59 protein-coding genes and 1 tRNA gene (1 of these 60 cut by a window edge) are annotated in these 53,114 nt (G+C 63.2%); 31 read left to right on the top strand and 29 right to left on the bottom strand.

Features of this window, described 5'->3' with window-relative positions:
• Positions 1 to 74, bottom strand: the 5' end (the start) of a protein-coding gene (locus GWK63_RS13640) for a hypothetical protein (protein WP_007397536.1). It extends 88 nt beyond the left edge of the window; the window shows 74 of its 162 coding nt (coding positions 1-74); it begins with the start codon at positions 72 to 74; the stop codon falls past the left edge of the window.
• Positions 75 to 291: 217 nt separating this feature from the next.
• Here GWK63_RS13640 and GWK63_RS13635 point away from each other — a divergent pair, with 217 nt between their 5' ends.
• Entirely contained in the window at positions 292 to 468 is a 177-nt protein-coding gene (locus GWK63_RS13635) for a hypothetical protein (protein WP_007397537.1), read from the top strand.
• A gap of 12 nt (positions 469 to 480) precedes the next feature.
• Here GWK63_RS13635 and GWK63_RS13630 read toward each other — a convergent pair whose 3' ends face one another.
• Positions 481 to 642: a hypothetical protein gene (locus tag GWK63_RS13630; RefSeq protein ID WP_166498075.1), complete on the bottom strand. Its 162-nt coding sequence runs from the start codon at positions 640 to 642 to the stop codon at positions 481 to 483.
• Between the two features lie 183 nt (positions 643 to 825).
• Here GWK63_RS13630 and GWK63_RS13625 point away from each other — a divergent pair, with 183 nt between their 5' ends.
• Entirely contained in the window at positions 826 to 1,017 is a 192-nt protein-coding gene (locus GWK63_RS13625) for a hypothetical protein (protein ID WP_034931712.1), read from the top strand.
• Positions 1,018 to 1,051: 34 nt separating this feature from the next.
• Here GWK63_RS13625 and GWK63_RS13620 read toward each other — a convergent pair whose 3' ends face one another.
• Positions 1,052 to 1,225 (bottom strand): hypothetical protein, encoded by a 174-nt coding sequence (locus tag GWK63_RS13620; RefSeq protein ID WP_007397540.1) that lies wholly within the window; start codon positions 1,223 to 1,225, stop codon positions 1,052 to 1,054.
• 159 nt (positions 1,226 to 1,384) lie between these two features.
• Between GWK63_RS13620 and GWK63_RS13615 the strand changes: the two genes are divergently transcribed.
• Together GWK63_RS13615 and GWK63_RS13610 are read left to right on the top strand one after the other, a co-directional pair.
• Entirely contained in the window at positions 1,385 to 1,600 is a 216-nt protein-coding gene (locus GWK63_RS13615) for a hypothetical protein (protein ID WP_039998624.1), read from the top strand.
• Between the two features lie 72 nt (positions 1,601 to 1,672).
• Positions 1,673 to 2,149 (top strand): surface-adhesin E family protein, encoded by a 477-nt coding sequence (locus GWK63_RS13610; RefSeq protein WP_007397541.1) that lies wholly within the window; start codon positions 1,673 to 1,675, stop codon positions 2,147 to 2,149.
• Positions 2,150 to 2,326: 177 nt separating this feature from the next.
• Here the strand turns inward: GWK63_RS13610 and GWK63_RS13605 are convergent, their stop codons facing one another.
• The gene (locus GWK63_RS13605) at positions 2,327 to 3,244 is read right to left on the bottom strand and encodes a hypothetical protein (protein ID WP_099963284.1); all 918 of its coding nucleotides are present in this window, start codon (positions 3,242 to 3,244) and stop codon (positions 2,327 to 2,329) included.
• A gap of 355 nt (positions 3,245 to 3,599) precedes the next feature.
• Here GWK63_RS13605 and GWK63_RS13600 point away from each other — a divergent pair, with 355 nt between their 5' ends.
• Together GWK63_RS13600 and GWK63_RS13595 are read left to right on the top strand one after the other, a co-directional pair.
• Entirely contained in the window at positions 3,600 to 4,211 is a 612-nt protein-coding gene (locus GWK63_RS13600; protein ID WP_007397545.1) for a hypothetical protein, read from the top strand.
• Positions 4,212 to 4,342: 131 nt separating this feature from the next.
• A complete protein-coding gene (locus tag GWK63_RS13595; RefSeq protein ID WP_007397547.1) occupies positions 4,343 to 4,867 on the top strand; it encodes a hypothetical protein in 525 nt (174 codons plus the stop codon).
• 45 nt (positions 4,868 to 4,912) lie between these two features.
• Here GWK63_RS13595 and GWK63_RS13590 read toward each other — a convergent pair whose 3' ends face one another.
• Positions 4,913 to 5,092 carry a hypothetical protein gene (locus GWK63_RS13590; RefSeq protein ID WP_034931719.1) on the bottom strand — a complete coding sequence of 60 codons (180 nt, stop codon included), beginning with the start codon at positions 5,090 to 5,092 and terminating at the stop codon, positions 4,913 to 4,915.
• A 273-nt stretch (positions 5,093 to 5,365) separates the two neighbouring features.
• On the opposite strand from GWK63_RS13590, the gene GWK63_RS13585 reads away from it, so the two are divergent.
• Positions 5,366 to 6,766 (top strand): GntP family transporter, encoded by a 1,401-nt coding sequence (locus GWK63_RS13585; protein WP_007397549.1) that lies wholly within the window; start codon positions 5,366 to 5,368, stop codon positions 6,764 to 6,766.
• 107 nt (positions 6,767 to 6,873) lie between these two features.
• Here GWK63_RS13585 and GWK63_RS13580 read toward each other — a convergent pair whose 3' ends face one another.
• The gene (locus GWK63_RS13580) at positions 6,874 to 9,417 is read right to left on the bottom strand and encodes an excinuclease ABC subunit UvrA (RefSeq protein WP_007397550.1); all 2,544 of its coding nucleotides are present in this window, start codon (positions 9,415 to 9,417) and stop codon (positions 6,874 to 6,876) included.
• A gap of 214 nt (positions 9,418 to 9,631) precedes the next feature.
• On the opposite strand from GWK63_RS13580, the gene GWK63_RS13575 reads away from it, so the two are divergent.
• The 3 genes from GWK63_RS13575 to GWK63_RS13565 all read left to right on the top strand — a co-directional run bounded on the left by GWK63_RS13575 (position 9,632) and on the right by GWK63_RS13565 (position 11,352).
• The gene (locus GWK63_RS13575) at positions 9,632 to 10,090 is read left to right on the top strand and encodes a hypothetical protein (protein WP_223846547.1); all 459 of its coding nucleotides are present in this window, start codon (positions 9,632 to 9,634) and stop codon (positions 10,088 to 10,090) included.
• A gap of 179 nt (positions 10,091 to 10,269) precedes the next feature.
• Positions 10,270 to 10,500, top strand: coding sequence for a DUF2171 domain-containing protein (locus tag GWK63_RS13570; protein ID WP_007397553.1), 231 nt, complete (start codon positions 10,270 to 10,272; stop codon positions 10,498 to 10,500).
• 135 nt (positions 10,501 to 10,635) lie between these two features.
• Complete coding sequence (locus GWK63_RS13565; RefSeq protein ID WP_007397554.1) at positions 10,636 to 11,352, top strand: M15 family metallopeptidase; 717 nt, start codon at positions 10,636 to 10,638, stop codon at positions 11,350 to 11,352.
• A gap of 74 nt (positions 11,353 to 11,426) precedes the next feature.
• On the opposite strand, the gene GWK63_RS17290 is transcribed toward GWK63_RS13565, so the two are convergent.
• Complete coding sequence (locus tag GWK63_RS17290) at positions 11,427 to 11,762, bottom strand: hypothetical protein (RefSeq protein WP_007397555.1); 336 nt, start codon at positions 11,760 to 11,762, stop codon at positions 11,427 to 11,429.
• An 85-nt stretch (positions 11,763 to 11,847) separates the two neighbouring features.
• On the bottom strand, positions 11,848 to 12,165 hold the full coding sequence (locus tag GWK63_RS13555; protein WP_007397556.1) for a helix-turn-helix domain-containing protein: 318 nt from the start codon (positions 12,163 to 12,165) through the stop codon (positions 11,848 to 11,850).
• Positions 12,166 to 12,615: 450 nt separating this feature from the next.
• Between GWK63_RS13555 and GWK63_RS13545 the strand changes: the two genes are divergently transcribed.
• Positions 12,616 to 13,125, top strand: a complete 510-nt coding sequence (locus tag GWK63_RS13545; RefSeq protein ID WP_085948975.1) for a nucleoside deaminase — start codon at positions 12,616 to 12,618, stop codon at positions 13,123 to 13,125.
• 141 nt (positions 13,126 to 13,266) lie between these two features.
• Here GWK63_RS13545 and GWK63_RS13540 read toward each other — a convergent pair whose 3' ends face one another.
• Positions 13,267 to 13,764: a hypothetical protein gene (locus GWK63_RS13540; RefSeq protein WP_007397559.1), complete on the bottom strand. Its 498-nt coding sequence runs from the start codon at positions 13,762 to 13,764 to the stop codon at positions 13,267 to 13,269.
• Positions 13,765 to 13,975: 211 nt separating this feature from the next.
• On the opposite strand from GWK63_RS13540, the gene GWK63_RS13535 reads away from it, so the two are divergent.
• Positions 13,976 to 14,203 (top strand): hypothetical protein, encoded by a 228-nt coding sequence (locus GWK63_RS13535; RefSeq protein ID WP_034931731.1) that lies wholly within the window; start codon positions 13,976 to 13,978, stop codon positions 14,201 to 14,203.
• Positions 14,204 to 14,520: 317 nt separating this feature from the next.
• Here GWK63_RS13535 and GWK63_RS13530 read toward each other — a convergent pair whose 3' ends face one another.
• The 5 genes from GWK63_RS13530 to GWK63_RS13510 all read right to left on the bottom strand — a co-directional run bounded on the left by GWK63_RS13530 (position 14,521) and on the right by GWK63_RS13510 (position 19,481).
• Positions 14,521 to 15,471, bottom strand: a complete 951-nt coding sequence (locus tag GWK63_RS13530; protein ID WP_007397563.1) for an efflux RND transporter periplasmic adaptor subunit — start codon at positions 15,469 to 15,471, stop codon at positions 14,521 to 14,523.
• A gap of 12 nt (positions 15,472 to 15,483) precedes the next feature.
• Positions 15,484 to 15,678, bottom strand: coding sequence for a DUF1656 domain-containing protein (locus GWK63_RS13525; protein ID WP_007397564.1), 195 nt, complete (start codon positions 15,676 to 15,678; stop codon positions 15,484 to 15,486).
• Positions 15,678 to 17,741 (bottom strand): FUSC family protein, encoded by a 2,064-nt coding sequence (locus GWK63_RS13520; RefSeq protein ID WP_007397565.1) that lies wholly within the window; start codon positions 17,739 to 17,741, stop codon positions 15,678 to 15,680. The genes GWK63_RS13525 and GWK63_RS13520 overlap by 1 nt, the downstream gene beginning before the upstream one ends.
• Before the next feature lie 105 nt (positions 17,742 to 17,846).
• Positions 17,847 to 19,244, bottom strand: coding sequence for a siroheme synthase CysG (cysG, locus tag GWK63_RS13515; protein ID WP_007397566.1), 1,398 nt, complete (start codon positions 19,242 to 19,244; stop codon positions 17,847 to 17,849).
• A gap of 87 nt (positions 19,245 to 19,331) precedes the next feature.
• The gene (locus tag GWK63_RS13510) at positions 19,332 to 19,481 is read right to left on the bottom strand and encodes a hypothetical protein (protein ID WP_007397567.1); all 150 of its coding nucleotides are present in this window, start codon (positions 19,479 to 19,481) and stop codon (positions 19,332 to 19,334) included.
• Between the two features lie 187 nt (positions 19,482 to 19,668).
• Here GWK63_RS13510 and panC point away from each other — a divergent pair, with 187 nt between their 5' ends.
• The gene (panC, locus tag GWK63_RS13505; RefSeq protein WP_007397568.1) at positions 19,669 to 20,526 is read left to right on the top strand and encodes a pantoate--beta-alanine ligase; all 858 of its coding nucleotides are present in this window, start codon (positions 19,669 to 19,671) and stop codon (positions 20,524 to 20,526) included.
• Positions 20,527 to 20,643: 117 nt separating this feature from the next.
• Here the strand turns inward: panC and GWK63_RS13500 are convergent, their stop codons facing one another.
• Genes GWK63_RS13500 through GWK63_RS13490 form a run of 3 tightly spaced genes read right to left on the bottom strand, consistent with a single transcriptional unit; the run spans position 20,644 to position 22,626 of the window.
• Positions 20,644 to 20,838 carry a Trm112 family protein gene (locus GWK63_RS13500; protein WP_034931738.1) on the bottom strand — a complete coding sequence of 65 codons (195 nt, stop codon included), beginning with the start codon at positions 20,836 to 20,838 and terminating at the stop codon, positions 20,644 to 20,646.
• 46 nt (positions 20,839 to 20,884) lie between these two features.
• Positions 20,885 to 21,652 (bottom strand): LON peptidase substrate-binding domain-containing protein, encoded by a 768-nt coding sequence (locus GWK63_RS13495; protein ID WP_007397571.1) that lies wholly within the window; start codon positions 21,650 to 21,652, stop codon positions 20,885 to 20,887.
• Complete coding sequence (locus tag GWK63_RS13490) at positions 21,649 to 22,626, bottom strand: tetratricopeptide repeat protein (RefSeq protein ID WP_039998628.1); 978 nt, start codon at positions 22,624 to 22,626, stop codon at positions 21,649 to 21,651. Before GWK63_RS13490 ends, GWK63_RS13495 begins: the two co-directional genes overlap by 4 nt.
• 230 nt (positions 22,627 to 22,856) lie before the next feature.
• Between GWK63_RS13490 and GWK63_RS13485 the strand changes: the two genes are divergently transcribed.
• The 4 genes from GWK63_RS13485 (at position 22,857) to GWK63_RS13470 (ending at position 25,021) form a co-directional block, all read left to right on the top strand.
• Positions 22,857 to 22,931 (top strand) — tRNA-Gly (locus GWK63_RS13485).
• Between the two features lie 352 nt (positions 22,932 to 23,283).
• On the top strand, positions 23,284 to 23,421 hold the full coding sequence (locus GWK63_RS13480) for a hypothetical protein (protein ID WP_157771994.1): 138 nt from the start codon (positions 23,284 to 23,286) through the stop codon (positions 23,419 to 23,421).
• A gap of 6 nt (positions 23,422 to 23,427) precedes the next feature.
• Complete coding sequence (locus GWK63_RS13475) at positions 23,428 to 23,637, top strand: DUF3311 domain-containing protein (protein ID WP_050800590.1); 210 nt, start codon at positions 23,428 to 23,430, stop codon at positions 23,635 to 23,637.
• On the top strand, positions 23,630 to 25,021 hold the full coding sequence (locus GWK63_RS13470; RefSeq protein WP_007397577.1) for a sodium:solute symporter family protein: 1,392 nt from the start codon (positions 23,630 to 23,632) through the stop codon (positions 25,019 to 25,021). Before GWK63_RS13475 ends, GWK63_RS13470 begins: the two co-directional genes overlap by 8 nt.
• Before the next feature lie 107 nt (positions 25,022 to 25,128).
• Here GWK63_RS13470 and GWK63_RS13465 read toward each other — a convergent pair whose 3' ends face one another.
• Together GWK63_RS13465 and argE are read right to left on the bottom strand one after the other, a co-directional pair.
• A complete protein-coding gene (locus tag GWK63_RS13465; RefSeq protein WP_007397578.1) occupies positions 25,129 to 25,806 on the bottom strand; it encodes a DUF1028 domain-containing protein in 678 nt (225 codons plus the stop codon).
• Positions 25,807 to 25,880: 74 nt separating this feature from the next.
• Entirely contained in the window at positions 25,881 to 27,020 is a 1,140-nt protein-coding gene (argE, locus tag GWK63_RS13460; protein WP_007397579.1) for an acetylornithine deacetylase, read from the bottom strand.
• 370 nt (positions 27,021 to 27,390) lie between these two features.
• Between argE and GWK63_RS13455 the strand changes: the two genes are divergently transcribed.
• Positions 27,391 to 28,425: an Ldh family oxidoreductase gene (locus tag GWK63_RS13455; RefSeq protein WP_007397581.1), complete on the top strand. Its 1,035-nt coding sequence runs from the start codon at positions 27,391 to 27,393 to the stop codon at positions 28,423 to 28,425.
• Positions 28,426 to 28,475: 50 nt separating this feature from the next.
• Here GWK63_RS13455 and GWK63_RS13450 read toward each other — a convergent pair whose 3' ends face one another.
• The gene (locus GWK63_RS13450) at positions 28,476 to 29,000 is read right to left on the bottom strand and encodes a flavin reductase family protein (protein WP_007397582.1); all 525 of its coding nucleotides are present in this window, start codon (positions 28,998 to 29,000) and stop codon (positions 28,476 to 28,478) included.
• Positions 29,001 to 29,246: 246 nt separating this feature from the next.
• Between GWK63_RS13450 and GWK63_RS13445 the strand changes: the two genes are divergently transcribed.
• From GWK63_RS13445 to GWK63_RS13435, 3 genes are all read left to right on the top strand, one after another.
• Positions 29,247 to 29,843 (top strand): class II aldolase/adducin family protein, encoded by a 597-nt coding sequence (locus GWK63_RS13445; protein ID WP_112210128.1) that lies wholly within the window; start codon positions 29,247 to 29,249, stop codon positions 29,841 to 29,843.
• A gap of 128 nt (positions 29,844 to 29,971) precedes the next feature.
• A complete protein-coding gene (istA, locus tag GWK63_RS13440; RefSeq protein ID WP_408885786.1) occupies positions 29,972 to 31,156 on the top strand; it encodes an IS21 family transposase in 1,185 nt (394 codons plus the stop codon).
• An 83-nt stretch (positions 31,157 to 31,239) separates the two neighbouring features.
• The gene (locus tag GWK63_RS13435; protein ID WP_166498074.1) at positions 31,240 to 31,398 is read left to right on the top strand and encodes a class II aldolase/adducin head domain-containing protein; all 159 of its coding nucleotides are present in this window, start codon (positions 31,240 to 31,242) and stop codon (positions 31,396 to 31,398) included.
• Between the two features lie 70 nt (positions 31,399 to 31,468).
• On the opposite strand, the gene GWK63_RS13430 is transcribed toward GWK63_RS13435, so the two are convergent.
• Positions 31,469 to 32,416, bottom strand: coding sequence for a nucleoside hydrolase (locus tag GWK63_RS13430; protein ID WP_039998629.1), 948 nt, complete (start codon positions 32,414 to 32,416; stop codon positions 31,469 to 31,471).
• 275 nt (positions 32,417 to 32,691) lie between these two features.
• Here GWK63_RS13430 and GWK63_RS13425 point away from each other — a divergent pair, with 275 nt between their 5' ends.
• A complete protein-coding gene (locus GWK63_RS13425; RefSeq protein ID WP_034929509.1) occupies positions 32,692 to 33,120 on the top strand; it encodes a RidA family protein in 429 nt (142 codons plus the stop codon).
• Positions 33,121 to 33,270: 150 nt separating this feature from the next.
• Here the strand turns inward: GWK63_RS13425 and GWK63_RS13420 are convergent, their stop codons facing one another.
• Together GWK63_RS13420 and GWK63_RS13415 are read right to left on the bottom strand one after the other, a co-directional pair.
• Complete coding sequence (locus GWK63_RS13420; RefSeq protein WP_039998651.1) at positions 33,271 to 34,197, bottom strand: 2-hydroxyacid dehydrogenase; 927 nt, start codon at positions 34,195 to 34,197, stop codon at positions 33,271 to 33,273.
• Positions 34,198 to 34,293: 96 nt separating this feature from the next.
• Positions 34,294 to 35,631: an LLM class flavin-dependent oxidoreductase gene (locus GWK63_RS13415; RefSeq protein WP_007397588.1), complete on the bottom strand. Its 1,338-nt coding sequence runs from the start codon at positions 35,629 to 35,631 to the stop codon at positions 34,294 to 34,296.
• Between the two features lie 369 nt (positions 35,632 to 36,000).
• On the opposite strand from GWK63_RS13415, the gene GWK63_RS13410 reads away from it, so the two are divergent.
• The 3 genes from GWK63_RS13410 to GWK63_RS13400 are packed head-to-tail and all read left to right on the top strand — an operon-like array spanning position 36,001 to position 39,967.
• A complete protein-coding gene (locus GWK63_RS13410) occupies positions 36,001 to 37,113 on the top strand; it encodes an ABC transporter ATP-binding protein (protein ID WP_099963286.1) in 1,113 nt (370 codons plus the stop codon).
• A gap of 34 nt (positions 37,114 to 37,147) precedes the next feature.
• The gene (locus tag GWK63_RS13405; protein WP_007397591.1) at positions 37,148 to 38,194 is read left to right on the top strand and encodes an ABC transporter substrate-binding protein; all 1,047 of its coding nucleotides are present in this window, start codon (positions 37,148 to 37,150) and stop codon (positions 38,192 to 38,194) included.
• Positions 38,195 to 38,209: 15 nt separating this feature from the next.
• On the top strand, positions 38,210 to 39,967 hold the full coding sequence (locus GWK63_RS13400; RefSeq protein WP_007397592.1) for an ABC transporter permease subunit: 1,758 nt from the start codon (positions 38,210 to 38,212) through the stop codon (positions 39,965 to 39,967).
• Between the two features lie 219 nt (positions 39,968 to 40,186).
• On the opposite strand, the gene GWK63_RS13395 is transcribed toward GWK63_RS13400, so the two are convergent.
• Positions 40,187 to 41,122, bottom strand: a complete 936-nt coding sequence (locus tag GWK63_RS13395; RefSeq protein ID WP_034929521.1) for a LysR family transcriptional regulator — start codon at positions 41,120 to 41,122, stop codon at positions 40,187 to 40,189.
• A 227-nt stretch (positions 41,123 to 41,349) separates the two neighbouring features.
• Positions 41,350 to 42,588, bottom strand: a complete 1,239-nt coding sequence (locus GWK63_RS13390; RefSeq protein WP_039998633.1) for a flavin-containing monooxygenase — start codon at positions 42,586 to 42,588, stop codon at positions 41,350 to 41,352.
• A gap of 50 nt (positions 42,589 to 42,638) precedes the next feature.
• Between GWK63_RS13390 and GWK63_RS13385 the strand changes: the two genes are divergently transcribed.
• The 3 genes from GWK63_RS13385 (at position 42,639) to GWK63_RS13375 (ending at position 45,728) form a co-directional block, all read left to right on the top strand.
• Positions 42,639 to 42,980: a hypothetical protein gene (locus tag GWK63_RS13385; RefSeq protein ID WP_166498159.1), complete on the top strand. Its 342-nt coding sequence runs from the start codon at positions 42,639 to 42,641 to the stop codon at positions 42,978 to 42,980.
• A gap of 238 nt (positions 42,981 to 43,218) precedes the next feature.
• Positions 43,219 to 43,359: a hypothetical protein gene (locus tag GWK63_RS13380; RefSeq protein ID WP_156953854.1), complete on the top strand. Its 141-nt coding sequence runs from the start codon at positions 43,219 to 43,221 to the stop codon at positions 43,357 to 43,359.
• Positions 43,360 to 43,376: 17 nt separating this feature from the next.
• Complete coding sequence (locus GWK63_RS13375; protein WP_223846546.1) at positions 43,377 to 45,728, top strand: TonB-dependent receptor; 2,352 nt, start codon at positions 43,377 to 43,379, stop codon at positions 45,726 to 45,728.
• A gap of 135 nt (positions 45,729 to 45,863) precedes the next feature.
• Here GWK63_RS13375 and GWK63_RS13370 read toward each other — a convergent pair whose 3' ends face one another.
• The 4 genes from GWK63_RS13370 to GWK63_RS13355 form a co-directional block, all read right to left on the bottom strand.
• Positions 45,864 to 46,922, bottom strand: coding sequence for a transporter (locus GWK63_RS13370; protein WP_034929529.1), 1,059 nt, complete (start codon positions 46,920 to 46,922; stop codon positions 45,864 to 45,866).
• 129 nt (positions 46,923 to 47,051) lie between these two features.
• Positions 47,052 to 47,450 carry a DUF3597 domain-containing protein gene (locus tag GWK63_RS13365; RefSeq protein WP_007397601.1) on the bottom strand — a complete coding sequence of 133 codons (399 nt, stop codon included), beginning with the start codon at positions 47,448 to 47,450 and terminating at the stop codon, positions 47,052 to 47,054.
• Positions 47,451 to 47,528: 78 nt separating this feature from the next.
• Positions 47,529 to 48,827, bottom strand: coding sequence for an adenosylhomocysteinase (ahcY, locus tag GWK63_RS13360; protein WP_007397602.1), 1,299 nt, complete (start codon positions 48,825 to 48,827; stop codon positions 47,529 to 47,531).
• Positions 48,828 to 48,908: 81 nt separating this feature from the next.
• Positions 48,909 to 49,940 carry a dipeptidase gene (locus GWK63_RS13355; RefSeq protein ID WP_034929534.1) on the bottom strand — a complete coding sequence of 344 codons (1,032 nt, stop codon included), beginning with the start codon at positions 49,938 to 49,940 and terminating at the stop codon, positions 48,909 to 48,911.
• Positions 49,941 to 50,143: 203 nt separating this feature from the next.
• Between GWK63_RS13355 and GWK63_RS13350 the strand changes: the two genes are divergently transcribed.
• From GWK63_RS13350 to GWK63_RS13340, 3 genes are all read left to right on the top strand, one after another.
• Positions 50,144 to 50,977 carry an aldo/keto reductase gene (locus tag GWK63_RS13350; RefSeq protein WP_039998636.1) on the top strand — a complete coding sequence of 278 codons (834 nt, stop codon included), beginning with the start codon at positions 50,144 to 50,146 and terminating at the stop codon, positions 50,975 to 50,977.
• A 160-nt stretch (positions 50,978 to 51,137) separates the two neighbouring features.
• The gene (locus GWK63_RS13345) at positions 51,138 to 52,268 is read left to right on the top strand and encodes a lytic transglycosylase domain-containing protein (protein ID WP_166498158.1); all 1,131 of its coding nucleotides are present in this window, start codon (positions 51,138 to 51,140) and stop codon (positions 52,266 to 52,268) included.
• Between the two features lie 50 nt (positions 52,269 to 52,318).
• Complete coding sequence (locus GWK63_RS13340; protein WP_007397608.1) at positions 52,319 to 52,936, top strand: peroxiredoxin; 618 nt, start codon at positions 52,319 to 52,321, stop codon at positions 52,934 to 52,936.
• Positions 52,937 to 53,114: the final 178 nt, after the last annotated feature.

The raw sequence follows: 53,114 nt of genomic DNA, 5'->3' as shown, positions 1-53,114 counted from the left end.
TCATGCTCACGGCGCAGCTGCGCCAGTTCACGCTCAAGTTCGGTGGCGGAAGGAAGATGGTGTTCCGAAGACATGTGGCAGATCCCTGTTCGCGGTTGGTACAGGGTTCATGTCGGCAGCGGCGGGGTGGCATGCAACCCGCCAATCATGCGTATGTGGTATGACGTGCCCCGATCACGGGCTTGCGATAGCGGATATGGCTGGCATGATCGGCGCGTGCCCGCCAGCGCGGGTGGGTGCCCTGTCCGGGACGGATGGAGACCTGAATGGCCGCGAGGAGGAGAATACGGCATGGATTTCAAGCTGGGCGATATTGTGGTGGTCAGGGACGGTGCCTCCGTCAGGCCGGAACTGCGTGGCATGAAGGGTACGGTCGTGGAAATCATCGAGAATGGCCAGGTCCGCGTACGCAGTGACGGTACGGGCAATGATGAATGGTTCGATGCCGCCGCCCTGCGGCATGAATAGCGGCCGGGGGTGTCAGTCCCCGTCCCACAGGCGCAGGAAGGCATAGGGATAGGCCGTGCAGGCCTGCACGATATGGCGCATGCGCGCTGACCATTCAGCCGGCGGGCCGGTGGCGTGATGGTGTTGCCTGCATTGCCTGTTTTCCCTGACTGTCCTGTTGGATTGTGAAGTCACCGACGCCATGCAAGCATGAAAGATGCGTTCCGCGACATCACTTTTGCATGAATGATGTACGTGTCGTGCAATAGATGCATTGCGGCTGCGCATGCAGTGTTTGGACGCTGCCCCGTTCAAGGTGATAGAAGGTGCGGGACCGGTCCGGCCGGTGTCCCGATGGACAGACAGCGAAGAGATTTGATGAACCGCGGCAAGATTGTAAAATGGGCAACCATCCTCTCCCTGCTGCTCATGATCGGCAGCGTCTGCGTGCTGGTGCGTGGCATGACGGCGGACGGGATCGGGCCGGTATCATGGATGGTTGCCGAAGGGCTGGCCGGTCTGGGCCTGCTGGGGCTGGGGGTCATCAACATAAGTGGCGGGCGCGACTGAACACGCCCGCCCGCGGGCAGGCGGCCCGTCGGGGCTAGTTGCCCATGCCCGGACCGCCGGAGCCGCCGGGACCATCGGTGGGGGCATCCTGCCCGGGGGAGCCGGTCATGCCGCCCACGCCGCCGCTCTGGGCCGGGTCGCTGGGCGGGCTGCTGGCCGCACATGCCGTCAGTCCCGCAAGAAGGAGCAGTACGGTAAGTTTCTTCATCTGGGTCTCATGTCCTCTGATCACGCTGGGGTGAGATATTTAAGGATGTCCAGCCCGGAATCAAAGACCGCCCCGCAGCTTTAAGGCGTGTCGGCCTGCCCTGGTTGCACACCCCTGCGGGAGCGGCGTCTGGTCGCATGCCCGCCCGGGCGGTGGGGGATGACGCGAAAGCCGGGAGGCTTCGGGCTGCCGGGAGCTGGCGCGCCAGCGTCACGCGACAACGCCCGTCCCCGCCCCATGACGCGCATCGGGCACCACGGCCGGGCAGGGGATGTGGTCCTGGCACGCGGCAGTGGCGCGCAGGATGCGACCCCCGGCGGGCTGGGCATATATGGCCCCGGTTTCCTGCGGTTATGCTTGCCGCTACAGGTCTGATCCTGCACAACAGGACATGAGAAGCCGGGTCCGGCGTGTACGCCTGTGCGTGGTACACATGAAAGGGAGAAAATGGGATACAGCAGGGTTGTGGTGGCGGTACTGGCCACGGGTATTGCCTGTGGTGGCGTCGTGGCTGGTGCGCGTCTGGCACGGGCACAGGATCTGCCCGCATCCCCCGCGCCGCACGGCGGCGTGGAACTGCAGAAACTGCCGCCATATCAGAACAAGGTGAATGAATATATCGATCTGGCGTCCATCCAGTTGCACGGCGCGCATGCGTCCGCCACGTTCATCCAGGATTTTGACGAGGACATGATCCGCCACGGCCTGCCTTTCGCCTCGGTCCGGTTTTCCGTCATGTACAACTGCGCGGCCGATACGTACCGCACCCTGTCCTATGCCACATGGTCCGGCCATATGGGCGCGGGCCACCGGATAGCCGATGGTCCGGTGCCGCGTGGCGAGATGACGGTCGACCCCTCCCTGCGTGATGGCAGGCGGATTGCCTGTGCCCGCTGGAATGGTGGCCACAAGGCGGCCGAATAGCATGTCAGCCTGTGGATAATCCGGTAAATCATGTGGATAACGAGGTGGATGACCTGAAAGTCCCCCAACCGCATGGCTTAAGAAACAGGTAAAAATGCGCGCTGGCCCCGCTGTGGACAGCCCCGCGTGGCGTCCGGGCAGGTGGCCCGTGGCGGCAGCCCCGGGACACGATGGCGGCTAGGGGGATGCGGGCGCGGGGGCCGGGGCAGGCGTCTGGGCCGTGGGCTTGGCGGGCAGGATGTCATCGCTGCCGCTGGAGCCTGATACAAGCTGCCACTGGCGCCGGTCATCCTGATAGCGTGACAGGCACATCAGCAGGGCCTGGTATTTCTCCAGCCGGCCCGGATCGCTGACCAGGGACAGGCAGGCCCCCTTCAGGTCACTGTCATACCGTGCCCACTGGCTGGTCAGGGCCGCCTGGCTTTTCTGCTCGGCGGTAATGCATTCCCCGTCGGTATCCTGCATCTCGATATGGGCGCGCCCGCAATTGGCGGCAATATCATATTGCGGCAGGACCAGCCTGCGCCCGTGCTGGGTATCATAGGGGTGATGGGCCAGTTTTTCTATGTCCACCCCCGGCGCGGGATGTGCCGCGGGCGCGGGCTCCAGCGGCGGGGGCAGGCTTTCGCCATGGGCCTTTGCGTATTGCGCCAGGTCATCCAGCGCCGCCATCGCCCCCCGGACGGAGAAGGAAACCGGATCATGCTCAAAGGGCACCAGCGCCCCGGTGGCGGCGGCCTTCAGCGCCTCCACCATGTCGGGCACCGTGTCGGGCTTCAGGTCGCCGCCCGCGGTGTCCCATTTCTGGCCATCAAGAAAGGTCTGGAGGGCGACGGTGAACTTGCCGATCATGAGCATGGCCGTCTCCACCCCCCGCGGGTTGCGGTAACGCCCGTGGCGCTGATGGATGGCAATGCCGATCGTGCCGCTGGCGGAGCGGTAGAACATGACATCCAGCGACCCCTGATGAGACATGACCATGGGCTGGCCGCCCGGTCCGCTATTGGCGAAGATCCAGTCAGGATCGGCCGCGCGGGCCGGTGACATGGCGCATAGGGTCCCGATTGCCAGGATGGCAGCAGGTAGCAGGCGCATCCCGGCTTTTTCCTTCCGTCTGTGCATGAATGTCATTGCGGGCCGCATGATAACGATACCGTCCCCCCTTGGCCAATGCCGCCGGTCGGGAGTGCGCCGGCCCGGGTGGGAAAATGAAAATCTTCTTTACTATTATTCCATCGGGCAACGTGGCACGCATCGCGCTGGAAGCATGACATGCTTTGTCGCATATTGGCCATGACCAGACATCATGAGGAAATCCATGCCCGCAGGGGGCGGCAGGGATATTTTCTTGCCACGATTGTGACATTATATGTCAATATCACACGACTGTGATTATTATGTTCCATAACTCCGATTCGTCGGTCTCTGTCGCAATGGGGATTGTCGCAAAGTGAACAGGAAACTGAACCTGCTTGTGGGCTGTCTGGCGTTTGCCGCCGTTCCGGGGGCGGCCATGGCCCAGTCCTATGATGAGAAGCCGCGCGCCGTGCCGGTGGCCATGCTGCCCGAGGACGAGAGCGCCAGCCCCAGCCCGTCGCAGATGCTGGTGGATGAACGCGCGGGGGGCTGGGTGGCCATCCATCACACGCCCGATTCCGGTGTGCATACCGACCTGTGCATCGCAGGCTCCGAAAGCGAGATCCTGATGTTCCGCGCCGATGCCGATTCGCTGCAGGTGCGCAGCGCGGATGACCACTGGACCCTGGCCAGCGGCCAGAAGGGCGACATGACCGTAAGCGTGGGGTCCTATAGCCGCGTCTTTCACATGCAGGCCAATGATGCCACCACCCTGTCGGCCGATATCGCGCCCACGGAACTGACCCCGCTGCTCGATGCCATGGCGGGCGCGCGCATGGCGGTAGTGAAATTCGGGGACCGCACCACCCTCAGCGTCAATCTGGTGGGCAGCGTTCCCGTGCTTGACCGCTTCCGTGGATGTGCGGAAACCCAGCACTTTGCCGATCTGGGGCATGGCGCGGGGCAGAAGGCGTCTCCTTTCTAGCCCTGTCGCGCCGGTTGCGCGTGCATGGCTGCCCGCACGTTGCGCCGTGGTGACAAGGCGGGCCTGTATGGCGGAAACTTCCGGCCGTGACTGTCAGCGATGGCTGATACCCAATGGAAGGAATACAGGACGTGAGGCGACGGTTTCATCTTGGCGTGCTGGCGGGACTCGCCATTATGGTTACGGGACCACTTTCCGGTGCTGCGCTGGCGCGCGCGCCGAAGCCCCCGGCCGAACCCCCTGCGTCCACGCCTGTCCTTGATGTCGCGGCGTTTCAGACGCAGGCGGCCCGGTATGTGGGCAGGCCCGTGCGGATAGAGGGGTGCTATATCACCTCGGCCAATTCCGGGGGGGCGGACTGCGCCGCGTTCCGTATTGCGGACCTGCCGGGCCAGGTGGACTGGAACGGCACCGTCCCGCTGGATGGCCCGACCATGGAGGACGCCTCGCTGCGCAGGGCCCAGCAGATCTGTGGCGACACCGGCCAGCAGCCGCAGTGCCGGGCCGAGGTCAGCGGCGTGGTCTATGATCCGTTCGGGGACATGGGGGTACAGGGCCAGCGTAATTTCGAACTGCGCAATGCCCGCATCCACTGGCTGGCCGAACCCGCGCCAAAGGGGCATCCGTCATCCGCTGCCCGTCATGTGGCGCGCTGAACCATTCCGGGTCCCGTCCCGTCTCCTGCCGGGGCGGGGACAAGCCTAGCCTGCGTGGCCAAGCAGGCGGGACAGCAGCGTGAAACCGCTCCCGCACAGCAGGCTGCCCATGACCACCATGGGCACGATCCACATCTCGCGCATGAGCGTTTTCACACGCGCCAGCGTATGGTGCGTGAACGGGCTGCGCGTGGCAGGCAGGGCCGGGGTAAGCATGCGTGTCATGGCGTGACGTCCCGGGGCGTGGCATGGCCCCAAAAAAGCGGCTGCGGTTCGTGAGCGGTGGCGCGTAATGCGGACAGGGCACGGGCCTGTCAAGCATGAAAATTGCAGGCAGCGCGAAAGCAGGTGGATAGGAAGCGGAAAACGGCTTTTCCCCGCCATTTTCCATGCATGATATGCTTTTAATGCGCGGCGGCGTTGCGGGGTATGACCGTATGCCCGATAAGGTGCGTTTGGCCATGCCTGCATGGTCTCCCTTCCGCACGGGATTCGTCCATGACTCCGCTCGCGCTGATCCTGACCGGCCTTGGCTCCATTGCCCTTCTTCTTGTCCTGATCCTGTGGGCGCGGCTGCATCCCTTCGTGGCACTGCTGGGTGTCGCGGTGGCGGTGGCGCTGCTGACCGGCATGCCGGTGGCGAAGCTGGCCGATTCGATTCAGGGCAGCATGGGCCGCACCATGGGCCATATCGCCATTATCGTGGCGCTGGGGGCCATGATCGGGCGCATGATCGACCTTTCCGGCGGGGCGGCCGTGGTGGCGGCCCGGCTGGTCAGCCGCGTCGGTGCCGCCCATGTGCCGCTGGCGCTGGTCATCGCGGCCTTCGGGGTGGGCATTCCGGTCTTCTTTGAAGTGGGCGTCATCATGCTCATGCCGCTGGTCTATGGCATGGCGCGGCAGACGGGCCGCGCGCCCGCGGTGTTCGGCATCCCCATGGCGGTGACCATGCTGACCGTGCATGCCCTGCTGCCGCCCCATCCCGGTGCCGTGGCGGTGGCGGGCGCGCTGGGCGTGGGGGCGGGGCACATGCTGCTGCTGGGCCTGCCGCTGGCCGCCGTGGCCACGGGGCTGACCTATGTGCTGACGCGCCCGATCATGGCCCGGCCCTTTGGCTGCACGCCCGATATCCGCGCTGTGGTGGAGGAGGCGCGCAACGCCACCCGTAATCATGACGCGGCGGACGGCCCGGCCCGGCTGTTCATGCAGGCCAGCCAGCAGCGGCCGGTCAGCATTGGCGAGATCGCGCTGGTGATTGCCGTGCCGGTCCTGCTGATGGTGGGGGGCACGCTGGCGGGTGAACTCATGGCGCCGGGGCGCCTGCGTTCCGTGCTGGTGTTTGTGGGTATCCCCTTCATTGCCCTGGGGCTGGATGTGGTGCTGTGCGCGTGGCTGCTGGGGCTGCGGCGCGGCATGGCGCTTGGCACCGTGTCCGATGTGGTGGCGGCCGCCCTGCCGGGCACGGCCATCATCATCCTTATTACCGGGGCGGGGGGCGCGTTTGCGCAGGTGCTGGTGGGCAGCGGGGTGGGGGATGCGCTGGGTGGCCTGCTGGCCGCGACCGGCCTGCCACTGCTGGTGCTGGCCTTCGTGCTGACCATGATCCTGCGCGTGGCGCAGGGGCCGACCACCGTGGCCCTCATGACCACGGCAGGCATCCTTGGCCCCATGATCGGGCGGCTGCATCTGGACCAGACGCATCTTGCACTGATGGCGCTGGCCATGGGGGCAGGGGGCATGGGGCTGTCCCATGTCAATGATGCCGGGTTCTGGATCGTAACCCGCATGTGCGGCGTCAGCGTGCGTGAGGGGCTGCGGAGCTGGAGCGTGATGACGCTCATTGCCTCCGTGCTGGTCTTTGCCGGTGTGGCCACGCTGTGGGCCGTGCTGCCTGCCTGAGCGGGGGATGGATAAAAGCTAAAGTTTCCGGGTGCCGCCTTTTTTCCAAAAGGCGGCGTCCTTTAAAGCTTTTTGGAAAAGGCTTCACCAAAAACGTCTTTATGCTTTCAACCTGTCAGGGGAAGAAGGTAAGGGGCGGTCCTGCTTGCCGCGTTGCGGGCAACATCATGCGGCGTGCCTGCGGCAACGATCCGGCCGCCACCTTCGCCCGCCTGCGGCCCCATGTCGATGATCCAGTCCCCCCTTGCCGCCACGCGCATGTCATGTTCGGCCACGACCACCGTATGCCCCGCATCGACCAGCGATTGCAGGTGTATCTGCAAGCGGTCCACATCCGCCGGGTGCAGGCCGGTTGTCGGTTCATCCAGAATGTAGAGCGTATGCCCCCGGCGCTGTTTCTGCAGTTCGGTCGCAAGCTTGATGCGCTGCGCCTCGCCGCCCGACAGTTCGGTGGCGGGCTGCCCGAGCTTGAGATAGCCAAGCCCGCCCTGCTGCAATGTGGCAAAGGCGGCCGCAAGTGCAGAGGTGTTGGCAAAGAAGGTGGCGGCCTCGTCCACCGTCATGGCCAGTATATCGGCAATGGATTTGCCGCGCAGGGTCACCTCCAGCACCTCGGGCCGGTAGCGCGTGCCGTGGCAGGTGGGGCAGGGGGAATACACGCTGGGCAGGAACAGCAGTTCCACCATGACCGAGCCCGCGCCCTCACAGGTGGGGCAGCGCCCCTTGGGCAGGTTGAATGAAAAGCGGCCGGCGTCATAGCCGCGTGCCTTTGCCATGTCGGTTGCGGCATAGAGCTGGCGAATGGTGTCGAACAGGCCGGTATAGGTGGCAAGATTGGAGCGCGGCGTGCGCCCGATCGGTTTCTGGTCGATCATGACCAGCCGTTTCAACGTGTCCGCACCCGCCGTGACCTGCCCGCGCGGGGTGCCTTCGGGCAGGTCATCAATGCTGTCCTCATCCGGGTCCGCCGCCAGTTTCTGCCCCAGTGCGTGCGCTACCAGCACGGGTAGCGCCTGGCTGACCAGACTGGATTTGCCCGAGCCGGACAGCCCGGTCACGGTCACGAACGTGCCCAGCGGGATTTCCACACTCAGGTCGTGCAGGTTGTTCCACGTCACCCCCGCAAGGTTCAGCCACCCCGTGGGTGCGCGGGGCGCGCCCGCGATGGGCGCATCCCCCGCGAACAGGTAGGGCGCGGTGCGGGAAAGGGGGACCGAGCGCAGCCCGTCGGGCGGGCCGCTATACAGGATTTCCCCACCCCGTGTGCCCGCATCGGGGCCGACATCGACAATCCAGTCGGCCCGGCGGATCAGGTACAGGTTGTGTTCGACAATGAAGAGCGAGTTGCCTGCCGCCTTCAGCCCCTCCAGCGCATCCAGCAGGTTGTGGGCATCGGCCGGATGCAGCCCGCTGGAGGGCTCATCCAGTACGTAAACCACGCCAAACAGGCTGGAGCGGATCTGCGTGCCCAGCCGCAGGCGCTGGTATTCCCCCGGCGACAGGGTGGTGACGGAGCGGTCGGCCTGCAGGTAGCCCAGCCCCAGCCGTTCCAGCACCGCAATGCGCGCGATCAGGTCGGCCGCCATCCGTTGCGCTGCAATGGCCGTGGCATCGCCTGCCTGCGGTGTGGCGCCCAGCGCCAGCGTGCCATCGGCCAGCGGGGCGAGCGTGCGCGCGATGGTGGCAAGCGGCTGGCGCGTCATCTGTGCGATGTTCAGTCCCGCCAGCGTAACCCGCAGGGCATCCGGGTTCAGGCGCTGGCCATGACAGGTGGGACACGGGGTCGCGGTCAGGAACCGTTCGGCCCGCCTGCGCATGGCCGCACTCTGGGACGTGGCGAACGTGTGCAGTACATAGCGCCGCGCCCCGGTAAAGGTGCCGTTATAGCCCGGCGGGATGTGCTGGCTGATCGCGCGCTGCACGGCGGCGTGGTCCAGGCCGGGATAGACGGGATAGGTCGGGGTCTCGTCCGTATACAGGATCCAGTCGCGGGTTTCCTGTGGCAGGTCGCGCCACGGGCAGTCCACGTCCACCCCTTTGGTAATCAGGATATCGCGCAGGTTCTGTCCCTGCCATGCGGTAGGCCAGGCGGCCACGGCGCGCTGGCGGATGGACAGGCTGTCATCGGGTACCAGCAGGGCCGTGGTGGTGTCCATGATGCGGCCCTGACCGTGGCATTGCGGGCAGGCCCCCATGGGTGTGTTGGCGGAAAAGGATTCCGCCTCCAGCCGCGGCATGCAGGCGGGGTAGTGCCCTGCGCGCGAATAGAGCATGCGCAGCAGGTTGGACAACGTGGTGATGCTGCCCACCGATGACCGTCCCGTACCCGTGCCGCGCTGCTGCTGGAGTGCTATGGCAGGCGGCAGCCCCTCTATGCCGCCCACATCGGGCACCGGCATCTGCCGGAAAAGTCGCCGGGCGTAGGGAGAGACGGATTCCAGGTACCGTCGCTGGGCTTCCGCGTACAGTGTGCCGAACGCAAGCGAGGATTTGCCCGAGCCGGATACCCCGGTGAACACCACCAGCCTGTCGCGCGGCACATCCACATCCACATTCTTCAGGTTGTGTTCGCGTGCGCCGCGCACCTGCACGAAATCCGCCCGGCTGTGCGGGTCGGCTGAAGGGGATGGGGCGGGGGAGTCATGCGACATGAAAATGGCCTTTGCGCGCTGTCCCGGCCGGGACCGGGTTCCGGACTGTCATTATAGCGCCGCCAGATCATTTTGCATGGCCGGGGTTTGGTATTATCGAACGTTATATAATTGACGATATGGGTATGACCGGGGCCCTGCTTGACCGTCGGCACCGCGCGGCGCATCAGGAAGGCTGGGTCATGACGACATGAAGGATCGGGCGGGTACAAGCATGAAACGAGTCATCATACTGGGCGTCTCCCTCTGTCTGTGTTCGGCGGGCATGGCGCATGCGGCCCATCAGGGAAACACGGCACCCATCGTGGCCGAGGCCGAGCGCCATGTTGCCGCCACCCAGCCGGACCCCGGGGGGGTGGTGTTCCGTAATGTGGCGGTGCACGGCATGGATGGCGCATCCGTGGTGTGTGGCGAGATGGCCGCGCATGACACGCCCGCAGGCAGCGTGCACATGAAATTCGGCTATGTGCAGGGGCAGGACGACCCGGTGGTGTTCAGCGGGCGTGACGTACCGCAGAAGATCAGTTTCAACGAGGTCAATTCCTGGCTCAATGACAGCATCAAGCTGGAAGATCTGGAAGAAATGGGCTGCGTGCCCAAGGGCACCTATCACAGCTACAATGAGCGCCTGAATCAGGTCATGTCCCAGCGCAAGCAGTTTGGCGTGAACTGAGCCGGGCAACCCGCGCCGGTATCATGTGTTCACGACATGCATGCTGTCCGCTGGGCCGGGTCCTGAACGGGTTGGCAGGGGGCGGCAGATGTGTACGCTGCATGCCATACGGATGATGGAACCCGGCAGGGGGGCATGCGCGCAGGCGTGGTGTCATGCCGGGTGATGGAAGGGAATTCATGACAGATGTAACGCAGGCCATGCTGGGTCAGGACGTGATTGCGGCCGGTTCGGGCCGTATGGGCACGCTTACGGCGGTCAACGCCGATGGCACGATCCAGATTACGGTGGATGGCCCGGCGGAAAGCACCTTCAATGTTCCCCTCTCATGGGTGCAGTCTGTCGATAACGGCAAGATCCTGCTCAGCCACACGGTGGAGGACGTGCAGTCCTACACCCCGCCGGCCTGAACGGTCTTCCGGTAACACGACAGGAATGTCCGGGTATCTGCCAGGGCGTATTGAAAAACGCCTGCCCCCGGGTTCCGTCATGTCCCGCGCTCCGGCACCCGCGGGCGCAGGTGGCAGGAAAGGTGGGGGCGTGGCATGGTGGACAGGACAGGCCCGGTACCCGCTCCGCTGATGGCGGCGGGTGATGATACGTTCCGCGTGCCCCTGCGCGCCACGCCTGCCATGCTGCGGGCCAGCATCGCGGGCCTGCGCATGCCGGTATTCGCCCCCGCGCGCCGTGCGGCCGATCTGGTGGACCTGGCCCGGTTCGACCCGGCCCTTGTGCTGGATATCCGTTATGCCACGGCCCGCAACTTTCTGGGCTTTCCCGTTTATCCCGCCGCGCGGGCCTTCCTTCAGCGCCCGGCGGCGCGTGCCCTGTCCCATGCGCGGGGGCTGGCGGCGCGGCACGGGTATGGCCTGCTGGTCTATGATGCCTACCGGCCATGGCATGTCAGTGCGCTGTTCCGCCATGCGGTGCCGGAAAGCCTGTATGATTTCGTGGGTGATCCCGCCCATGGCTCGCGCCATAACCGGGGGTGTGCGGTGGATCTGACTTTGTGGGACCTGACAACCCGGCAGGTTGTTCCCATGCCATCCGGCTTTGATGAAATGACCCCGCGCGCGCATGTGGGGTATGTGGGCGGCAGCGCGCGGGCGCGTGGGTGCCGTGACCTGCTGGCCACCATCATGCAGGCCAGCGGCTTTGAACCGCTGGCCGAGGAATGGTGGCACTTCGATTTCCGGGACTGGCGGGATTATGCCGTCATGGACCTGTCTTTCGACGAGATTGGGCGCACGCTCACGCCCTGAACGGTGCGTACCGTCGCGGTGGACTGTCCGGAAACTTTTGTCCCTTTTTATCCATGGCCTGTTTCAGGCGGCCCTTAATTGTCGTGCAATGTGCGGTCAATCGTGCGGCCTGCCTTCTCGCCCGGACCCTTTGGTGGGTCGAGGGTGTCCTGCACCTTGTCACCAAAATGATCCAGTTTTTCGCCTGCCGTCTCATGGTGGCGTTTGCAGGCGCTCAGGCCCGTGCCCGCCAGTGCCAGCGCCAGGCCCAGAAGGGCGATCGAGCGCAGGCTGCGCCATGCGGGCGTGGGGGTAAGCGGCCGGGATGCCGTTACCACGCGGTCATGATGCAGGGCGATGCGGAACTGGATATGGGCGGGATCATGGGCTTTGTCTGGCGGGGTTGTGCTGCAATGGCTCGGGGTGCCCATGGTCCGTAAATCCTGTGCTGGGAGACTGTGTGTGAAACAGCAGGGCAGGTGGGATGGTTCCCGGCACACGGGAATGTGAGCGCGCTTAACCGAACATGGCCCGGCATTCCGGGCACAGGCGCAGGAAGCGGCCATCGGCCACGAAGGCGCTGTCGCAGTTCAGGCAGGTGCGGCGGACCTGATCGGGCCGGTCCATGGGTATGGCATGGCGGATGCGGTGACGGCGAAGATGGGCCTCCAGCGTTTTGATGTTCAGGCCCAGCCTGCGGGCCGTTTCACGGGTGGAGCATCCCTGCTGGCGCAGTTGTGCGACCGAGGGGGCAAGCCGGCCCCAGTCCAGCCGTGGCGGGCGGGTGCGGTGTGGGGCGGGGGCGGCATGTGTGTGGGTGTGTGCATTTTTCATACCCAAATTGTGTTAAAAAAACGCACATACGGCAAGGAAATAATGCGCGCCTGTGCGAAAGAATCGTTGCCTTCAGAATATTTGTGTATTTTTAACGCACGAATGGAAAGGTCCCCCATGCAAGATCCCTACCTGCCCGATGGCTGCACGCAGGCCGCCATCGATGCCCGATTCGCACCCGATGAGCCACCATGGGTCGCCTGGCATGTCCGCCAGCTCCGGCAGTACCTGCTGCGTCTGGGCATGATCCGGGCCGAACTGGCGGCCGCGCGTTTTGTGGGGCCGTATGATACGGACGATATCGTGGACGCCCTTGATGGGGAGATGGAAGCGGCCCGTCAGGCGATCACGCATCCCGAGCCCATGCGGACCAGCCATTTCCATTTGAAAATGGACGGCGCACCCGGCACATATCAAGGCTACCTGCCCTGTTCGCATGGAGATGCCCCGATGACCGACCCGACCATCCTGCCCGATCTGGACCATGAACATTTCCTGCGGCGCGCCTTTGCCGTGGCCGAACGCGCGCGGCAGGGGGGCGACCACCCCTTTGGCTGCATACTGGTCGATGCCACGGGCAAGGTGGTGCTGGAACAGGGTAATGGCTATACGGCGGAAGGGGGCGACATGACCGCCCATGCCGAACGCCTGCTGGCCACGCGGGCTTCAAAACGGTTTCCACCCGCCGAACTGGCGGGCTGCACGATGTACACCTCGGCCGAACCCTGTGCGATGTGTGCGGGTGCGGTGTACTGGGCCGGGATTGGCCGCGTCGTGTATGGCCAGAGCGAACACGACCTCAAGGCAATGACCGGCAACCACCCGGAAAACCCGACCCTGGACCTGCCATGCCGCACGGTGTTTGACGCAGGCCAGCGCAGGGTGGCCGTCATCGGTCCCCTGCTGGAAGCGGAAGCCGCTGAACTGCAACGTAGCTTCTGGGCCGAAGGGAAAGCGTAACAGACTGTTTAAAAACACTATATTTACAAAATAAAAGTTTTTGGGTGTCGCCTTTTTTCAAAAAGGCGACGGTCTGGGGCTTTTGGAAGAAGCTTCACCAGAAACTTCTTTATGATCTGCAGGCTTCAGGCATACGGGCTTTCAGAACCCGTTCGTGGTCGTCTGTCCGGTTGCCATGGAATAGGAGCAGGCCCGGTCCCCGTCGGTGACCACCAGCCAGATGATGTTGCGCAGCCCGACATAGAACTGCCCCGCGTCGCGCAGCGAGGTATAGCCATGATGGCGGAACCATGCGGCAATGATGGTGGTTGGCTGGCTGCCGAATGACTTCTTGACCGTATCAAGCAGCCTGTCGCACTGCGCGTGGGTGAAGCTGTCATGGTTCTGGTACCAGATACCGACCAGGATGCTGTTGCGCCTGGGGTCGAAATCGGCCACCGGCATCATGTCGCTGTCATAGGTGTCGGGCAGGCTGTCAATTTCATGCTGCATGGCGCGTTCGGCACGGATCAGGCCCAGGTCCATCATGGTCAGCTTGTCGGCAAACAGGGTGCTTATGACCTGTGATGGTGGTGTCTGTGCGGCAGCGGGACGAGGGCAGGCGCATGCAAGGGCGCAGAGCAGGAACAGGTAACGCAAGATATTCCCCCATGGCGGAGTGGTTCGGGCCATTGTGATCATGGATGCGCCCGGTCTGCGGCCTGTATGAGCGTGCAGGCCCGGTGTGTCATGACAGGAATTAAATAAAAATAACTTTTCAGGCCATGTGCCTTGCCTTGAATGTTATGCGCATAAAGCCTATCTGCCATGAACATAACAACTGTCTTGGTGGTGAACGGGAGCGCGCGATATGACGCGGAGGAAACTTGCCCTGCGTGGGTGGATGCAGGTGCTGCGGGGTCAGATCGTGCGTGAGATCGGGTACGCCATAAGCCATGCCCGGCTGCAACGCCGGGGCATGCTGATTGAAAAGCTGGGGCATGGCCTGCTCTATCGTGCCCACCGGCTGGGAGCGCCCGCGCCGGGTACGGGCCAGACCGCCCCCGAAGGCACGGCGGCCCCAGGCTGGCATGGATAGGCAGACCCGCAGCCCTGTAGGCAAACTGCTTTAAAATAACGCATTGGTAAAAAATAATAAAAGTTTTCGGGTGCTGCCTTTTTTTAAAAAGGCGGCATTTTCCAAGACTTTTCGGCAAATGCCTTACCAGAAACCCTTTTACGACCTGCAGCCGTTTCCGGGGCCGGGTGTCCGGTACAGCCTTTAAGAAAAATCCACGCGACTCTCAACGAGTCGGGAAAAACATGCACCTTATCCCCGGTTCCTGCTGTTTCTATCCACAGGGTTGCCCGGATATTCGTCCCCTGAATCTGTGGATAAGGCCTGCGGGCGGCGTGTCAGCGATGGCCCGCGATATGCTGCATGTCATCGCCCACATGGCGCAGCGCATCGCGCACGGACATGTGGCGGCGGTTGCCCGCTTCCGACACCACGGTCACGGTTGCGGTCATGCCCGCGGCCAGCACCAGCCCCTGCGGCACGCTGTCAATGTGCACGCGCACCGGAATGCGCTGTGCCAGCCGCACCCAGGTATAGACCGGGTCCACCGCCGGCAGGCCCTGAATGGAAGATGCGGCGTTGTTGCTGGCAATGCCGCGGGTAATGCTTTCCACATGGCCGAACAGCGGCTCATGAAAACCCATGAGGTCCAGCCGCACGGGTTCGCCAACAGCGATGGAATGGATTTTCGTTTCCTCAAAATAGCCGTCCACCCAGTAGGAATCCGCATCGATGACCTGGATGTTCACCTGCCCCGCATTGGCATAGTCCCCCGCGCGCATGGTCAGGTTGGTGACGTAGCCGTTGATCGAACTGCGGACTTCGGTGCGTTCCAGGTTGATGCGTGCCTGCTTCAGGTCGGCCAGCGCCCCGGCATACTGGGCTTCCGCCTGCTGGGCTACGGCCTCGAACTGCTGCTTTTCCTCGCCCGATACCGCAACGCCCGAAATCTTCTGCCGCCGTTCGTACTGTGATGTCCTGAACTCCAGATCCGCGCGGCGTTCGTTTACCGCCGCCGTGGCGATATCCACCTTCACGCGGAAATCGAACGGATCGATCACGTACAGCACATCCCCCTTGTGGACGAACTGGTTGTCCTGCACGCGCACGTCGTTGATCTGGCCGGAAATGCGCGGGGCGATATTGGCAACCTGCGCCCGGACCTGTCCGTTACGGGTCCAGGGGGAGGCCGTGTAGTAATCCCACAGCACGATGGCCACGATGGCGGCCACCAGCAGGATGGTCAGGGTAATGGCCAGGCGCACAAGGCGGTTTGCATATGCGAACACGTCAGCATTCTCTCACAGGATCAGGGTATACAGGCCGACAAGGCAGATCAGCAGGCCAAACTGCGCCAGTGGCGGGTTCCACACGAACCGCCACAGGTTGAACCATGACAGTACCGCCCGCAGTGCCAGCAGCGTGCACAGTGCCAGCCCGAGATTCATGACGAAGGCGGAAACCAGCACGCCCTCCACATCCACGACCTGCCGCATCAGCCCGCCTTCCGTGTCCGGATAATGCCGTAATGCCGCAACCGTGGCGCCGCCGCCTGCCACCCCCGCAGTACCGCATTCAGCCCCGCCAGCAGGTTTATTGCCGCGACCTGCGTCTGCGGTGGCAACTGCGCCGCAGGGGCGGGCACGGCATCCAGCGCCTGTTGCAGGGGGGCGGTTACCGTCCACGGCGCGCGCAGCACCAGGGCGCGCAGGGCCAGTTCGGCCGCGGGGCGCAGCAGGGGATTCTTCTGCGCCTGAAGGGCATAGAGGCGTGCGCGTGCCAGCGCACCTTCCAGTTCCGCAAACGTGGCAAAGCTTTCCATCTGTCGGGCATGGCTGGCGGTGGCGGGCAGGCGGTCGGTCCAGAACTGCATCTGGGCCAGCCGGTCATAGGCGCGGGTCAGGCGGGTCGGGCCATCGGCCGCGCCCCGGCCGGCCATCTGGCGTTCCAGCGCGCGGACGATGCTTGCCCCCATCCAGAACCGCTGCCGGCGCGCCGAGGGCGGGAACAGCAGTACCAGGATGATGAAGGCCAGCAGGGCCGCCAGCAGGTAGAAGATGTTGCGGTTGAGGAATTCCGTCGGGTTGTAGCTCTGGTGGTTGTCCAGCCCCAGTATGGCAAAGAAAAAGACCCCGTAATTGAACCCGATCGCTGCCGTGGACGGGCGCATGAGCAGCAGGCAGGCGATGAAGGTCTGGGGCAGGAGCGTCAGCGCCAGGAAGGGCATGTCCGCCCCGTGCAGCAGCACGAAGAAGTTCAGCACCGCCGCCGCCAGCACGCTGCACGGCATGCCGATCACGGCCCCCATGCCAAAGCGCGCGGTATCCACGTTGGTGGCGGCCAGTGTCAGGGTCAGCGCGGTCTGGGCCAGGGCTACGGTCGCCCCCGGCAGCCCGGTCATGACGCACACCCCCGCCGCGAAGGAAAATCCCACCAGAACCCGCAACGCGCCCGTAAAGGCCAGCATGTAATTGGGCTGGACCGCAATATTGATGGTCTGGCTGAATTCGGGGTGCGGTTTTCCCTCGGCCAGCATGTCCTGCCCCGCATGCAGCCGCGTGCGCGCAGCAAGCATGCACGCCGCGCGTTCGATGGCAAATGCCTCGTCCCGGTTGGGGATATGGCCGGGCTGCGTGGCGCGGATCATGTCGAGCATGTGGAGCGTGAACCCGACCTGATCGGTGCGCAGGTCGGTCTGGCGCGCGGTGCGGGCAATGGCGTCCTCCACCACGGGGGCGATGCCGTCATGGCCGGCATGGCGGCCCAGCCCGCGCGCGCAGTCCAGCACCGCAAGCATGCAGGCCATGGCCAGCCGGGCGCCATTGGCCCGCAGGCCGCCCCGTTCCAGTTCCGTGCGGGCATAGGACAGGGGGGTGGTCAGGGCCAGCACGCGCGCGCCCAGCCGGATATCCGCCTGCGCTCCCCTGTCCTGCCCGTGCTGGAGGGCGGCGCGCGCGGTTTCGCTAATGGGGCGGGTCAGCTGTTTCAGCCCATCCGCCAGGCCCCGCCAGGCCGCGGGTGAGCCGGACAGGATATTGACCACCGCCACCGCAAAGACCCCAAGCGTGATGGCGGATGCGCGCGATACGGCGATGTTGAAGACATTCTGGGGCGTATCGATGCAGTTTACCGCCACCAGTGCCACGGTATAGCCCGACAGCAGGGCGGCGTAGGAGCGGAAGTCACGCTCCAGCGACCCCACGAACGCGCACGCCGCAAGCCACAGCGCCACACCGCCCAGGAATGGCCCGCGCTGCTGGTTCCACACCGCCACCAGAACGATGGACACACCCATGCCCACCAGCGTGCCCAGCAGCCGGTAAAAGGCCTTGGACAGCGCCTGCCCGCGCAGGGGCTGCGCCAGGATCATGACCGTGACGCCCACCAGCAGCGGATTGTCGAGCTGCAGCCAGAAGGCGGTGGCCAGCCCGAGCACCAGCGCGCACCACGTACGCAGGCTGAACCCGATCCATCCCGGCGGCAGCCTGTCCAGCCATGGCAGGAGCGCGCGTGTCCCGTCATGGATGCGCTGCATGTGACTGGCCTGTATCCCTGCCATGGCCTCCCTGACCGTCTGGTGGGTTCAAGGCGCTCAATACACTGAAAATAGCCGCCTATTCATAACAAATGATGTACAGCCATTTTTTTGCCGCACGGGGCCGGGTCAGGCGGGCGAGACCACGCGGTGGCGCACCACCTCACCCACGAAGATCAGCGCCGGGCTGCCCACATCCGCCGCACTGGCCTGTGCGGCCAGTGTGCCCAGCGTGCCGGTTATGACCCGCTGGTCGGGGCGGGTGCCACGCTCCACAATGGCGGCGGGCCAGTCGGGCGACAGGCCATGCTCCATAAGCCTGGCGCACAGGGCGGGCAGGGCGGACACACCCATGTAGATCACCACCGTCTGGCCCGCGCGTGCCATGCTGTCCCACGGCAGGTGCAGCGTGCCGTCGGCGCGGGCATGGCCGGTCACGAACAGGCAGGCCTGCGCGCAGTCACGGTGGGTGAGCGGAATGCCGGCATAGGCCGCACAGCCATTGGCCGCCGTGATGCCCGGCACGACCTGAAAGGGAATGGCGGCTTCCAGCAGCGCCTCGATTTCCTCCCCCCCGCGCCCGAACACGAACGGATCACCACCCTTGAGCCGCAGCACGCGCTGGCCCGCGCGCGCGCGGCGCACCAGTTCGGCATTGATCTCTTCCTGCGGCATGGTGTGTCTGTTGCGGCGCTTGCCCACGAACACCAGTTCCGCATCACGGCGCACCCGGTCCAGCAGGCCGGGGGAGAGGAGCTGGTCATATAGGACGCAGTCTGCGTTCTGCATCATGTGCAGCGCGCGCAGGGTCAGCAGGTCCGGGTCACCCGGTCCCGCGCCAACCAGCCAGACCTCGCCGCGCGGGGTGGTACTGGCCAGGATGTCGTCCAGTACCGCGCGCGCGCGCGCCGTGTCGCCCGTGCGCGCGGCCTGCGCGCCGGGGCCGTCGAGGAAGGTTTCCCATACCTGCCGGCGGCGCGATATGTCGGGGCAGGCCGTGCCAACGTGTTCACGCTGCTGCTGCATGAATATGGCCAGCGTGCCGGTGCCTTCGGGTATGGTGCTTTCCACCTGTTCGCGCAGGCGGCGCGCCAGCACGGGGGCGGCCCCCCCGGTCGAGATGGCGATGCGCACCAGCCCGCGATGGACCTGCGCGGGGGTGATGAAAGTGGAAGGCTGCGGGTCATCCACCGCGCAGACGGGAATGTTCGCCGCGCGTGCCAGCCCCGCCACGATGCGGTTGACCGCGCGGTCATCGGTTGCGGCATAGACCAGCCTGCAGCCGGGCAGCGTGGCGCGCAGGGTGGCCTCATCCGCGCTGGTGGCAATGTGGGTGATCGTGCCGTCTTCCTGCCATGCCCGCATTTCCTCATCCAGCCGTGCGGCAATGACGTCCACCCGCGCATGATGGGCCAGCAGCAGGCGCACCTTGTTGGCGGCGATCATGCCGCCCCCCACCACCAGCACCCGGACATTGTCCAGCCGCAGCGCAATGGGGAACCATGCGGGTTCGGAACTATCGGTCATGCACTCAAACAGCCGGGCGGGCCGGCATCCTGTAGCTTGGGGAAAGAGGGGCCGTTCAGCCTGCTCGGGGCAGGGCTTGGGCGGGTATCAGTGGGAGGCGACGTTCTTCAGCCCTTCGGCATAGCCCCAGCGCGCCCATGTCGAGCGGTCCTTGACCGATCCCGGCGTGTTGGTGGCGCATGCGGCCAGTGACAGCATGATGGCACAGAGACCAAGGACGGGAAGAAGACGGGCCAAAAAAACCTCCTGCACAACGCAATCGCTCCCATAGCAGAAAAGCCGTGCCTTCACCACGCCAATACGTGAAGGACCTGCGCGTGCGCGCGTCTTCACACCGTACGGGCAAAAGGTGATAAGCAACCCGTCCCGGTCCTGCGCCGTGCAGGCCACAGCCCGTGAAGGGGAAAAAAAGGGAATGCAGCCGATGGAAACCATCAGCACCGTGGCCGGACTGCGCGCGTGCGTACGGGCCTGGAAACGCGAAGGCGCGCGGGTGGGGGTGGTGCCGACCATGGGTGCGCTGCATGCGGGCCACCTGTCACTGGTACAGGCGGCGCGTGCGCGGATGGATCGTGTCATCACCACGGTTTTCGTCAATCCCATCCAGTTCGACAATGCCGATGACCTGGCAACCTATCCCCGCACGCTGGCGGAGGATGGCCGCCTGCTGGCGCAGGCTGGGGTGGATGTGCTGTATGCCCCCACGGCCGCTGAAATGTATCCGCCCGGCTTTGCCACGCGCATTACCGTGGCGGGGGTATCCGCCGGGCTGTGCGGGGGGGTGCGGCCGGGGCATTTTGATGGCGTGGCGACGGTCGTGTGCAAGCTGTTCATGCAGACGCTGGCGGATTGTGCCTTTTTTGGTGAAAAAGACTTCCAGCAGGTGCAGGTGATCCGCCGCATGGTGGCCGACCTTGACCTGCCCGTCGAGATCGTGGCCTGCCCCACCCGGCGGGAGGCGGATGGGCTGGCCCTGTCTTCGCGCAACCGGCGGCTGGTCCCTGCGGCCCGGCAGGCTGCCGCCGTACTGCCGCGCGTGCTGGCGGCATGCGCATCCGACATCGCGGCGGGGGGCGATGTGGCGGCCGCCCTGCTCGGTGCCCGGGACCGGCTGGCCGCAGCCGGTTTTGACCCGGTCGAGTATGTTGAACTGCGCGCAGCGGCGGATCTTCAGCCCCTGGCCATCCTGCCGCCGGGCACGCCCGCGCGCCTGCTGGCGGCGGCGTGGCTGGGGGATGTGCGGCTGATCGACAACATGCCGGTACCGCCACAGGGTGGTTGATCGGTAAAGGTAAAAGCTTTCGGGTGCCGCCTTTTTTTAAGGCACAGCGGTTTTTGAAGCTTTTTGAAAAAAGCTTCACCAAAAACTTTTACAATTTACAGGCGATTGCGTGGGGCTTCAGGCCTCGATGTGGCGGGCTTCGTCGGGCAGCATGATGGGAATGCCGTCGCGTACCGGAAAGGCCAGCCCCGCGCGCTTGCTGATCAGTTCGCCCGCCTCACGGTCATACACCAGCGGGCCCTTGGTCACGGGGCAGACAAGAATGGACAGCAGCCGGGGATCGAGCGGGGGGGCGGTCGGCTTTTCGGTCATTGCGGCATATCCCATGCAGAAGTTGCGATCATATGGACAAAACGGATTACGATGGGGATGCACCCTCGTCGGGTTCCTGTCCAGTCCCGTCCAGCAGGCTGCGCAGGATCTGCGCGCGCGCGGCAGGCGTTGGCGCCTCCAGCATCATCTGGCGCGGCGCGGTGCCAAAGGGGCAGATCATGGGCAGGGTGACAAGCAGGGCCGCGTCATCCATCTGGCGCAGGGCGTCCCACTGGGTGCTCACGCCCTGTGCCTCGCAGAAATCATGCAGCGCGTTGAGCAGGCCCTCCCGGTCAAAGGGAATATCGTCCTCGCTGTCCGTCAGGTCGGACACGAAGGAGGATGCGTCGATCCGCGCCACCCGGTAGCCCCGGCGCAGTCCCGTCTCGCGCAGCAGCCGGAAGCGGGCGATGCCGGTCAGGGTAATGGCGTAGGTGCCGTCCTCGCGCTCGGTCATGGTGGTAATGCGGCCGATGCAGCCGATGCCGTACAGTGGCGGCGTTGTGCTGTAGCCGTCATCCATGCCCGCTTCCTCGGCATCGGGCGGGATGCTGGCGTCCATTCCCTCAAGCGGGCGGGGCTGGATCATGCCGATCAGGCGGCTGGTCGCCAGTGCGTCCTCCACCAGCGCGATGTAGCGTGGTTCGAACACGTTGAGCGGCAGCCGCCCCTGCGGCAGCAGCAGGGCTTCATCAAGCGGGAACAGGCCCAGCTCCGCCGGGAAGTCCGCCAGGGTCATATCCCCTATCTGCGGAATGTGGCGGGGAATGTCATCCATGATGATGACGGTCCCCCTTCCGGCATGGCGTGTCACGAAAACAGCAGCGAGGACATGCGCCGCCGGGCGACCAGGGTGTCGGGGTCGGTCTGGCCCCATGCCTCGAACAGGCGGATCAGCTGCTTGCGCGCCGCGTCATCATTCCACTGCCGGTCCTCTTTCATGATGGTCAGCAGTTCATCGGCGGCTTCCGCCCGCTTGCCTGCCGCGTTCAGGGCCGCGGACAGTTCGAAACGGGCGGCGTAATCCTTCGGGTTGGCGGCGATGCGTGCGCGGATTTCCTCGGCTTCCTCCGCCGCCTTGCGGCCTTCGCGCTTGAGTTCGAGCGCTGCCCTGGCCCCCGTGATCTCGGCATGCTCCGCAATGGCGGCGGGGGCGTCGTTAAGTGCGGTTTCGGCCCCTTCCTCATCCCCCATCTCGATCAGGGCGCGGGCAAGCCCGCCCCATGCGGCGGGATTTTCGGGCTCGATCTCCAGCACCTGCGAGAACAGGGCGGCTGCGGCCTCGGCGCGGCCTTCCTCCATGTCCGCGCGGGCGGCATTGATCAGGTCGGCGGCGGGCAGGGTGCCCCCGCCCGCGGATTTCAGCACGTTCTCGATAAAGCGGCGGACCTCGCTTTCCGGCTTGGCGCCCTGGAACAGGTCCAGGATCTGCCCCTGCCAGAAGGCGGCCACAAGGGGGATGGACTGCAGCGGCAGGCCGATCTGGGTCAGCTGCTGGGCCAGCGCGCGGTTGGCTTCCACATCAACCTTGACCAGCCTGACCCGGCCGCCCGCCGCGCGCACCACCTTTTCCAGAACGGGGGTCAGCTGCTTGCACGGGTTGCACCATGGTGCCCAGAAATCGACCAGCACCGGCATGTCGCGGCTGGCTTCCACCACATCGCGCATGAAGGTGTTCTGCGTGCCGTCCATGACCGGGTCGGGCCGCCCGCCCGGGGGCGTGGCCACTGCCCCCCCTGCCGGACGGGAACTGTCATGCCGGGGCGTCTGGCCGATAATGTAGTCCATCTGGTCGTATTCCTGTCGGTCTGGCGGCCAGCAGGCGAGACGGGGCGATCCATCCGCCCGCTTCAAGCCCGTGATGGCCGGTTTGCATCCATACTGACATACTAGATTGGCATTCCCGGCCATAGTCGCAACCATCTGGTGGGGTGAGGAAAAAAACTTCCCGGAAAACCATTTTTCCCCCTTGCGTGGTCCGGGGCTTTGCCGTAAACACCCCTTCACCGGCACGGAGCGCGGGCGTAGCTCAGGGGTAGAGCACAACCTTGCCAAGGTTGGGGTCGTGGGTTCGAATCCCATCGCCCGCTCCAGGTTTCTACAGGAAGCCAGCCGGATACGGGGAAGCCGCCATCAGGGCGGCTTTCGTCGTTTCAGGACTGCCTGATGCGACTGTCCCTTCTTTTCCTGTCACATGAATACAAACCGTTCCGGCCCTGCTGCCTGCGACCATGCCCGGTCAGGCCCCCTGCGCCAGAGGGCAGGTGTCGCGCATCGGGCCGGAGCGACAGGCAACGGGTGTGTCTGGCTCCGGTTTGGCAGGGCTGCCGTGAGGGATATGTCCGTATCCATGCGCCAGGCCAGCGCTTCATTCCTGTCCGTAACATTTTATGGGGTAAGATGCGCATGGGAATACGGCACCCGGCGGGAAGGCGCCGCCACGGCATGCTGCTTGGCCGTAATGTACTGATTGGAACGGCAGGAATGGAAGATGCTGTTGTGAATGGATCTGAACATAAAATAAAAACAGAATATCCATATTGTCATATTGTAAATAATGACCTTGAAATTCAGGGGGTATGATTCAGGATGCTAGCGTATTCAGGTTTTGCTGTGGGCCTTGTCCTGCCGTTTCTGGCGGTGCTGGGGCCGCTGCCCTGGCTTTCTTCCGGTACGCTTGTCATCGGTGGCATTCCGGCTGCCCTGGTCTGGCTGTTTGCCTGCCTTCCGCTGACTTCCCTGTGCATGGCCGTGGCATGGAAACTGGAAAAACGGGGCCGTCAGGACAGGGATGACTGAAATGCGCGTGGCATCCACGGTTTTTATTGCCATTATCGTGCTGTCCTTTGTCGTGGCGCTTGTGTCCCGGCGCAACCATGCGCACCAGAACAGCCGGGACTTCTTTGCCGCGTCCGGCCAGTTTGGCGGGGTTCTGGTTTTCCTGCTGGCGGTGGGTGAGACCTACAGCATTGGCAGCATCATGGGGTTTCCGGCCGGGGCCCTGCATGATGGCATACCCTTTGTGGGCTGGTTCCTGGGGTATATCCTCCTGGCCTATCCCGTGGGGTATTTTCTCAATCCCCTGATCTGGAAGGCGGGCAGGCGGGCGGAGGCACTGACGTTCGCTGATCTGTTCAGGACCTGTTTCCCAAGCCGTTTTCTTGAAATCGCCGTGACCCTGAGCGCCATTTTTTTCATGCTGCCCTTTGGCGAACTCCAGATGGCGGGGCTGATCGCCACGATTGGTGAATTCCACTGGCCGTTCTCCCCCGTGGTCATTGCGGGCGGGTGCGCCGTGCTGACCTTTTCCTGGCTTGCGCTTTCCGGTGTGCGGGCACCGGCCTTCGTATCCGCCATAAAGGACAGTATCGTTATTCTTGCCGTCGTGTTCATCAGCATTGCCGTGCTGCGCCATGAGTCATGGCATGGGCTGGTTCAGGCCAGCCGTTCCATGAAACCGGCCACGGCCGGGGACAATGTGCATACCATCACCACCATCATCATCCAGGCCCTTGGCTTCTGTGTTGCGCCACAAAGTATTGCTTTTCTTTTTACGGCGCGATCGTCGGGCATCGTCCGGCGCAACCAGATCCTTATGCCGCTTTATATGCTGATGTTCCCGCTTCTGCTGCTTTGTACGCTGTATGCCAGTGCCACAGGACTGCCGCTGAGCGGGAAAAACACGGTTTTTATCGATGTGGCCCTGGCCCTGCTGCCATCCTGGGGCCTGGGTCTGGTCATGGCGGCCTGTGCATTGTCCGGGCTTGTCATTCTGGCCGGTATCTGCCTGTGTATCGGGTCGCTGGTGTCACGTAACCTTGTGCATGGGCTGCCCGACAGCCGGCAGAAGACGTGTGCCAAGCTTGTCATAACGCTGTATCTGGTTTTTTCCGTTTATACGGCCATGCATTTTTCAGTACTCATGCCGGTTCTGACAACGGTCTATTATCTGGGTATTGTCCAGTTCTTTCCCGCGGTGCTGTGCGTATGTCTTGAGCTGAGGGTTCCATCGGGCTTCGTCACGGCCGGTTTTCTTGCGGGGGAAGCCGTGTCGGTCGGGCTGGCGTTTTCCGGTGTGCCGGTGGGCAATGTGAATCCTGGCTTTATCGGTCTTGTACTGAATGCCGGCATGGTGGCGCTGGGGCTGGCTGCCAATGCTTCCCGGCCCGTGCCACGGCGCTGAATCGTACCGCCCGGCCGGCCTGTCCGGCAATAAAGGAAAAGAGCCGGGTATCGCCTTTATTAAAAAAGGCGATATTTTCCTGAATCGTTTATTGTCCGGGCAAAGGCTCACTCATCTCCGGGCACGCCGTAGGATGGCGCGGACAGGGGATTGAGGCACCGGGTCACGTAATCATTCATCTGGGGCCGCCATACCGTCCACAGTTCGGCCAGACGGTCGATGGGGGCCTCGTCCCAGTCCACGCGCAGGTCAACCAGTGGCCAGTCCTGCTCTGCCACCACGATCATGCCCGCCGAACGCACCGGCCCCGCCTCGCCCCCGGCGGCAAGCCCGGCGCGCATGGCCACAAGCAGGCGTTCACCCAGCGGCAGGCTTTCATCCGATTCATCAAACGCACGGGTCACGGCATCCGGCACGCCTTCCTGCGCCAGCAGGTTGCCGGCCGATGCGACATTCGCCCGGGTGGAAACCGCATGGCAGCCCAGGGTGTGCGCGCCAGACCAGACGGCCGTGTCGCCCCGGGCATCAAGGATGGCCAACTGGCGGAACTGCGCAAACGCGGCATTCTGCACCAGGATGTCGCGGCACTGGGTCGCGGTGGCGCCCCGCGCCATGAGGTCCAGCCCCTGTGGCCCCAGACGGGGGTCGGTTATGTTCTGTGTGGCCACCACGCCCACGCCCGCCCGTGCAAAGGCGCAGCGGCTGGCCACGGCGGGGGAGGAAGATGAAACGGCAATGCCGAACTGCCCTGTCCGGGCGCATCGGGCGATGATGGAAAAGGTCATTGTCTGTCCGGGTCCTTATGGCAGGATGGGCGGGTGTCCAGCCCGTCGTGACGGGCCGGGCAGTGTTCTGGGCGTTACTGGCAGAGCCTGTCCACGACCCCTTCAAGGAACAGGTCGCACCGGTCGAGTTCGGAGCGTGTGATGTATTCATCCGCCTTGTGGGCGCGGTTGATCGATCCCGGGCCGCAGACCACGCAGGCAACCCCCAGCTTTTCCTCGAACAGGCCGGCCTCGGTTCCGAAATCGATGACGGTGGTGCTGTTCTGCCCCGCTTCATGCAGCGCCAGTGAGCAGATATCCGTACCCGGCGGGCTGTTCAGCCCCGGATAGGCGTTCATGACCTCCAGCGTGATCGTGCCGCCGCCCACTGTCCCGATCACGCCGGCGGTGGCTTCCTTCAGCCAGGTTAGGTACGCCGCCCCATCCTGTGTGGGGACAAGCCGCATTTCAGCCGTGACCGTGCACAGGTCCGGCACGATGTTCAGCGCGCAGCCGCCCTGTATCAGGCCGGCCTGCACGGTGGAAAAGGGCACGGTGAAACGGGTGTCATGGGTTTCGGTGGCGCGGATATGCTCCTGCAGCCGGTCCAGTGCTTCCACCATGCCCGCCGCCAGACGGATGGCGTTCCTGCCCAGGAAGGGATTGGCGGAATGGGCGGCCTCACCCCGGCAGATGATTCTGAAGGCGATCTTGCCCTTGTGGGCAATGGCCACCCGCATTTCGGTCGGCTCGCCAATGATGCAGCCATCCACCTCTGTCCCGGCGCTGTCCAGCGCCCGGAGCAGGGAGTGCACGCCCAGGCAGCCCAGTTCCTCATCATAGGAAATGGCCAGATGCAGGGGGCGCTTCAGTGGCCGCGTGGCGGCCCTGGCGGCACTGGTGAGCATGCAGGCCAGGAAGCCCTTCATGTCGCTGGAGCCCCGGCCGTACAGCCTGCCATCGCGTTCGGTCAGGACAAACGGGTCCGCTGTCCAGTCCTGTCCGGCTACCGGCACCACGTCGGAATGGGCGGACAGGACGATACCGCCCGCCACGTCCGGGCCGATGGAGGCAAACAGGCTGGACGCATCGGGCCGGTCGCCGGGAATGCGCCGGATGCGTGCGCCGATGCGGGCAAGAAACGTTTCGATCCAGTCGATGATGGCGCCGTTGGGTTCCCCGCATACGCTTGGAAAGGCGACAAGCTCGCGCAGGGTACTGGCTGTCGGCGTCATGGTCTTTCCTTTCCGCGTGGGCAACATGGGCAGTCGGCAGGCTGCATCATGGCCGGATATGTCCCTGATCGACAATCGGGAGAGTCCGCCTGGCGGATATTATTTTTCTATCCAGTATATGAATAATAACGAAGCTGCTGCGGTACTGAAAACTGGTTCTTGAAAAGACAACCTGTTTAAATCAAACATACAGCCGCCAGCCATGGCCCGCACCACCTGTAACCCGGCGGGCTGTACTGCCGGTATGGCGGGTTCTATACTTTTTTCCAGCCATGGACCCGCAGGGGCGTACCCTGCGGGCGGCCCATATCGCTGCGGCCGTGTGGGAAGAACGGTTTCTGGTTCATTTCGGATGACAAAGGATCGGTAAGTGTCAACTGACGTCAAACATATTCCCGAAGCTGTCTTGCGCGCGGAGGTCCAGCGCTTCCTGACCGGAGCCGGTGCCCGCGCGGAAGATGCCGAACAGACCACGCGGGCGCTGCTGCATGCATCGCGCATCGGGGTGGACAGCCATGGCGTGCGGCTGTGCCGGTATTATGCGGACCTGTTGCAGGCGGGCGTGATGAACGCCCGCCCCACGCGGGTCATGCGCCGCACCGGACCCGCGGCTGGCGTGCTGGATGGGGATGACGGACTGGCGCATGGCGCCTCCTACCAGGCCATGGATGAAGCGGTGGACATGGCGGCCACCTGTGGCATCGGGGCCGTGGGCGTCGTGCATTCAACGCATTTTGGCGCGGCGGGTGCTTATGCCGTGGAAGCCGCGCACAGGGGCATGATCGGTCTTGTCACGACCAATTCCCTTTCGCTGGTCAGCCTGTTCGGGGGGGGGATCGCCTTCCATGGCACGAACCCCATTGCCATGGCGGCCCCGGTGCCGGACAGCAGGCCGTGGCTGCTGGACATGGCCACGTCCTCCATTCCCTTCAACCGGGTGCAGCTTTACCGCTCCCTTGGCCTGTCCCTGCCCGAGGGGACGGCGGTCGATGCGCAGGGCCATCCCACGACCGACCCGGCAAGGGCCAGTTTTCTCCAGCCGCTGGGCGGCCCGGAATTCGGCTTCAAGGGGGCGGCGCTGGCCGGTGTCGTGACCATCCTGTCCGCCATCCTGCCCGGCGCCACGCTCGATCCCGACATCCTGCCCGATGCACAGGCCAGGCAGCGGCGGGAGCCTGCCAATATCGGCCATTTTTTCATAGCCATCGACCCTGCGCGCTTTGTCGGGCGCACAGGCTATGATGCCGCCATCACCCGTTATCTTGAGGTGTTGCGCGCCTCTCCGGCCGTCGACCCGAAGCGTCCGGTCATGGCACCGGGTGACCGGGAATGGGCCGAGGCCGAAAAACGTGCCCGCCTTGGCATTCCGGTCGACCCGGATACGCTGAAGGCACTGGGGCTGTAACTGCCGGCGCGGGGAAGGGATGCCGCCTTCCCCGTACGCCAGGCCGGGGGTCAGAACCGGGTGGGGCGGGCGTAATCGCGGGCGTGGTAGATCAGGGCTTCCGCCGTGCCTGCGGCGGCCTGCTCCACCAGGCCGAAGAACAGGCGGTGCGTACCCATGAGCAGGCTCTGGCTGACGCGGCATGAAAAGGCCGCTGCCGCTCCCTTTAGGCATACATGCCGCCCGGACCCGTTATCGGTCCATTCCGCCTGACTGAACACCTGCCCGGCAGGGAGGGGGGACGAACGGCCGAACAGGTTGGCCACGGGGTGCTGGTCGCCGGCCAGGATGTTCAGGCTGAACACGCCGTTCTTCTGGATATGCAGGCTTAGCGGAGAGGTGTCCTTTACACTGACCATCACAATTGGCGGTTCCGCCGAGATGGAGGCAAAGGCGCTTACGGTACGGGCGATGCGGCCTGCTGGCCCCCACGTTGCGACAACGGAAACGCCGGTGGCGGCATGGGCCATGGCGGCAACGAACTGTTCAGGTGTTTCCAGTCCGGGTGTTTCCAGTTCTGGCGCAAGCGGGTTCATGCTGTTTTTCCCTGTTTTCCGGCAGTGTTGCAGTATGGGGTGACTTCATCCCATCCAGACAGTAAAGTGCAAATAATTATTGCATAATTCATGCTTAACTTTTTCCGTTTCAATCCATTTTTTATTTTAAAATGATAAAGACTATATAAGGATAAGGAAAAAACTATCTTTACCTGAAAGCAATGATAAGCCTATCCTGAAATGGAAAATTGTTCTGCTTGCCCCACATCGTGGAGATATGAACCAATGGATAACCATGAACATGCGATGCGGGTGGACCTGGCTGCGTCTTTCCGCATGGCCGCACGGCTGGGTTTTCATGAAGCGGTTGCCAACCATTTCAGCGCCGCCGTGTCCGAAGATGGCAGCCGTTTTCTCATCAACCCCAAATGGCGGCACTTCTCGCGCATCCGCGCCAGCGACCTGATCCTGGTCGATACCAGCAGGCCGGGTGACGCGGCAACCTATGACCTGGACCCCACGGCATGGGCCATCCACGGCCAGCTGCACACCCTTAATCCCAGGGCCCGCGTGGCCATGCATCTGCACCCCATATACGCCACGACGGTTTCCACGTTCGAGGACCCGACAATCCTCCCCATCGAGCAGAATACCGCACGCTACTTCCGCCGTGTTGCCATTGACGGGATGTACGGCGGCATGGCCGACAGTGACGCCGAGGGCGCGCGCCTTGTCACGGTGATGGGTGACAGGTCCCGCCTCATGATGGGCAATCATGGTGTCATGGTCGTGGCCCCCACGGTGGGGGAGGCATTTGATGACATGTACACGCTGGAACGTGCTGTGAGTGCTGGTTGTAATCTCCCCAAATGTGCTGGTTGAAAATTCCCCAGTTTGAGGACTGTGCGTGATCGTCATGGGGGCATGCCCCCATGACGATCACGCGGCACATTTATCCCTGCTGATGCCAAAGGAAGGGCGAGCAGGTGATAGGACTCAGGGAGGTCGTTTTGATCCAGGAACTCAAAAGACAGGGGCTCAGCATCAGCGCCATCGCGCGCCAGACAGGGCTCGATCGCAAGACAGTGAAGAAGTATCTGGCCAATGGGCTGGAGACTCCAGCCTATGCACCGCGTAAACCGGTGGCCAGCGCAGCAGAACCTTATCGAACCTATCTGTTGGAGCGGATGGCAAGTTATCCCGGACTTTCATCGCGCAGGCTGCATCGTGAAATTCGCGACATGGGATATGACGGTGCCTATTCATCGCTGACGGAATATCTCCGGCAAATCCGCCCCCCGCTGCCCAGGCCTTATGAGCGGCGCTTCGAGACCGGAGCCGGCGTTCAGGCGCAGGTCGATTTTGCGGAATTCCAGACAGTCTTCACCGGCGAGCCAGGCATCGTGCGCAAGGTCTGGTTGTTCAGCATGGTGCTGGGGCACAGTCGCTGGCTGTGGGGACGTTTCTGCCCGAACCAGGGTCTGGAAACAGTGATGCGTTGCCACATCGCCGCCTTCGAGGCGATGGCGGGCTGCTGCACGGAAATTCTCTACGATCGCATGAAGACCGCTGTCATCGGTGAGGATGATGCGGGCGTGGTGACCTACAATGCCTCGCTGGTGGCGCTTCTGGCCCATTATGGCAGCGCCCCCAGAGCCTGCCAGCCCTATCGCGCCAAGACCAAGGGCAAGGTCGAGCGACCCTTCCGCTACATCCGTCAGGACTTCTTCCTTGGCCGCAGCTTCCATGATCTCGATGACCTCAACGCCCAGTTCGACGTCTGGCGCGCGGATATCGCCAACGCGCGGGCACATGCCACCACCGGGCGGATCGTGCAGGAGCATTTTGCACAGGAGCAGCCCCATCTGCATCCATTGCCTGCCCTGCGCTACGATGCTGTTCTGAGCGTCGAGCGGCGGATCAGCCGCGAGGGGATGGTGGCGGTGGCCGGCAATTATTACAGTGTGCCTGACACTGCCCGCCGTCGCGTGGTCGAGATCCAGCACCATACACATGAAGTCCTGATCTTCAATGCTGTCGTCGTCCACATCGAAGGTGCCAGCTATCGCCTGCGCCAGCATGCCGATCTGATCCCCGAGCATACACGGGCCCACGCCAATCTGATGCCACCGGCAGCGCCAAAGCGCCGCGGTAGGCCCCCAAAGCATGGAGCTATCGATCACCTCAATGGCTGATCACCATATCCGTGCTGGGGAATTTTCCGACAGCACATGTGGGGAATTTTGAAACAGCATTTACACGTGCCTGCCAGATCTTCGTGACAGCCTGCGCCACCGGGCGCAGGCTGTCCGTCCTGTCCGACGATGTGGCGGAAAAGACAGCCCGCGACTGGGAGGGCATTACGGATTTTTCAATCCGGCACTTTGAGGAAATGAAACTGATCCTGGATAAGGAAGAGCCGGATTACCGCGACTGACGCGGCAGGACTCCCTGGGAACGTCGCCTTTATTGGAAAAGGCGACACCCGGGAGAATTTCCTACTTCTGTCAGTAGCCCGTGTTCCCGCCCTCCAGCCGGGTCAGGGCATGTGCCAGCAGGTCGACCAGTCCGTCGCGGTCTCCCTGCATCATGATCCGGCAGTTGGGGTCACGGCCGTCACGGTGCCGTTCCGATAGGGCGGCCACGCTACGCCCGTAATCCAGCGCGGATGTGCAGTCCACCTGGACATGGCCCGCAACGCCGCTGAACAGGTCGGGCCGTAGCAGATGGGCAATGACACAGGGGTCATGCAGCGCCGGGTCGCCGTGGGCATAATCGTCCAGCATCCGCACCATCATGCGCGCCGGGTCGGTGGCGTGGCACCGCATCGCCGCCATGCGCCCGGCCGGCACGGTCATCCGCCGGGTCACATCCAGTCCGAACATCGTCAGGTTTCGGCCGGTTGACAGGACAACATGCGCCGCATGCGGATCGACATGAAAGTTGAACTCGGCAGCCGGCGTGATGTTGCCGGGCACACAGGCCGCGCCACCCATGAACACGATCTGTTCAAGCTGTTGCGCCATGTCGGGTGCCTTGAGCATGGCAAGGGCGATATTGGTCATTGGTCCCAGGCAGCACAATGTGATCGCACCCGGATGGCGGCGGACGGTTTCGATCAGGAAATCAACGGCATGGACATCGGGGGCAGCCGGCGCCACGTCTTCCGGCCGGATGCTGCCCAGCCCGTCCGTTCCGTGAACGCTCGCGGTCCGGCCGGTCCGGTGCATGATGGGACGTGAACAGCCGGCATGAACGGGAATATCGGGCCTGCCCAGCATCTGCATGACCCACTGCGCGTTACGTGTCGTTTTTTCAAGCGGAACGTTACCGGCAACCGTGGTAATGCCCAGAATTTGTATGGCATCGGGCGCGGTGGTGGCCAGCATCAGGGCCAGGGCGTCATCAACACCGGGGTCACAGTCCACAATGATCTTGCGCGGTTGTGTTGTCATGTCCTGCTTCCGGTTGCGATATCGGGGGCTGCATTTCCGATTGGGCGGCAATGACCATCTACGGGAAGTCACATCCTATGCACCGGCTGGTGCGGTCCTGATCATCGGCTCCGGTCATGTGCCGTATGGGCGCGGGAAAATACATATGTCCTGTATCATTGATCATGAAGCCGTGCATGAATTATTTCATAATTCCAAATTATGTTTTTACTTATTGATGGAAATGGAAAACCTGTACTAACTCGGAAGTCCATTCCCTGAAGAGCGAGCATGTGATGACAGAGCTTCCCCCCACGGTAACCCATCGCCGTATCCGTCCCTTCAACACCAAGGATACCTATCCCGAACAGAATCTGGATAATGATCTGTGCCAGGCCGTCGTGGCGGGGAACACCGTGTACCTGCGTGGCCAGGTGCCGCAGGATCTCGACACGCGTGAGAACGTGGCCGTGGGCGACCCGGTGGGCCAGACGGAAAAAGTGGCGGAAAACATTGCCCTGCTGCTCAAGGAAGCCGGTGCCGAGATGCGGCATATCTGCAAGGTCACGGTCTATCTGACCGATATCCGCTACCGGCAGGATGTCTACCGTACTCTGGGGCGCCACTTCCGCGGCGTGTTTCCCGTGTTTACCGGGCTTGTGGTGGTTGCGCTTGCACGGCCTGAATGGCTGGTGGAAGTGGATGTCATTGCGGTCAAGGACTGACCGGCCATGACCGGGCGGGCGGGCTGAAGCGGCCCGCCGCTGCGCGCCCCGGCCCTTTCCGGGGCGTATCCGCCCGCCGGTGGGCGGTGGACAGCACGCCGCCCCGCCTTTGTCTGCATAAACGGGCGGGCGGGGCGGATGGCTGTGGGTTCAGTAGCGTTTCTGGCGGTCGACCAGACCTTCGGGTGTCCTGCCTGCCTGGAAATTGCGGATCGTGTTGATAACGCTTTCCGCACCGCTTTCAGGATGGGTGTTGCTGGCGATATGCGGTGTGATGATGACGCCGGGGTGATCCCACAGCCGGGAATCGGCCGGCAGGGGCTCGGGGTCGGTCACGTCCAGCACGGCCCAGCGCAGGTGCCCGCTATCCAGCGCGGCCAGCAGGTCATCCGTTACGACCTGTGGCCCACGGCCGGCATTGATCACGCTGGCACCTGCGGGCAGCCTGGCAAAAAGCGCATTGTTGAACAGCCCGCGTGTCTGCGGGGTAAGCGGCAGGAGCGATATCAGGATATCGGTTTCGGCCAGGAAGGCATCAAGCTGTTCGTTACCGACGAACATCGAGACCCCGTCCACGTCCTTGTGGCTTCTGTTCCACCCGCGCACGTTGAACCCCAGCGCGCGGATGGCCGCCGCGCATGGAATGCCCAGCGTGCCCATGCCCATGATCCCGACACTGGTCCTGTCGGCCCGCCGTTCGGTATGGGGCTTCCACAGATGCTGCATCTGCTGGGTGCGGTAGAGGGGCAGGTCACGATGGGTGGCCAGCACGAAGGCCGTCACATATTCCACCATACCTGCGGTCAGCGACGGTTCGATCATCTTCACCAGCCCCACATGGTCGGGGAAGGTTGACAGATCGAACTGGTCCACCCCGGCACCAAGGGAGAAGACCAGCCTGAGATTGGGGAACCGCGTGAACAGGTCGGGTTCCGGGCGCCACATGGCTATGTACTCGACATCGGCCGGGTCGCCATAATCGGGATAGAAGTGGAATGGCATGTCCGGCATCAGCCGGTGGAACACGTCCTTCCAGTGCCGTTCGCGCTTCTGGTCCAGTTTCAGTACAAAAGACATGCGGGCCTTTCCATCATGCTGCCGTTCGCCCCGGACAACCCCGTTCATGCTGCCGGGCATGGGCTGATACCATGCCCGGCCCGCACTACAGGATCATCATTTTTTTACGTGCCGGTTTTCCGGGCGCGCAAGCCCCAGGTTCTCACGCAGGGTCGTGCCTTCGTATTCCTTGCGGAACAGGCCGCGGCGCTGCAGTTCGGGCACCACCTTTTCCGTGATGTCGGTCAGGCTTTCGGGCAGGACCGGCAGCGCCATCATGAAGCCGTCACTTCCGCCCTTGCTGACCCATTCCTCCATCTGGTCGGCCACGCCAGAGGGCGTGCCATAGAAGATGACCTTGCTGCGGTTGTACTGGCGGCAGATTTCGCGCAGGGTCAGCCCCTTGCGGATCAGGCCCACGATCTCGTTGAAATAGACCTGATGGAAGTTTGAACGCTCGGGAATCCGGTGCTCGGGTACCGGCTCATCCAGCGGCAGGTCGGACAGGTCGGTTTCCAGATCGGTCTTGAGGTACATGAGACCAACCTCGATCGGGACGGTGGCCTGCCATTTGGCCCATTTCTCGCGTGCGGCTTCCTCGCTTTCGCCCACCACGATCGAGACGCCCGAAAGCACCTTCAGTGAATCCTGCGAGCGCCCGTAGCGCGCCATCCGGCCCTTGAGATCGGAATAGAAGGCCTGGGCCTCGGCCAGCGTGGCACCGGTGCCGAACACGACTTCCGCCGTGCGGGCCGCGAATTCCTTGCCCGCCTCGGATGCGCCGGCCTGGAAGATGACCGGCTGCCCCTGCGGCGAGCGGCGCATGTTCAGCCCGCCATAGACGCGGAAGAACTCTCCCTTGTGGTCAAGCACATGGAATTTCTCCGGGTCGAACATCCGGGCGTTGGCCTTGTCGAAGATGAAGGCATCATCTTCCCACGTATCCCAAAGCGCCTGGACGATTTCCAGGCATTCGGAAGCCTTTTCATAACGCCTGTCATGTGGCGGCAGGCGGTCAAGCCCGAAGTTGCGTGCCGCGTAGTCATTGGCCGTGGTCACCACGTTCCATGCCGCGCGCCCGTGGCTGATATGGTCAAGCGACCCGAAAAGCCGGGCGATGTTATAAGGCTCGTAGAAGCTGGTGGAGGCGGTTGCGCCAAGGCCGATATGCTTGGTGGACCCGGCCAGCGCCGCCAGCAGCGTGATCGGTTCCATCATGTTCATGTAAAGTGGGGAGCGCGTCCAGAAATCAAGGTTTTCCGTGCGTGCGGCCGGTGTATCGGCCAGGAAGAAGAAATCCAGCTTGCCAGCTTCGGCCTGCTGGATGATGCGGCGGAAATAATCCACATCGGTGGCCGCATTGTCCTGCGCCGACGCCAGCAGCCAGGCTGCTGAATGATAACCATTGGCTTCAAAGAGACCACCAAGAACCATATGTTGGCCGGTCTGTTTCATTTTACAGCTTCCTTTATGACCAGGCACAGCAGGTTACCGCAGAAAGCCGGTGACTATTGTAATTGCCGGTGCCGTTACGAACAAGAAAAGAATGCGCGACGGCCGGAAGACGGTAAACCCTATTTTTTTTAACTCATTGGATCAATGCAGACTTGTTACGGGCAGGGATCATGCAGGAACGGATTTTCCATATCAGGTCCGCAAAAAATATTATTACTGCGTCGAAACGCAGGCATGTCAGGATCAGTATGGTTGTGTCTATGCCCTGATGCTGTTCATATAATTCCAGATGGGCAATCTTTCCTCCCGCGGTAGGCGCTCGGCCAGAGAGGACGTTTCATGATAGGTATGAATGTGGCAGGTTTCAGTATGTCACCTGATTCGCATAATAAAGATCAAATAAATTGCTGGACATCCGGCCTGGCACCGGACCCTTCCGCGCACAAACTGCAGGTACAGGGGCTGTACAAGGCCTACGGGCAGACGCTGGCGCTGGACCGGGTTGACCTGCATGTCGCGGCGGGGGAATTCGTGACCCTGCTGGGGCCGTCGGGTTCGGGCAAGAGCACGCTTCTGCAGCTGATCTGCGGGCTGACACCACCAAGCGGGGGCAAGCTGCTCATTGATGGCCGGGACCAGACCTTCGCCCCCCCGGCGCAGCGTGACATTGGCGTCGTGTTCCAGAATTACGCCCTGTTTCCCCATCTGTCCGTGGGTGAGAACGTGGCCTTCCCGCTGCGTATCCGCAAGGTGGACAGGGCTGCCATGGCCCGGCGGACCGAGGCGGCGCTGGAGATGGTCGGCCTGCATGGCTATGCCGCGCGCATGCCGGCGGAGCTTTCGGGCGGCCAGCAGCAGCGCGTGGCCCTGGCGCGGTGTCTGGTCTACCGTCCCTCGCTTATCCTGATGGATGAATCCTTTTCCGCGCTGGACCGCAACCTGCGGCTGGTCATGCAGGACGAGGTGCGGCGCATCCACCGTGAAACCGGAACGTCCTTCGTGTTCGTCACCCACGATCAGGAGGAAGCCATGACGATGTCCGACCGGATCTGTCTCATGAACCAGGGCCGGATCGAGCAGTTCGATACACCGCGCGCGCTGTATGCCACGCCGCGCACGGTTTTTGCCGCCAACTTCATCGGGGCATCCACCATCCTGCATGGCGTGGTGCGCGCGGGCGGGGTGCTGGCAACCGCAATGGGCGATATCCCGCTGCCGCATGCGTGTTCCGCCCCGGCGGGCACGAAGGGGGCCGTGGTGCTCCGCCCCGAGAACCTGGCGCTGGGCCCGGCACAGGATTCGGGTCTGGGCGGCACCGTGCAGGACGTGACGTTCAACGGTCCCGACCAGCGTGTCGTCTTCCGGCTGCGCAATGACGAATGCGTCATCATCCGCGCGCCCGTGGGCATGGCGCTGCATGCGGGCCAGCCGGGCAGCCTGCAGTGGGAGCCGGGCGACGGCCATTTCATTCCATGCTCCTGAGCCTGCATTCCAACGGTAAGGATCTGGATTATCCATGCTTCTGACGCGACGAGCGATGCTTGCCACTGGTGCGGCGGGGGGACTTCTGGGTGTGGCACGGCGGGCACGGGCGCAGGGGGTCTCGCACCTGACGGTGGCGGATGTGGGGGCCGAACCCTCGGTTGCCATGCGCCGGGCCTTCTATGAACCCTTCGAAAAGGAGACCGGCATCGCGATTACGGCGGTGCCCCATGCGGCGGACCCCGTTACGCAGTTCAAGCTCATGGTTGATGCCCGGTCCTATATCTGGGATGTCTGCATGCTCAATTCGGAGCATGTGGCCCGGCTGGACCGTGAGGGGCGGTATTTCGAACCCCTGAACATCGCACCGGCGGAAACGGCGGATTTTATCCCCGGCATGACCACGGATACATGGCTGGCCTTTTCCGTCTATGCGGTCATGATGGCGTGGCAGAACAGCCACTTCCCGCAGGGCGGGCCGCGGAACTGGCCCGAATTCTGGGATGTGAAGCGCTTTCCCGGTCGGCGCGGGCTGTGCCGCTCACCCGCCGCCACGATGGAACTGGCCCTGCTGGCCGATGGCGTGGCCCCCGATGCGCTGTACCCGCTGGATGTTGACCGCGCCTTCGCCTCCCTGGCCCGGCTGCGCGACAATGTTGCCATCTGGTGGGCCAGTGGTGCGCAGAACACCCTGTTGCTGGAAAGTGATGAAATCGACCTGTCCGATACATGGTCATCGCGCGCGCAGGCGGCACGGGCCAGCGGTGCCCCGATCACGCTGGTCTGGAACGGCCTGTATGTGGCCGATGGGTGGTCCGTTCCCATTGGCTGCCCGCGTGCGGATATTGCCCGCGCTTTCGTGCGGTACTGCATGCGGCCCGACCGGCAGGCGGTCTATGCCATCCATAGCACCAACGGGCCGACCAACAGGCGGGCCTTTGACTATATGCGGCCCGAAAACGCGGCGCTGCTGCCAACATCGCCAGACAATTTCAAGGGACTGACCGGGTTCAATGCACAATGGTGGGGCGAGAACAGCAAATGGGTTTCGGAACGTTTTGAAGAATTCCTGCTTGAATGAGGATGGAAAACGCCAATGAAAGCAATGCCTGAAAAGCTGTCCGCCCCCGGCCTGCCCATGGCAGGGTGGGGCAGGCGGCTTCTGCCCTATGCGCCTGTGCTGCCGGGCGTGCTGTTTCTGGCCGTGTTCCTGATCCTTCCCCTTGTGCAGACGGCATGGAGCAGCATTCACGATCCGGCCAGTGGCAGGCTCAGCCCGGTCGAATTCGTACGTGTGTTCCAGATCCCGGCCTATCGCCAGGTGCTGTGGAACACGGTGTGGGTCGGGCTGTGGTGCACGCTGTTCTCGGTTGGCATAGGCTACCCGGTTGCATTCTGGCTGGCCACGACATCGGAGCGGACGCGCCGGCGCGCGCTGTTCCTGATCATGGCGCCTTTCTGGACCAGTGTACTGGTCCGTAATTTCACATGGCTTGTCCTGCTGGGCCGGCATGGGCCGGTCGCGGGCTTCATGCGCATGGTCGGGCTGCACGGGGCGGACAGCCTTCTGTTCAACCGCCCGCTGCTGATTGTGGCCATGCTGTATGTGCTGCTGCCCATGGCCATCATTTCCATGCTGCCCGCGCATCGCAGCATAAGTCGGCAATGGCTGGATGCCGCATGTACCATGGGTGCCGGCTGGGCCGACCTGTTCTGGCGTGTCTACATGCCGCTGACCCTGCGGGGCACGGCGGCGGCGGCACTGCTTGTTTTCCTGTCGGCGCTTGGCTTTTTCATCACGCCCATGCTGCTGGGCGGGCGGCATGACGTCCTGCTGGGGGAGCTGATCATCCTTCAGATCGACCGTCTGCAGAACTGGAATTTCGGTAATGCGCTGGCGGTGATCATCGTGCTGGCTGGTGGAATTGCCATCCTGCTGACCAACTGGCTGTTCGATCTTTCCGGCACGGCGTCGCGCCGCGCCGCGGTTTCGCGCGCGCCGGTCATTCATGACCGGCTGGCCCGTATTTCGGCCGTCATTGGCAGCCTTGTCCCCCGCTTCCTGTGGCCGGAGCGCCATGGCGGGACGTGCCTTGCCGTGTTTGCCTGGTCGGTCATCGCTTTTCTTGGTGTTCCCCTGCTGGCCATCGTGCCGATGGCGTTCACGCGGGATTCCTTTCTGGTGTTTCCGCCGCATCTGGGCACGCTGCGCTGGTTCGTAACCTATTTCCATGATCCGTTATGGATTTCCGCCACCCTGCGTTCGCTCAGGATCGGGTTCGGGGCGGCAACGCTGGCCGTTGTACTGTCCGGGCTTGCGGCATTCGGCATCGCGCGCATGAAGGGACGGATGGCGGGTCTGGGAATCCTGGCCTTCATGGTGCCGCTGGCGGTGCCCCCCATTGTCATTGCCCTGGCACAGTTCGGCCTGTTTGCCCGCGTCTCCATGATCGCTACCGATAGCGCGATCATGCTGGGGCATACCGTGCTGTGCATGCCCATTGTCTTTACCATCCTTCTGGGTGGTTTCCGTTCCTATAACTGGCAGCTTAACCAGGCGGCGGCCACGCTGGGTGCAAGGATGCCGCAGATCCTGGGCCATGTGCTGCTTCCGCTGCTGCGTCCGGTTCTGGTTGCGGGGTTTGTGGCGGGGTTCCTGACGTCCTTTGATGAACTGACCATCGCGCTGTTTCTGGGGGGCGGGCTCAAGACCACGCTGCCCAAGCAGATGTGGGATGCCGTCCTGCTGGAGGTCAGTCCGCTGCTTGTCGCGGTATCGGTTGTCATGATGCTTCTCATAACGGTGCTGTTCGTGATCATGGAAAGCATGCAGCGCAACAGGGCGACGCCATAGGATGCATGCGGGCACAGTCGGCCGATAAAGACAGGATAAGGATTTCCGGGCGCCGTCCTTTCCGCAAGAAGGCGGCGTTTCCTTACATTTTTTCGGAACGGGCTGCCATCCGGGGACAGGGGCGGCCGGAAACCCCGCTACCGCCCGGCCGCATCATGTACGCGGCCTGCCGCGCGCCAGAAGGGTGCCTGGACGGGGAGGAATATGGCGGGGGCGGTCTCAGTTCGTGAAATCAGGGCCGACCATGCCGGGAATGTGGGAATCGGAGATACAGGTCATGCAGTGGTCTTCGAAGCTTTTGAGCAGCCGCGACTTGCGGACGCTGGCGGGCGTTGCAATGCCCATGACCATGGCACGCTGTTCCCCCGCAATGCGTAACCTGACGACCCGGCGGCCATCCAGCGCCAGATCCGAGCGTGGCCGGACATTGGCCAGCGTATAGCCGTAGCCATTGGCCACCATGGTCCGCACCACTTCCTGATGGGCGGAATATGAGTACATTTTCGGCTTCAGTTTCTCACGGAAGAACAGCGCCAGGAAATATTCACGGCTCAGTGGCAGGTCCAGCAGGATCAGTGGTTCCTGCGCCAGCTCGGCCAGCTCCACTTCCTGGCGTCCGGCCAGCGGATGGTCCTCGCTGACCAGCGCATGCGGGGCCAGGCTGGCCAGCGGCACGAAATCGATCCCCTCGGGGATCAGCAGGTCATAGGTGACCGCGATATCGATCTCGGCCCGTTTCAGCTTGTCCAGCAGCAGTTCGTGATTGGCCTCGAACTGACGGATTTCCGTTCCCGGATAGGCGGCCATGAAACTGTGGGCCAGTTCGGGCATGATCATGGGGGCCAGGGTGACCATGGAACCGACCGTAAGCGGGCCACGCACCTGGTCCGTTGCATCGGAGGCCGAGGTGTAAAGCCCCTCGGCCATCTGGATGATGCGCTTGGCCTCGGCCACCAGCTTGTGGCCCGCAGGGGTAAGGGAAAGCCCCTGTGCGTGATGGCGGACAAAAAGCTGGACGCCCAGCTCCTGCTCCAGATGGCTGATCGCGGTCGAGATGGAAGGCTGGGAGATCGACAATCGCTCGGAAGCATGCCGGATGGACCCTGCCTCACCCGCAGCGATGAAGTATTCAAGCTGACGCAATGTGTAGCGCATGGTGCCGTCTGCTCCGTCACGAGGTCGCAAATGAGGCGCGACATGAGAAAATTTAGCCACAAAATCTTCTCGTTGTCACCTGCCGCGCCTGTTTTTGCATCCAGGTCCGCCCGATCAGGCCGGGATACCGCCTGACGGGGCGCGGTAATCACCTCCCGCACCCCCTTCCCCGTCCGCGGACAGGGGACGCGGAAGGGGGCCATGCGCAGCGGGGGAGGAAAGGCGCCTTACGCCGCCACGGCCTTGCGGCCGGCGATATGATCGGCCAGGTAGTCCGCATCGTGCCACACGCCCCAGATGAAGGGTGACGCCCGGCGTGACAGTCCGGCCAGTCCCAGGAAATACAGCCCCGGGACCTTTGCCACGCCCCGTTCGTGAACCGGGGCGCCCGACGGGTCGAAGGCATCCACCTTCAGCCAGCGGGTAAAGTCGAGCGCATAGCCCGTGGCCCAGACAATGGAGGTGATGCCGGCCCTGGCCAGGTTGAGCCGCAGCAGCGGGTCGGTCACGCATTCCGGATCGGGTGCGATGATGCGGGCCTCGGGTTCCTCGGGCAGGTCAAGCCCTTCGCGCGCCACATAGGCATCGGCGGCGTCCAGCATCGCCAGGTAGTTGGCATCCCCCAGCGCGATGTTGCGGGCCAGGTCGGGTTCGAACGCCATTTCCCCATTGGCAAAGGACTGCGCGCGGCCGACCAGTGTCATGCCACGGCTGGTCAGTTCACGGAAGTCAACGGTATGGCCCCCATGGGCGCCACTGACCGCTATGGTGACATGGTCGGCCGAGGTATTGCTGGGCTTGGCGTCCCACATGCCCAGCACGCCCAGCCACCATACGAAGTCACGCCCGCGGTAGCGGCGGGGCGGCCGGTCATGGGGGCCGACCGAAAGGAAGACGCGACGGCCCGAGCGCATCAGTTCATCCGCGATCTGCGCCCCGGAGGAACCGGCGCCGATTACCAGCACGCCGCCTTCGGGCAGCTGGTCGGGATTGCGGTAGGAAAAGGAATGGATCTGGTTGAACCCGGCATCGTCCGGTACGATGGCGGGAATGACCGGGCGCTGGAAGGCACCGGTTGCCGCCACGACATTGGTCGCTTCGATGGTGCCGGTGGACGTTTCCGCAACGAAGCCGCTGCCATCGGGCTTCCTGTGCAGTGTCTTCACTTCCGTATCGCAACGGATGGGGGCTGAAATCTGTTGTGCGTAAGAAACGAAATAGTCCACGATGTTCTTGCGTGGCGCAAAACCGTCCGGGTCGACACCGGGGAAAGTCATGCCCGGGAACCTGTCGTGCCAGGCGGGGCCATTCGCCACAAGAGAATCCCATCGGCCACGCCAGCTTGAAGCAATCTGGCCTTTTTCAACGATCAGGTGAGACAGACCGCGTTTACCAAGGTGTTCACTCATCGCCAGTCCGGCCTGCCCGCCACCAATGATCAGTGTATCAACTTTTTCAACTGGCATTTTCGGCACTCTTTTCTAGCATTACATGAAAATCAGTAGGAAAGTCAGGGGTGTCCCAAATCTTTATTGTATTGATGATGATCCCGAAACAAGGATATCGTTCAGCGCTGATTAGCTTTTTCCTACGGCGGCACCGCGCAGGGGTGCCGGGCCGGGAAAACCGTTCCGTGGCGCATGTCCTGTCCGGCATGTTCCATGCTTTCGGGGGCGCCATCAACCGCAACCTGTGTGGTCATTGCCGTTTTTTTCATGCGGTTTTCTTCCGTTTCCGGCACAGACGGGCCGGGGCGTACGGTTCTGGTGGCCGCTATGTGATGGATATGCATGAATTTATCCGGTTTCCCGCGGCTGCCGGTGCCGGGCGCGTCAGATATTTTTATGACTTGCTTTAAAAAATAGTCATTGCTGGTCCGCAATGTAGACGTATGCTGTAAATCAAGTTTGCATCTGACTGCGAGAGTAGTCATCTCAAGACTGAACAGTTCCAGCCTGGAATCCATGATTATTTGTTATTTCAGGAGAATTGTCTGTATGAGTGAGAAATTGGCTGATTATCATAAAAAAGTATAATATGTTGAGGATAAGGTTCCTGCACAATAAAACTACTGGACGGGAATGTTGAAAATCACGATGCCTGATATTCTGATGGAAGGCATGGTAGTAAAACCCTGTCCTGAAAAAATGGATATGCCGCATCTCATGATCAGAGATTTTGACCGCCTGCCGTATCCGTATGCAAAAATACATTGCATATCCAAAACAACAACCTGAATGTCGGGAGTTTAGTGATGAAGAAACGGGCTGCTTTCTTTGCCGGTGTTTCGATGATATGTCTCACGACAAGTGCCTATGCCGCCGTGCAGTCGGGTAATTCGGGAAACAGCAAGCCTGTGCACAAGAGCAGTGGCGCAAGCCGGGCCAGCAAGGCCGAGATGCCGAAGGCACAGGAAGAAGCAATTGCCGTGAAGACGGTGCGGCATACGACCCATGCCGCAACGCAGGTGGTTTCGCGCAAGCAGATGGATGATGCCGTTGCGGGCACCAGCCCGTACATGATCCTTGCCAACACGCCGGGCGTCAACTTCACCACGGATGATGCACTTGGTCTTGATACCTGGGCGGCTTCGCTCTATGTGCGCGGGTTCAACAAATCCCAGATGGGCGTGACACTGGATGGCATCCCGCTGGGTGATCAGGGCTACCAGAAATATAACGGCCTCGATATCAACAGCGCGCTGACCCAGGACAATATCCAGAGCATGAGCGTATCCAAGGGCGGCGGTGCGGTGGACGTGCCGTCAACCACCACCCTTGGCGGTTCGATCCAGTTCGTGTCGCGTGATCCCAGCAAGAAGATGGGCGGTACCGTATCGCAGGTATTCGGCAGCTTTAACGCATTCCGTACCTTTGCCCGTTTTGACAGTGGCGAGCTGAACAAAAGCGGCACCCGGTTCTATGCATCCTACATGCGGATTGACAGCGGCAAGTGGAAAGGCGAGGGGACCCAGTTCCAGCAGCAGGTCAACTTCAAGCTATACCAGCCCATTGGTGAAGACAGCCATATCTCGGCCCTGTTCGACTGGTCCGACATGGAAATGTGGGGCTATGAAGACCTGAGTTTCAATGCGCTTGATACCCTTGGCCAGCGTGTCGATATCTATTATCCCGATTATGCCCGCGCCTACCGTGCGGCACAGGGACAGTTCAGCGGCGGCATAGGCAAGCTGAAGGACCCGCTGGACGGCGCATATTACGATGGCGGCACGACCGAACAGAACTTCCTGGGCGCCCTGACCCTGGACTTCAGCCTGGCCCGCAACCTGCGCTGGAAGACGGTTGGCTACGCGCATGCCGATTCAATGAACTCGTCCTATACCGATCCTTACGATCCCTCGCCCAACGGCAGTGCCCTGTCCGAACAGCTGTACCAGCCCAATCTCCGTCGCTTCGGTTTTACAAGCAACATCACGTACAACATTGCCCACAACAATATCGAGACGGGCATCTGGTACGAAAACAACGAATATACCAACGGGTATTTCCTGTACCAGGAACCTGTTCTGGGGCAGGGGTCTCCGCTCAAGGCGGTTGGGCCTTATACGACGTATGGACCGGCCTTCTACCACCCGTGGCAGAGCACCTATCACACCAATACGTTCCAGTTCCATCTGCAGGACACGTATTATGTGCGGCCCAACCTGTCCATCAATGTCGGCTTCCGGTCTTACCTGCAGACGACGGGCGGCGGTGCATCGTATAATAACGAGGCCGAAAGCGGCGTTGCCGAACTGCCGAGCGGCAGCCTGACAACGGCTGGGGCGTTCCTGCCGCATGTCGCGCTGGACTGGACCTTTGCCCGTCATCATGAGCTGTATTTCGACATGGCTGAAAACATGCGCGGCTACAATTATGGCGGTTACCAGAGCGGAAGCCTGCCCAGTGCGTGGCAGGCCCATGACCAGGCAACGTTCCAGGCCCTGAAAAAGACCATCAAGCCCGAAACGGACTGGGTCTATACACTGGGTTACCGTTATACATCGAAGCTGGTTTCGATCAGTGCCGACATATACCGTGCCAATTATTACAACCGCATGCAGTCCATTACTTCGGGAACACTTGTTGACCCGCACTCCATCGTGACCAACGTTGGCAGCATCAACCTGAACGGCGCGGATGCGGAAGTGGTCTTCACGCCGATCAGGCACCTCGCCATCTCGAACAGCATGAGCTATGCGCATTCGATCTATGGCAACGACCTGCAGTCGGGCGGCACGCTCTATGCCACCAAGGGCAAGCATACGGTTGCCTATCCTTCGTGGATGTACAAGGGGCGGCTGTCCTATTCCTACGGCAATGCCGAAGCCCATCTTGACGCCAACTACATGGGCAAGCGGTATTTCAGCTACACGAACGATACATCGGTGCCGGCCTACTGGCTGGTCAGCCTTGGCGCCCGCTATCGCTTCAAGAATGTGTGGCGTGCCCACAACCTGGTATTTGACTTCAACGTCTACAACCTGCTCAACCATTCCTATATCGCAACGATTGGTGAAGGCGGCTTCCCGCTTTCGGGCGACCGTCAGTCCATGCTGGCCGGTGAACCGCGTTCCTACTTCGGTTCCGTGAAGATGGATTTCTGACCGGCACTGCGCGGGGCCGTGCCCGGTACGGGCATGGCCTTCCGCCATGACGGACGCTGTCCCGCGGGCCATGTCGATACGTAATGTATCGGCATGGCCCTTGTCGTTGCGGCACCGGTGACGGGGCAGGGACCGCTACAGCAGTTTCATCACCTTGAGCAGCATCCATGTAATCATCATGAAGATGAAGCAGATGCCACCGGCCTCCACCGTGCCCATGGTGCCCGATGCCAGGAACATGCCGCCGGTATTCATGCCGAAGAAGCCGGTCACGAAGGTCGCGGGCAGCATGAGCGTGGTCACGATGGAAACGGTGTAAAGCCGCCGGTTGGTTTCTTCCGCCTGGCCCGATGCCAGTTCATCCTGCAGCGAGCGCGCACGGTCCTGCAGCGCCAGAAGGTCATCAAGGGCCGCGTGGATCTGGCGCTGGGAACGGTCGCGGATGTCGTCTTCCGCCCATTCGGGCAGTTCCAGGTCCTCGTTATGGAAAATGCGGTCAACGGGCGAGATCACGCGCCGCAGTTCGGTCGAGCGGCGGCGCACGCGTCCGATCAGCCCGCTTATGCGCCCGAAATCCGTGTGCTGGTCCAGGGTCAGCAGCAGGTCCTCGGCACGGTCAAGCTGGTCATCCAGCATGCCGATATTGCGCCGCACGGTATCGGCGAATTCAAGCAGGGTATGGTCCACCACCTCGGCGGGAGAATCCAGCGAATCGATGCGTTGCAGCGCGCGGTACACCACGCCCAGCGCGGGCACCGGCTGGCGGCGCGTGGTGATGAGCAGCGTGGGCAGGACCGCGAAGCGCCAGGCGGAAAGGTTCTTGTCATCTTCCGACATGGCATCGTCAAAGCCGGGCAGCGCGCCATAGACGATATCGCCTTCGGCTTCCACATTGGTGCCCCGGTCGGTACTGCCCAGGGCCAGGCGGACTTCCTCGGGCAGGCAGGGGATGGCCTGGATATGCGCACGGCTGGCGGTATGGACAATGTCGTAATGCAGCCAGACCCATGATCCCGGGTTTTCAGGGGGGCGGCCTTCCAGGGCATGGGCGATCTGCGTATCGCTCAGGCGTTGCGGGCGCTGGCCCGACTGGCAGGCAATGGCCCATACCAGTCCGTTGGAGACGGATGTGGTGGCAGGCAGCGGCAGGGGGGAGGCGCTATCCGCCATCGGGAAATCGGGGACGGTTTCCATCGCATATCCCTCCGTCATGCCGCAGCCCGGGCACTGCCGGCTCTGGCTGGTGGTGTTGTCTGGCCCAAACGAAACGGGCGGCCGGTGGCTGGTGGCCACACGTCCGCCCACCCGCGTTTCAGCCGGGCATTATTTCATCAGGTCGGGGGAAACCTTGCCGCCATTGGCCGCCAGCTTTGCCATGACCTGCTTGATCAGCCAGACATTCATGGAAGCGGAATCGTTCATGTCACCCGTGTAGTGCAGTTCCGTCGCCAGTTCCTTGCGCGCGGAAAGCGAGCTGTCCAGCCCCAGCAGCTTCATCAGGTCCACGATGGAGGTCTGCCAGTTCAGCTTTTCGGGGTTCTTGGCCGCCAGTGCGCCCAGCACCGCATCCACGTCAACCGGCTGTGCCGGGGCTGCCGCCGGTGTGGCGGGGGCGGCGGGTGCAGCGCTAGCGGCCGGGGCCGTGGTGGTGGCGGCCGGTGTGGCTGCCGCAGCGGTGTGGCTGCCAAAGATCTTGGACAGGATCGTACCGAAGATGCTCATGATATCTTTACTCCAGGGTCAGGTGTTCCCGGCGGGAAGCCGGGAACATCATGCACAGGTTAAGGTATTGCGCGGCGCTCAGTAACGATACAGGTCATTCTTGAACGGCCCGTTGACCGGAACGCCGATGTAATCGGCCTGCTGCTTCGACAGCCTGGACAGATGCGCGCCAACCTTTGCCAGATGCAGGAAGGCCACCTTCTCGTCCAGATGCTTGGGCAGGGTATAGACCTTGTTTTCGTATTTGTCCGCCGGTGCCTGCCACAGGTCGATCTGCGCCAGCGTCTGGTTGGTGAAGGATGCGGACATGACGAAGGAAGGGTGGCCCGTGGCGTTGCCCAGGTTCACCAGGCGGCCTTCGGACAGCACGATCAGGCGCTTGCCATCGGGGAAGACGACCTCATCCACCTGCGGCTTGATGTTTTCCCATTTGAAGTTGCGCAGCGCGTTGATCTGGATCTCGGAATCGAAATGCCCGATGTTGCACACGATGGCACGGTGCCGCATCTCACGCATGTGCTCAAGCGTGATGACATCCTCGTTTCCGGTCGCGGTCACGAAGATGTCGCCGCGCGGGGCGGCTTCTTCCATCGTCACGACCTCGTAGCCTTCCATCGCGGCCTGCAGGGCGCAGATGGGGTCGACCTCGGTCACCAGTACGCGGCAGCCCGCGTTGCGCAGCGATGCGGCGGACCCCTTGCCCACGTCACCATAACCGGCAACCACGGCAACCTTGCCCGCCATCATCACGTCGGTGCCACGGCGGATCGCGTCCACCAGGCTTTCACGGCAGCCGTACAGGTTGTCGAATTTCGACTTCGTGACACTGTCGTTCACGTTGATGGCCGGAACCTTCAGCAGGCCCTTCTTTTCCATCTCCCACAGGCGGTGCACGCCGGTCGTGGTCTCTTCGGAGATGCCGCGCACGTCATTGAGCATCGCGGGATATTTTTCATGCATCAGCGTCGTCAGGTCGCCGCCGTCATCAAGGATCATGTTCGGCGTCCAGCCGTCCGGCCCCTTGATGGTCTGTTCGATGCACCACCAGAACTCATCGTCGGTCAGGCCCTTCCAGGCAAAGACCGGCACGCCCGTGGCCGCGATGGCCGCCGCCGCCTGGTCCTGGGTCGAGAAGATGTTGCACGATGACCAGCGCACCGTCGCACCCAGCGCCGTCAGCGTCTCGATCAGGACGGCGGTCTGGATCGTCATGTGCAGGCAGCCGGCGATGCGCGCGCCCTTCAGCGGCTTGGAAGCGCCGTATTCCTCACGGAGCGCCATGAGACCGGGCATTTCGCCTTCCGCGATGGAAATTTCCTTGCGGCCCCATTCGGCAAGCGAGATGTCCTTGACCTTGTAGTCCGTGGTGGTGGTCATTTTCTATCCTGATATTCGTTAATTCGACACGGGATATACCCGTTTGGGCCCGACTGATCCAGAGCGGGCGGCAGATGATGTTCACGCCATCGTGCGCGCCACGTCTTCCGCCTGCCGCAGGATGCGCAGGAAATTCTCCCCCCACAGGGCGGCAATCTGGCTGTTGTCATAGCCCCGGCCGCGCAGTTCCATCGTCAGGTTGCCGGACTGGGAGGCATCGGCCCAGCCGCGTATGCCGCCCCCGCCATCGAAATCGGACGAGATCCCGACATGTTCGATCCCGATTCGGTTTACCGCGTAGTCGATATGATCCACGAAGTCGGCCACCGTGACCGGGCGCATGTCGCGCACGTCACGCGGGCGCAGGAAGGCGTCCATCGCGGTGATGTGGATCACGCCGCCGCAGGCCTTCAGCGCGTCAAGCTGGCCATCATCAAGGTTGCGGGGATGATCGCACAGCGCCCGTACGCAGGAATGGCTGGCAAAGACCGGCGCGCGCGACAGCTTTACCGCCTGCATCATCGTGCTGCGCGCGGTGTGGGAGACGTCCACCAGCATGCCCAGGCGGTTCATCTCGGCCACCGCGTCGCGCCCCAGCGCGGACAGGCCGCCATGCAGGCTTTCGGAATCATTGAGGTGGTGCATGGGCCGTGCCGAATCGGCCAGCTGGTTGTGGCCGTTATGGGTCAGCGTCATGTAGCGCGCGCCAAGGGCACGGAAGCGCGCGATGAGCGAAAGGTCCTCCCCCATCGCATAGCCGTTCTCCACCGCCGGAATGATGGCGATGTCCCCCGCCGCATGGGCCGCGCGCACCGCCGCCGCCGTATCGCATACCCGCACGCCGGGGTTTTCGCCCGTCCGGGCAATCACGGCCAGCATCTCCAGCGCCCGGGTGCTGGCGGCCGCGTGGCCCGCGTCGTCGCGCGCATCCTGCCCCACATAGGCCACAAGGCAGGCCGCCCCCAGCCCGCCCGCGCGCATGCGTGGCAGGTCCACCCGGCGCGAGGGCGCGCCGGTGCCAAAGTCATCCCGGTCGGGCCAGGGGATGTCCACATGGGTGTCGATGGTCAGGAGCGTGGGGTGGGGGGCGGCGTGCGGGGATGGATCGGTCATGGAGTCCCTCTCTGGATGGTGACAATGAACCACATGCACCCCAGTCCTGAAAACTGGGCATAAACCAAAACCGGCCCTGTATCGTTAGTCTGGCTACCGGCGACGCACGTCCAGCCCCGGTCCGGTTGCCAACCCGCCGCCTGCGCGCCGGGACACCCCACGGGATACCCCAGTGGCCGGGTGCGCCTGACGAAGGAACCACCATGACCACCATCCCCCTGCTTACCCTCAATGATGGACACCGCATTCCCGCCATGGGGTTCGGCACCTATCCGCTCGACAACCCGCAGGCCGAGGCCGCCGTGCGCGAGGCGCTGACGGCGGGCTACCGCCTGTTCGATACGGCATCGCGCTACGGCAACGAAAGCGGCGTCGGTACCGGGCTGGTCAGCTTTGACGTGGGGCGGGAGGATATTTTCGTCACCACCAAGCTGCGCGGCGCCGACCAGGGCTTTGACAGTACGCTGCGTGCGTTCGAGGCCAGCCTGGCACGGCTGAAGATGAGCTATGTCGACCTTTACCTGATCCACTGGCCACTGCCGCTAAAGGACCAGTATGTCGAAAGCTGGAAGGCCATGATCCGCCTGCGTGACGAAGGGCGGATCCGCTCGATCGGCGTGTCCAACTTCCTGCCCGAACACCTGCGGCGCCTGGTGGATGAGACCGGGGTGACCCCCGCCGTCAACCAGATCGAGATGCATGCGGATTTTGCGCAGGGGCCGCTGCTTGCCGTGCATGAGAAGCTGGGCATCCTGACCGGGGCCTGGAGCCCGCTGGGCCGGGGCAGACTGCTGGAAAACCCGGTGGTGCAGCGTATCGCCGCGCGGCATGGCAGGTCAGGCGCGCAGGTCCTGCTGCGCTGGATCATCGACCGTGGCGCGGTGCCCATTCCCAAAAGCGCGCATCCCGAGCGCATGCGCGCCAACCTGCACAGCTTCGATTTCCAGCTGACGGCGGATGACATGCGTGACCTCGCCACGCTGGACAGCCCCCACAACCGCACCGGCGGTGATCCCGCCACCTATGTGGAGGAATAACGCCACGCCACCGTTCATGCCGGCCGCCCCGGCCGGGCGCAGGGCAGGATTGCACAAGCGCGGGCCGGGCTGTTATGGTGCGCCGCCCGTCCCCCCGGGCGGGTGTACTGGCACGTCCGCCATGGGAACATGGGCGGCATGAGCGGGATCACGGCACCACATGGCACCAACCCAGGCAGCAGCGGCATCTGACGGCGGCGAAGCATCCGCCCCATCGCCTTCTTTTCCCTGCCGGCGCGCCGTGCGGTGGCTGGCGCTGGGGCTGGCGGGCATGCTGGCCGCCTGTGCCAGCAATGGCCCTCACGAAATGAGTGAGGAGCAGATGATCCACGAGGCCGATTCCTACCGTGCCCGTGCCCATACCAGCTACGCCCCGCCCGGACCGCCGGAAGACCCGTGGGGGCCTTACATCACCGAGGCCTCGCAGCGTTTCGACGTGCCGGACATCTGGATACGGCAGGTCATGCAGCGCGAGTCGGGGGGGCAGCTTTACCGCAATGGGGAATTCGTCACCTCGCTGCCGGGCGCCATGGGCCTCATGCAGCTCATGCCGCCGACCTATGATGAAATGCGTGCCCGCTACAACCTTGGTTCCGATGCGTTCGAGCCGCATGACAACATCATCGCCGGTACCGCCTATATCCGCGAAATGTATGACATCTACGGCTCCCCCGGCTTCCTGGCCGCGTATAACAGCGGGCCGGGACGGCTGGATGACTTCCTTGACCGCTATCATACCCTGCCCAAGGAAACGCGGGACTACGTGGCGTCCATCGGGCCGAAAATCGCGGGGACCTCGCCCGTCAACCGCTCCCAGGCCGACCTGCTGATCGAGGCCCGTGCCCTGGCCCGCGCCCAGGCTGCGCAGAACAGCCGCGGCGGGCACAGCCGGGGCCGCCAGCTTCTGGCCGCCGTGCCGGGTGGCACGGCATCCGATGCCCCGTCGCCCGAGGCCGCGGCCGTGCGGGCGGCATGGAGCGCGCGTGAGGAAAGCGGCGTTGTGCCCATGACCGCCGCCGGAACGCGGCCGGGCGTCATCAGCATGGCGCCCCGCCATGACTGGGTGGTGCAGGTGGGGGCCTATGGTTCCGAAGGGCAGGCACAGCACGCGGCGGGGCTGGCGCGGGCCAGGGTTTCGGCCAGCGGGGTGCATACCCAGGTTGCAAGCGTTGCGTCGCATCGCGGTCATGTCTATCGTGCAAGGCTGACCGGCCTGTCGCACGAGGCTGCCGAACAGGTCTGCCAGCGGATGGGCAATGCGGGCTGCCAGGTCCTGCCGCCCGCCACATGACGGCCCGGTCACGGGACCGCAGAGACCCTGTTGTCAGGGTGTGAGGGAGCATGAGGTATTTTTACAGGCGTTCACGCTGGTCCCTGCCGGGGCTGTGCCTGCCGCTGGTGGGCATCATGGCCTTTGCGGGATTCGTGTGCTTTTCCCCCGCGCGCGCGGCGCTGCCCGTAGGCAGCCAGGCGCCCCTGTTCAACGCACAGGCCACGCGCAATGGCAGCGAGTTCAGCTTCCATCTGGCCGATGCCCTGCGGCAGGGGCCGGTGGTCCTGTATTTCTATCCCGCCGCCTTTACCCGTGGCTGCACCATCGAAGCCCATGAATTCGCCGATGCGATGGACCAGTACAAGGCGCTGGGGGCCTCGGTCATCGGCATATCCACCGATGACATGCCAACGCTGGACCGTTTTTCCGTAAGCGAGGGGCATGGCCGCTTCCCCGTCGCGGCCGACCCGCAGGGCCAGATCGCGCGGATGTATGACAGCCGCCTGCCGCTGCTCAACCGCGCCAGCCGCACATCCTATGTCATCGCGCCCGATGGCAAGGTGATCTATGCCTACAGCGCGCTCTCCCCCAGCGGCCATGTCAGCAAGACCCTGGATGCGCTGCGCCAGTGGCATGCGGCGCAGGGCAGCGCCAGCCCGGTTTCCCTGCCACCCGCGGCAAAATAGGCCGGCCGCCCCTTTGTGTTTGACTTGGGGGCGGGGGGCGCTATTGACTGGTCCCCCGTCATCTGCGGGGGAGAAGCCGGTGGAAACCCGGCACGGTCGCGCCACTGTATAGCGCATGCGTGCATGCGGAAGTCAGACCTCTCCTGCGGATCAGGCTACCATTCCGTTACGGGACGCG

Origin of the sequence: Komagataeibacter rhaeticus (genome assembly GCF_011611525.1) — a bacterium.
In the GTDB taxonomy this organism is placed as follows: Bacteria; Pseudomonadota; Alphaproteobacteria; order Acetobacterales; family Acetobacteraceae; genus Komagataeibacter; species Komagataeibacter rhaeticus.
This window is presented reverse-complemented; position numbering and strand designations above follow the sequence as displayed.

Bases quoted from the DNA above. Each gene is read 5' to 3' on its own strand.
- GWK63_RS13635 (WP_007397537.1), top strand. From the start codon at position 292: ATGGATTTCAAGCTGGGCGATATTGTGGTGGTCAGGGACGGTGCCTCC.
- GWK63_RS13625 (WP_034931712.1), top strand. From the start codon at position 826: ATGAACCGCGGCAAGATTGTAAAATGGGCAACCATCCTCTCCCTGCTG.
- GWK63_RS13620 (WP_007397540.1), bottom strand. From the start codon at position 1,225: ATGAAGAAACTTACCGTACTGCTCCTTCTTGCGGGACTGACGGCATGT.
- GWK63_RS13615 (WP_039998624.1), top strand. From the start codon at position 1,385: ATGACGCGAAAGCCGGGAGGCTTCGGGCTGCCGGGAGCTGGCGCGCCA.
- GWK63_RS13610 (WP_007397541.1), top strand. From the start codon at position 1,673: ATGGGATACAGCAGGGTTGTGGTGGCGGTACTGGCCACGGGTATTGCC.
- GWK63_RS13605 (WP_099963284.1), bottom strand. From the start codon at position 3,244: ATGCGCCTGCTACCTGCTGCCATCCTGGCAATCGGGACCCTATGCGCC.
- GWK63_RS13590 (WP_034931719.1), bottom strand. From the start codon at position 5,092: ATGACACGCATGCTTACCCCGGCCCTGCCTGCCACGCGCAGCCCGTTC.
- GWK63_RS13585 (WP_007397549.1), top strand. From the start codon at position 5,366: ATGACTCCGCTCGCGCTGATCCTGACCGGCCTTGGCTCCATTGCCCTT.
- GWK63_RS13580 (WP_007397550.1), bottom strand. From the start codon at position 9,417: ATGTCGCATGACTCCCCCGCCCCATCCCCTTCAGCCGACCCGCACAGC.
- GWK63_RS13575 (WP_223846547.1), top strand. From the start codon at position 9,632: ATGAAACGAGTCATCATACTGGGCGTCTCCCTCTGTCTGTGTTCGGCG.
- GWK63_RS13570 (WP_007397553.1), top strand. From the start codon at position 10,270: ATGACAGATGTAACGCAGGCCATGCTGGGTCAGGACGTGATTGCGGCC.
- GWK63_RS13565 (WP_007397554.1), top strand. From the start codon at position 10,636: ATGGTGGACAGGACAGGCCCGGTACCCGCTCCGCTGATGGCGGCGGGT.
- GWK63_RS17290 (WP_007397555.1), bottom strand. From the start codon at position 11,762: ATGGGCACCCCGAGCCATTGCAGCACAACCCCGCCAGACAAAGCCCAT.
- GWK63_RS13555 (WP_007397556.1), bottom strand. From the start codon at position 12,165: ATGAAAAATGCACACACCCACACACATGCCGCCCCCGCCCCACACCGC.
- GWK63_RS13545 (WP_085948975.1), top strand. From the start codon at position 12,616: ATGACCGACCCGACCATCCTGCCCGATCTGGACCATGAACATTTCCTG.
- GWK63_RS13535 (WP_034931731.1), top strand. From the start codon at position 13,976: ATGACGCGGAGGAAACTTGCCCTGCGTGGGTGGATGCAGGTGCTGCGG.
- GWK63_RS13525 (WP_007397564.1), bottom strand. From the start codon at position 15,678: ATGCGGCAGGTCGTGGATGTGGAGGGCGTGCTGGTTTCCGCCTTCGTC.
- GWK63_RS13520 (WP_007397565.1), bottom strand. From the start codon at position 17,741: ATGGCAGGGATACAGGCCAGTCACATGCAGCGCATCCATGACGGGACA.
- cysG (WP_007397566.1), bottom strand. From the start codon at position 19,244: ATGACCGATAGTTCCGAACCCGCATGGTTCCCCATTGCGCTGCGGCTG.
- panC (WP_007397568.1), top strand. From the start codon at position 19,669: ATGGAAACCATCAGCACCGTGGCCGGACTGCGCGCGTGCGTACGGGCC.
- GWK63_RS13500 (WP_034931738.1), bottom strand. From the start codon at position 20,838: ATGACCGAAAAGCCGACCGCCCCCCCGCTCGATCCCCGGCTGCTGTCC.
- GWK63_RS13490 (WP_039998628.1), bottom strand. From the start codon at position 22,626: ATGGACTACATTATCGGCCAGACGCCCCGGCATGACAGTTCCCGTCCG.
- GWK63_RS13480 (WP_157771994.1), top strand. From the start codon at position 23,284: ATGCTGCTTGGCCGTAATGTACTGATTGGAACGGCAGGAATGGAAGAT.
- GWK63_RS13475 (WP_050800590.1), top strand. From the start codon at position 23,428: ATGCTAGCGTATTCAGGTTTTGCTGTGGGCCTTGTCCTGCCGTTTCTG.
- GWK63_RS13470 (WP_007397577.1), top strand. From the start codon at position 23,630: ATGACTGAAATGCGCGTGGCATCCACGGTTTTTATTGCCATTATCGTG.
- GWK63_RS13465 (WP_007397578.1), bottom strand. From the start codon at position 25,806: ATGACCTTTTCCATCATCGCCCGATGCGCCCGGACAGGGCAGTTCGGC.
- argE (WP_007397579.1), bottom strand. From the start codon at position 27,020: ATGACGCCGACAGCCAGTACCCTGCGCGAGCTTGTCGCCTTTCCAAGC.
- GWK63_RS13450 (WP_007397582.1), bottom strand. From the start codon at position 29,000: ATGAACCCGCTTGCGCCAGAACTGGAAACACCCGGACTGGAAACACCT.
- GWK63_RS13445 (WP_112210128.1), top strand. From the start codon at position 29,247: ATGGATAACCATGAACATGCGATGCGGGTGGACCTGGCTGCGTCTTTC.
- GWK63_RS13430 (WP_039998629.1), bottom strand. From the start codon at position 32,416: ATGACAACACAACCGCGCAAGATCATTGTGGACTGTGACCCCGGTGTT.
- GWK63_RS13425 (WP_034929509.1), top strand. From the start codon at position 32,692: ATGACAGAGCTTCCCCCCACGGTAACCCATCGCCGTATCCGTCCCTTC.
- GWK63_RS13420 (WP_039998651.1), bottom strand. From the start codon at position 34,197: ATGTCTTTTGTACTGAAACTGGACCAGAAGCGCGAACGGCACTGGAAG.
- GWK63_RS13415 (WP_007397588.1), bottom strand. From the start codon at position 35,631: ATGAAACAGACCGGCCAACATATGGTTCTTGGTGGTCTCTTTGAAGCC.
- GWK63_RS13410 (WP_099963286.1), top strand. From the start codon at position 36,001: ATGTCACCTGATTCGCATAATAAAGATCAAATAAATTGCTGGACATCC.
- GWK63_RS13405 (WP_007397591.1), top strand. From the start codon at position 37,148: ATGCTTCTGACGCGACGAGCGATGCTTGCCACTGGTGCGGCGGGGGGA.
- GWK63_RS13400 (WP_007397592.1), top strand. From the start codon at position 38,210: ATGAAAGCAATGCCTGAAAAGCTGTCCGCCCCCGGCCTGCCCATGGCA.
- GWK63_RS13395 (WP_034929521.1), bottom strand. From the start codon at position 41,122: ATGCGCTACACATTGCGTCAGCTTGAATACTTCATCGCTGCGGGTGAG.
- GWK63_RS13390 (WP_039998633.1), bottom strand. From the start codon at position 42,588: ATGCCAGTTGAAAAAGTTGATACACTGATCATTGGTGGCGGGCAGGCC.
- GWK63_RS13380 (WP_156953854.1), top strand. From the start codon at position 43,219: ATGCCTGATATTCTGATGGAAGGCATGGTAGTAAAACCCTGTCCTGAA.
- GWK63_RS13375 (WP_223846546.1), top strand. From the start codon at position 43,377: ATGAAGAAACGGGCTGCTTTCTTTGCCGGTGTTTCGATGATATGTCTC.
- GWK63_RS13370 (WP_034929529.1), bottom strand. From the start codon at position 46,922: ATGGAAACCGTCCCCGATTTCCCGATGGCGGATAGCGCCTCCCCCCTG.
- GWK63_RS13365 (WP_007397601.1), bottom strand. From the start codon at position 47,450: ATGAGCATCTTCGGTACGATCCTGTCCAAGATCTTTGGCAGCCACACC.
- ahcY (WP_007397602.1), bottom strand. From the start codon at position 48,827: ATGACCACCACCACGGACTACAAGGTCAAGGACATCTCGCTTGCCGAA.
- GWK63_RS13355 (WP_034929534.1), bottom strand. From the start codon at position 49,940: ATGACCGATCCATCCCCGCACGCCGCCCCCCACCCCACGCTCCTGACC.
- GWK63_RS13350 (WP_039998636.1), top strand. From the start codon at position 50,144: ATGACCACCATCCCCCTGCTTACCCTCAATGATGGACACCGCATTCCC.
- GWK63_RS13345 (WP_166498158.1), top strand. From the start codon at position 51,138: ATGGCACCAACCCAGGCAGCAGCGGCATCTGACGGCGGCGAAGCATCC.
- GWK63_RS13340 (WP_007397608.1), top strand. From the start codon at position 52,319: ATGAGGTATTTTTACAGGCGTTCACGCTGGTCCCTGCCGGGGCTGTGC.